The sequence below is a fragment of the Okibacterium fritillariae genome (assembly GCF_052783725.1).
The window spans coordinates 2508579-2566249 of sequence record NZ_CP199917.1 but is presented as its reverse complement, the minus strand read 5'-3'; the positions used below and the strand labels follow the sequence as shown (position 1 = coordinate 2566249).

Annotated in this window: 46 protein-coding genes (2 of these 46 cut by a window edge); 34 read left to right on the top strand and 12 right to left on the bottom strand. The window is 68.2% G+C overall.

The features are described 5' to 3' along the window. Together poxB and ACUWEX_RS11750 are read right to left on the bottom strand one after the other, a co-directional pair. Positions 1–504, bottom strand: partial view of a ubiquinone-dependent pyruvate dehydrogenase gene (gene poxB / locus ACUWEX_RS11755; RefSeq protein ID WP_079728093.1) — the start only. Its footprint begins 1227 nt before the window's first position; only the first 504 of its 1731 coding nucleotides appear in the window; its start codon is at positions 502–504; the stop codon falls past the left edge of the window. Between the two features lie 214 nt (positions 505–718). Continuing rightward, a complete protein-coding gene (locus ACUWEX_RS11750) occupies positions 719–1723 on the bottom strand; it encodes a LacI family DNA-binding transcriptional regulator (protein WP_445997640.1) in 1005 nt (334 codons plus the stop codon). Between the two features lie 277 nt (positions 1724–2000). On the opposite strand from ACUWEX_RS11750, the gene ACUWEX_RS11745 reads away from it, so the two are divergent. The 8 genes from ACUWEX_RS11745 to ACUWEX_RS11710 all read left to right on the top strand — a co-directional run bounded on the left by ACUWEX_RS11745 (position 2001) and on the right by ACUWEX_RS11710 (position 18069). After that, a complete protein-coding gene (locus tag ACUWEX_RS11745; protein ID WP_077055136.1) occupies positions 2001–2921 on the top strand; it encodes a carbohydrate ABC transporter permease in 921 nt (306 codons plus the stop codon). A 4-nt stretch (positions 2922–2925) separates the two neighbouring features. Then, positions 2926–3918: a carbohydrate ABC transporter permease gene (locus ACUWEX_RS11740; RefSeq protein ID WP_077055137.1), complete on the top strand. Its 993-nt coding sequence runs from the start codon at positions 2926–2928 to the stop codon at positions 3916–3918. A gap of 121 nt (positions 3919–4039) precedes the next feature. Continuing rightward, positions 4040–5389, top strand: coding sequence for an ABC transporter substrate-binding protein (locus ACUWEX_RS11735; RefSeq protein ID WP_445996375.1), 1350 nt, complete (start codon positions 4040–4042; stop codon positions 5387–5389). Positions 5390–5499: 110 nt separating this feature from the next. Further along, positions 5500–7158, top strand: a complete 1659-nt coding sequence (arfA, locus tag ACUWEX_RS11730; protein ID WP_445996374.1) for an arabinosylfuranosidase ArfA — start codon at positions 5500–5502, stop codon at positions 7156–7158. Continuing rightward, positions 7151–8932, top strand: coding sequence for a glycoside hydrolase family 35 protein (locus ACUWEX_RS11725; protein WP_445996373.1), 1782 nt, complete (start codon positions 7151–7153; stop codon positions 8930–8932). Before arfA ends, ACUWEX_RS11725 begins: the two co-directional genes overlap by 8 nt. Before the next feature lie 144 nt (positions 8933–9076). Continuing rightward, entirely contained in the window at positions 9077–12679 is a 3603-nt protein-coding gene (locus ACUWEX_RS11720) for an RICIN domain-containing protein (protein ID WP_445996372.1), read from the top strand. A gap of 182 nt (positions 12680–12861) precedes the next feature. After that, a complete protein-coding gene (locus ACUWEX_RS11715; RefSeq protein WP_445996371.1) occupies positions 12862–17001 on the top strand; it encodes a hypothetical protein in 4140 nt (1379 codons plus the stop codon). Between the two features lie 141 nt (positions 17002–17142). Beyond that, on the top strand, positions 17143–18069 hold the full coding sequence (locus ACUWEX_RS11710) for a hypothetical protein (protein ID WP_445996370.1): 927 nt from the start codon (positions 17143–17145) through the stop codon (positions 18067–18069). A gap of 542 nt (positions 18070–18611) precedes the next feature. Here the strand turns inward: ACUWEX_RS11710 and ACUWEX_RS11705 are convergent. Both ACUWEX_RS11705 and ACUWEX_RS11700 read right to left on the bottom strand, forming a co-directional pair. After that, positions 18612–19436 carry an SDR family oxidoreductase gene (locus ACUWEX_RS11705; protein WP_445996369.1) on the bottom strand — a complete coding sequence of 275 codons (825 nt, stop codon included), beginning with the start codon at positions 19434–19436 and terminating at the stop codon, positions 18612–18614. A 78-nt stretch (positions 19437–19514) separates the two neighbouring features. Next, on the bottom strand, positions 19515–19961 hold the full coding sequence (locus ACUWEX_RS11700) for a DoxX family protein (protein ID WP_079728101.1): 447 nt from the start codon (positions 19959–19961) through the stop codon (positions 19515–19517). A 233-nt stretch (positions 19962–20194) separates the two neighbouring features. Here ACUWEX_RS11700 and ACUWEX_RS11695 point away from each other — a divergent pair, with 233 nt between their 5' ends. Both ACUWEX_RS11695 and ACUWEX_RS11690 read left to right on the top strand, forming a co-directional pair. After that, positions 20195–20350, top strand: a complete 156-nt coding sequence (locus ACUWEX_RS11695; protein WP_159449515.1) for a hypothetical protein — start codon at positions 20195–20197, stop codon at positions 20348–20350. 124 nt (positions 20351–20474) lie between these two features. Continuing rightward, on the top strand, positions 20475–21356 hold the full coding sequence (locus ACUWEX_RS11690; RefSeq protein WP_445996368.1) for a helix-turn-helix transcriptional regulator: 882 nt from the start codon (positions 20475–20477) through the stop codon (positions 21354–21356). A gap of 27 nt (positions 21357–21383) precedes the next feature. Here ACUWEX_RS11690 and ACUWEX_RS11685 read toward each other — a convergent pair whose 3' ends face one another. Both ACUWEX_RS11685 and ACUWEX_RS11680 read right to left on the bottom strand, forming a co-directional pair. Continuing rightward, on the bottom strand, positions 21384–21788 hold the full coding sequence (locus ACUWEX_RS11685; protein ID WP_079728103.1) for a hypothetical protein: 405 nt from the start codon (positions 21786–21788) through the stop codon (positions 21384–21386). Between the two features lie 67 nt (positions 21789–21855). Continuing rightward, complete coding sequence (locus tag ACUWEX_RS11680) at positions 21856–22413, bottom strand: MOSC domain-containing protein (protein WP_445996367.1); 558 nt, start codon at positions 22411–22413, stop codon at positions 21856–21858. 102 nt (positions 22414–22515) lie between these two features. Between ACUWEX_RS11680 and ACUWEX_RS11675 the strand changes: the two genes are divergently transcribed. From ACUWEX_RS11675 to ACUWEX_RS11650, 6 genes are all read left to right on the top strand, one after another. After that, on the top strand, positions 22516–25593 hold the full coding sequence (locus ACUWEX_RS11675; RefSeq protein ID WP_445996366.1) for a DNA polymerase III subunit gamma and tau: 3078 nt from the start codon (positions 22516–22518) through the stop codon (positions 25591–25593). Positions 25594–25596: 3 nt separating this feature from the next. Next, positions 25597–26193 (top strand): recombination mediator RecR, encoded by a 597-nt coding sequence (gene recR, locus ACUWEX_RS11670; protein WP_079728105.1) that lies wholly within the window; start codon positions 25597–25599, stop codon positions 26191–26193. Between the two features lie 143 nt (positions 26194–26336). After that, a complete protein-coding gene (locus tag ACUWEX_RS11665) occupies positions 26337–27602 on the top strand; it encodes an aspartate kinase (RefSeq protein WP_077055147.1) in 1266 nt (421 codons plus the stop codon). 58 nt (positions 27603–27660) lie between these two features. Continuing rightward, complete coding sequence (locus ACUWEX_RS11660; protein WP_445996365.1) at positions 27661–28716, top strand: aspartate-semialdehyde dehydrogenase; 1056 nt, start codon at positions 27661–27663, stop codon at positions 28714–28716. Between the two features lie 14 nt (positions 28717–28730). Further along, on the top strand, positions 28731–30383 hold the full coding sequence (locus tag ACUWEX_RS11655) for a sensor histidine kinase (protein WP_445996364.1): 1653 nt from the start codon (positions 28731–28733) through the stop codon (positions 30381–30383). A 15-nt stretch (positions 30384–30398) separates the two neighbouring features. Next, positions 30399–31580, top strand: a complete 1182-nt coding sequence (locus ACUWEX_RS11650; RefSeq protein WP_079728108.1) for a diguanylate cyclase — start codon at positions 30399–30401, stop codon at positions 31578–31580. Positions 31581–31588: 8 nt separating this feature from the next. Here the strand turns inward: ACUWEX_RS11650 and ACUWEX_RS11645 are convergent, their stop codons facing one another. Further along, the gene (locus ACUWEX_RS11645) at positions 31589–32221 is read right to left on the bottom strand and encodes a hypothetical protein (protein ID WP_445996363.1); all 633 of its coding nucleotides are present in this window, start codon (positions 32219–32221) and stop codon (positions 31589–31591) included. A 274-nt stretch (positions 32222–32495) separates the two neighbouring features. Between ACUWEX_RS11645 and ACUWEX_RS11640 the strand changes: the two genes are divergently transcribed. Continuing rightward, the gene (locus ACUWEX_RS11640; protein WP_079728462.1) at positions 32496–33944 is read left to right on the top strand and encodes a glycosyltransferase family 2 protein; all 1449 of its coding nucleotides are present in this window, start codon (positions 32496–32498) and stop codon (positions 33942–33944) included. Continuing rightward, positions 33941–34324 carry a hypothetical protein gene (locus ACUWEX_RS11635; protein ID WP_445996362.1) on the top strand — a complete coding sequence of 128 codons (384 nt, stop codon included), beginning with the start codon at positions 33941–33943 and terminating at the stop codon, positions 34322–34324. Before ACUWEX_RS11640 ends, ACUWEX_RS11635 begins: the two co-directional genes overlap by 4 nt. Positions 34325–34723: 399 nt before the next feature. Here the strand turns inward: ACUWEX_RS11635 and ACUWEX_RS11630 are convergent, their stop codons facing one another. Next, complete coding sequence (locus tag ACUWEX_RS11630; RefSeq protein ID WP_079728112.1) at positions 34724–35770, bottom strand: response regulator transcription factor; 1047 nt, start codon at positions 35768–35770, stop codon at positions 34724–34726. 94 nt (positions 35771–35864) lie between these two features. Next, positions 35865–36872, bottom strand: a complete 1008-nt coding sequence (locus ACUWEX_RS11625) for a glycoside hydrolase family 6 protein (protein WP_445996361.1) — start codon at positions 36870–36872, stop codon at positions 35865–35867. A 151-nt stretch (positions 36873–37023) separates the two neighbouring features. Between ACUWEX_RS11625 and ACUWEX_RS11620 the strand changes: the two genes are divergently transcribed. The 6 genes from ACUWEX_RS11620 to ACUWEX_RS11595 all read left to right on the top strand — a co-directional run bounded on the left by ACUWEX_RS11620 (position 37024) and on the right by ACUWEX_RS11595 (position 42855). Then, on the top strand, positions 37024–37722 hold the full coding sequence (locus ACUWEX_RS11620; protein WP_234991136.1) for an SGNH/GDSL hydrolase family protein: 699 nt from the start codon (positions 37024–37026) through the stop codon (positions 37720–37722). Between the two features lie 4 nt (positions 37723–37726). Beyond that, entirely contained in the window at positions 37727–39208 is a 1482-nt protein-coding gene (locus ACUWEX_RS11615) for a malate:quinone oxidoreductase (protein ID WP_445996360.1), read from the top strand. A gap of 185 nt (positions 39209–39393) precedes the next feature. Next, positions 39394–40521 (top strand): LPXTG cell wall anchor domain-containing protein, encoded by a 1128-nt coding sequence (locus ACUWEX_RS11610; RefSeq protein ID WP_445996359.1) that lies wholly within the window; start codon positions 39394–39396, stop codon positions 40519–40521. 122 nt (positions 40522–40643) lie between these two features. Continuing rightward, entirely contained in the window at positions 40644–41297 is a 654-nt protein-coding gene (locus tag ACUWEX_RS11605; protein ID WP_445996358.1) for a thymidine kinase, read from the top strand. Beyond that, positions 41294–41503, top strand: a complete 210-nt coding sequence (locus ACUWEX_RS11600) for a hypothetical protein (RefSeq protein WP_079728118.1) — start codon at positions 41294–41296, stop codon at positions 41501–41503. Before ACUWEX_RS11605 ends, ACUWEX_RS11600 begins: the two co-directional genes overlap by 4 nt. Positions 41504–41775: 272 nt before the next feature. Continuing rightward, positions 41776–42855, top strand: coding sequence for a hypothetical protein (locus tag ACUWEX_RS11595; protein WP_445996357.1), 1080 nt, complete (start codon positions 41776–41778; stop codon positions 42853–42855). A gap of 141 nt (positions 42856–42996) precedes the next feature. Here ACUWEX_RS11595 and ACUWEX_RS11590 read toward each other — a convergent pair whose 3' ends face one another. Beyond that, a complete protein-coding gene (locus ACUWEX_RS11590; RefSeq protein ID WP_079728121.1) occupies positions 42997–44049 on the bottom strand; it encodes an ABC transporter ATP-binding protein in 1053 nt (350 codons plus the stop codon). Further along, on the bottom strand, positions 44046–45080 hold the full coding sequence (locus ACUWEX_RS11585) for an ABC transporter ATP-binding protein (RefSeq protein WP_445996356.1): 1035 nt from the start codon (positions 45078–45080) through the stop codon (positions 44046–44048). Before ACUWEX_RS11585 ends, ACUWEX_RS11590 begins: the two co-directional genes overlap by 4 nt. Before the next feature lie 177 nt (positions 45081–45257). On the opposite strand from ACUWEX_RS11585, the gene ACUWEX_RS11580 reads away from it, so the two are divergent. The 7 genes from ACUWEX_RS11580 (at position 45258) to ACUWEX_RS11550 (ending at position 53519) form a co-directional block, all read left to right on the top strand. After that, positions 45258–46466 (top strand): dipeptidase, encoded by a 1209-nt coding sequence (locus tag ACUWEX_RS11580; protein WP_077055161.1) that lies wholly within the window; start codon positions 45258–45260, stop codon positions 46464–46466. Next, entirely contained in the window at positions 46467–48083 is a 1617-nt protein-coding gene (locus ACUWEX_RS11575; protein WP_445996355.1) for an ABC transporter substrate-binding protein, read from the top strand. 98 nt (positions 48084–48181) lie between these two features. Beyond that, complete coding sequence (locus tag ACUWEX_RS11570; protein ID WP_077055163.1) at positions 48182–49144, top strand: ABC transporter permease; 963 nt, start codon at positions 48182–48184, stop codon at positions 49142–49144. Positions 49145–49164: 20 nt separating this feature from the next. Next, the gene (locus ACUWEX_RS11565) at positions 49165–50196 is read left to right on the top strand and encodes an ABC transporter permease (protein WP_079728123.1); all 1032 of its coding nucleotides are present in this window, start codon (positions 49165–49167) and stop codon (positions 50194–50196) included. 2 nt (positions 50197–50198) lie between these two features. Beyond that, a complete protein-coding gene (locus ACUWEX_RS11560; protein WP_445996354.1) occupies positions 50199–51449 on the top strand; it encodes a M24 family metallopeptidase in 1251 nt (416 codons plus the stop codon). A gap of 58 nt (positions 51450–51507) precedes the next feature. Beyond that, positions 51508–52461, top strand: coding sequence for an alpha/beta fold hydrolase (locus ACUWEX_RS11555; RefSeq protein ID WP_445996353.1), 954 nt, complete (start codon positions 51508–51510; stop codon positions 52459–52461). Continuing rightward, complete coding sequence (locus tag ACUWEX_RS11550; RefSeq protein ID WP_445996352.1) at positions 52350–53519, top strand: Lrp/AsnC family transcriptional regulator; 1170 nt, start codon at positions 52350–52352, stop codon at positions 53517–53519. Before ACUWEX_RS11555 ends, ACUWEX_RS11550 begins: the two co-directional genes overlap by 112 nt. Before the next feature lie 26 nt (positions 53520–53545). Here the strand turns inward: ACUWEX_RS11550 and ACUWEX_RS11545 are convergent, their stop codons facing one another. Continuing rightward, positions 53546–54427 carry a MurR/RpiR family transcriptional regulator gene (locus tag ACUWEX_RS11545; RefSeq protein ID WP_445996351.1) on the bottom strand — a complete coding sequence of 294 codons (882 nt, stop codon included), beginning with the start codon at positions 54425–54427 and terminating at the stop codon, positions 53546–53548. Positions 54428–54580: 153 nt separating this feature from the next. Between ACUWEX_RS11545 and ACUWEX_RS11540 the strand changes: the two genes are divergently transcribed. The 3 genes in view from ACUWEX_RS11540 to murQ are tightly spaced (at most 55 nt apart) and all read left to right on the top strand, a layout consistent with a single transcriptional unit that may run on beyond the window. Beyond that, complete coding sequence (locus ACUWEX_RS11540; RefSeq protein WP_200811543.1) at positions 54581–55945, top strand: MFS transporter; 1365 nt, start codon at positions 54581–54583, stop codon at positions 55943–55945. After that, the gene (locus tag ACUWEX_RS11535) at positions 55942–57108 is read left to right on the top strand and encodes an anhydro-N-acetylmuramic acid kinase (RefSeq protein ID WP_445996350.1); all 1167 of its coding nucleotides are present in this window, start codon (positions 55942–55944) and stop codon (positions 57106–57108) included. Before ACUWEX_RS11540 ends, ACUWEX_RS11535 begins: the two co-directional genes overlap by 4 nt. A gap of 55 nt (positions 57109–57163) precedes the next feature. After that, on the top strand, positions 57164–57671 hold the 5' portion of the coding sequence (murQ, locus tag ACUWEX_RS11530) for an N-acetylmuramic acid 6-phosphate etherase (protein WP_445996349.1). It continues 431 nt past the right edge of the window; 508 of the gene's 939 nt are visible here — the first part of the coding sequence; its start codon is at positions 57164–57166; the stop codon falls past the right edge of the window.

Genomic DNA, 57671 nt, shown 5'->3' with positions numbered 1-57671 from the left:
GTCGGCCTTCTTCAACAGGATGTCGCCCGGGATCACGATCACCGCGACACCCTTCTTCTCGATGGCCGTGCGCATGGCGATCTCGAGCACGCGCGGCATCTGGGCGGGATCGGAGACGAGCTCGCAATAAACGCTGCACTCGCGGAACAACTCCTGCGGGTGCGTCTCCTGGAAGTAGTTCGAGCCGATCTCGGCGCTCGGGATGTGGGCGGCGATCGCGAGCACGGGCACCCGCGAACGGTTAGCGTCGTAGAGGCCGTTGACGAGGTGCGTGTTGCCGGGGCCGCAGCTGGCCGCGCAGACCGCCAACTCGCCCGTGAGCGCGGCCTCGGCCGACGCGGCGAACGCGGCGCCCTCCTCGTGGCGCACGTGCACCCACTCGAGGGTGCCGTCGGCGCGCAACGCATCCGTGAAACCGTTGAGCGAATCGCCCGGCAGGCCGTAGACCCGTTTCACCCCCGACGCCGTGAGTGTGTCGACGATGTTCGCTGCGATCGTGCCCATGTTTCAGCCCTTCGTGTGCGGATGATTCGTCGGGCGGTCCGCGCTGATCGCCCCCAACCATCCGATCACATCGGGCCGTGGAATGTGAGGGGTTGCCACGTTATTCTCGGCGGCGGCGGCGGCGGGCAAGGCGGGCGGACGGGCAAGGCGGGCAGGCAAGGCGGGCGCGACGACGGGGCGGTGGGCAGCGGAAAGGGTCGGCGGGGCGGCTCGGCTAGGGGGTCGTTGCGACGCGGGCGGCAAAGGGGGCCGTCGACGCGCGCTCGACGAGGCGCACCGGCACGATGGTGGTGCCCGCCGCTGCCGCGTTCTGCTCGATCTCGGCCAGCAGGCGCTGCACGCAGATGCGGCCGACGGCCGAGAAGTCCTGATGCACCGTCGTGAGCGGCGGCCAGTAGGACGAGGATTCCTCGGTGTCGTCGAAGCCCACGACGCTCACGTCGTCCGGCACGGGCCGGCCCGCCTCGTGCAGGGCCCGCAGCACGCCGAGGGCCATCTGGTCATTGGCCGCGAAGATGGCCGTGACGGCGGGGTTCTGCGCGAGCTGCGCGCCGATGCGATAGCCCGATTCGGCCGACCAATCACCCACGAGTGGTTCGTCGACGGGCGCGCCGACGGCCTCGAGCGACGCGCGCCACGCCTCGGTGCGTCGCGCCGACGAGAACGAGGTCGGTGGGCCGGCCACGTGGTGCACGGTCGGGTGTCCGAGCGCCAGCAGATGCTCCGTGGCGAGCCGGGCGCCCTGGCGCTGGTCGGTGTCGACCACGGTGTAGGGGTCCGCGGCATCCGAATCGACGATGACGACCGGGATGCCAGCGGGCAGCGAGATGTCGGCGCGGTCGAGGATGTGTGCCTCGATGATGATGAGGATGCCGTCGACGGCTTGCTCACTCAAACGCGTGAAGGCGCCCGCGACCTCGCCCTGGGTCGGATGGCTGAGCGGCATGAGCGTGATCGAATAACCCGCCTCGGCCGTGGCCGTCGCGATGGCGTCGAGCGTGCGCATGTTGCCGAAGGTCGAGAGAGTGAACATGATGACGCCGATGGTGCGGAAGCGACCCGTCTTCAGCGCACGAGCGGCGCTGTTGGGGCGGTAGCCGACCGCGGACATGGCAGCCAGCACGCGGTCGCGGGTGTCGGCGTCGACGTTCTGGTGGCCGTTCGACACGCGCGACACCGTCTGTGACGAGACGCCCGCGCGCTTCGCCACGTCGGCCATCGACGGGCCGCGCACACGCGAGGGCGCGGCCGATTGAGTGGATGGTGACGCCGATTGAACGTCACCAACCAGCGCCTGAGCGGCAAGCGGAACGGGGGAGGTGGCGTCGTCGACAGGCACTCGAGACCCCCTTCTCGCCGCACTTGACGCGACGCTGTTGTCGTGTAAAGGTGTAACCCACACCCCATGTTTACGTAAACACGCTACCATCAGAACGCAGATGTTTACGCAAACATCGCACTACACCGAAACTCGCTCCCAACGAACCGGATTTCCCATGACGACGCTGTCAGCAGACGCCCCCGCCACCCCGCGGCCGGCCGCTCTCCGGCGAGACAAGCGCAGATGGACGGGATGGGCCTTCGTGGCCCCGTTCCTCGTCGTCTTCGCGCTCGTGCTCGTCGCACCCGTGATCTATGCGATCTACCTCAGCCTCTTCAAAGAGCAGCTGATCGGCGGCAACGCGTTCGTCGGAATCTCGAACTACACGCAGGCCCTCTCCGACCCCAAATTCTGGGATTCGCTCGGCCGCGTCGCCCTGTTCCTCTGCGTGCAGGTGCCCATCATGCTGGGCCTCGCCCTCTTCGCGGCGCTCGCCATCGACTCGGCGCGCCTCTACCTGTCGTCGTTCTTCCGCATCTCGATCTTCCTGCCCTACGCCGTTCCCGCCGTCGTCGCGACGCTCATGTGGGGCTTCATGTACGGCAACCGCTTCGGCCTCGTCGGCAACGTCAACGACTTCTTCGGCATCCAGCTGCCCGACCCGCTGTCGAACAACTGGGTGCTGCTGTCGATCGGCAACATCGTCACGTGGGAGTTCGTGGGCTACAACATGCTCATCTTCTACGCCGCACTGCGCGTCATCTCGACGGACCTCTATGAGGCGGCCGAGCTCGACGGTGCCAGCCAGTGGCGCATCATCCGCAGCATCAAGCTGCCCGCCATCCGTGGTGCCATCGTGATCGCCGGCATCTTCTCGGTCATCGGCAGCTTCCAACTGTTCAACGAGCCGAACATCCTGCAATCGCTCGCGCCCAACACGATCTCGACGTTCTTCACGCCGAACATGTACGCCTACAACCTGTCGTTCTCGGGCCAGCAGTACAACTACTCGGCCGCCATCGCCATCATCATGGGCGTCGTCACCGCCGTGATCGCCTACATCGTGCAGAACTCCGGTTCGCGCAAGGAGAAGTGACGCCATGACCAGCGTGCAACAGGGCGCAGCGCCCGCCCCCTCGAACCAGCCCACCGACAAGATCGACGCCACGACCGGCCGCGTGCGCCCCGCCCGACGTTCGTCGACCGGCCAGCGCCGCCCGCGTTTCGCCAAACCGCAGGAGGGCGGCTTCCGCAAGAAGCGTTCCGTCTGGCTGACCGTCGTCATGGCCGTCATGCTCGTCTACGCGCTGCTTCCGCTGTTCTGGCTCTTCGTCAACTCGACCAAGACGCAGGACGTTCTCTTCAACTCGTTCGGCCTGTGGTTCTCGGGCGACTTCTCGTTGTTCGCGAACATCGGCGAGACGCTGGCCTACCACGACGGCGAATTCATCCGCTGGTTCGGCAACACCGTGCTCTACGTGGTCGTCGGCGCCGGCGGGGCCACCTTCCTCGCCACACTGGCGGGTTACGGCCTGGCCAAGTACGACTTCCCCGGCAAAAAGGGCGTCTTCGCGGTCGTCCTCGGCGCCGTGGCCGTCCCCGGAACTGCCCTGGCCGTTCCCACGTTCCTCATGTTCAGCCAGCTGGGTCTGACCAACACGCCGTGGGCGATCATCCTGCCCTCGCTCATCAGCCCCTTCGGCCTCTACCTCATCTGGACCTACGCCATCGATTCGGTGCCCACCGAGTTGCTCGAGGCGGCGCGGATGGATGGGGCGGGCGAATTCCGGACCTTCTTCACCATCTCGCTCAAGTTGCTGAGCCCCGGTCTCATCACGGTGTTGCTCTTCACCATGGTCGCCACCTGGAACAACTACTTCCTGCCGCTCATCATGCTGTCGGAGTCGACGTGGTACCCCCTCACGGTGGGCCTCAACCAGTGGAACAACCAGGCCTCGACGGCCGGCGGCGAGGCCATCTACAACCTCGTCATCACGGGCTCGTTCCTCACCATCATCCCGATCGTCATCGCGTTCCTCTTCATGCAGCGCTACTGGCAGTCGGGCCTCGCCGCGGGCAGCGTCAAGCAGTAACGACGACCCGCGGATGTCTCACCCGCAGCACCCTTCACCGCACCAACCGCATCACCCGCAACACAGCTCCGCATCCACACCAGAACCCGAACACCGTTTACAACGACGTGAAAGGAAAACGATGAACAGTCGTTTCAAGAAGACCGTTTGGCGCACGCTCGCCACGGCAACCGTCGGCATCGCCGCCGGCGCCTCGCTCGTGGCCTGCTCGTCGGGCCCCGGCGGCTCGGCCGACTCCGGCTCGGCAGAGGACCTCGAGAAGGCCCTGCAGACCGAATCATCCATCACCGTGTGGGCCTGGGCCCCCGCGGTCGAGGACATCGCCAAGGCCTTCGAGGAGAAGTACCCGAAGATCACCGTCAACGTGGAGAACGTCGGCACCGGCAACGACCAGTACACCAAGCTGCAGAACGCAATCAAGGCCGGCTCGGGCGCCCCCGACGTGGCTCAGATCGAGTACTACGCGCTGCCGCAGTTCGCGCTCGGCAACTCGCTCGCCGACCTGTCGAAGTTCGGCTTCGACGACCTGGAAGACAAGTTCACCGCATCGACGTGGAACTCGGTCAACCTGAACGACAAGCTCTATGCGCTGCCGCAAGACTCAGGCCCCATGGCGATGTTCTATCGCAAGGACGTCTTCGACAAGTACGGCATCGCCGTGCCCGAGACCTGGGACCAGTACATCGCCGCCGCGAAGACCATCCACGACGCCGACCCCAACGCCTACATCACCAACGACACCGGCGACGCGGGCTTCACCACGAGCATGATCTGGCAGGCCGGCGGCAAGCCGTACACGGTCGACGGCGAGAACGTGGGTATCAACCTGCAGGACGAGGGCTCGAAGAAGTGGGCCGATAAGTGGAACCAGCTGGTCGAGGGCGGCTACGTGGCCCAGACCTCCTCCTGGAGCGACGAGTGGTTCCGCGGCCTGTCCGACGGTTCGATCGCCACGCTCATCATCGGTTCGTGGATGCCCGGCAACCTCGAGGGCCAGGCCCCCGACGGCTCCGGCCAGTGGCGCGTCGCCCCCATGCCCCAGTACGAGGCCGGCGGAACCGCGACGGCCGAGAACGGTGGCGGTGGAGACGCCGTGCTCGAGCAGTCGAAGAACAAGCTCGTCGCCGCAGCCTTCCTGAAGTACATGAACGCCGAAGAGGGCACGCAGATCTCGATCGACAAGGGCGGCTTCCCGTCGACCAACGCCGACCTCGAATCCGACGAATTCCTCGGCTACGAGAGCGAGTACTTCGGCGGCCAGAAGATCAACGAGGTCTTCGCCGACTCGGCCAAGAACGTCGTCAAGGGATGGCAGTACCTGCCCTTCCAGGTCTACGCCAACAGCATCTACAACGACACCGTGGGCCAGGCCTACGCCAACAAGTCTGACCTCAACGAGGGTCTGACCGACTGGCAGAAGGCTTCGGCCAGCTACGGCTCCGAGCAGGGCTTCACGGTCTCCGAGAAGTAGCCAGCCCGTGAAGTAACCGGCCCGGGGAGCAGTCAGCTCCGGCCAGAACGACCAGATGGCGGGCGGATCCCCCTCCGCCCGCCATCTCCTTCCCCCTCGAAAGGTTCCCCGTGCTCACCGCCTCGCTGCGCCTGAACACCCGCACCCCCGTCGCCCCCGTCAACCCGCGGCTCTTCGGCTCGTTCGTCGAGCACATGGGCCGCGCGGTGTACACGGGCATCTTCGAACCCGGCCACGAGACGGCGGATGCTCGGGGCTTCCGTTCCGACGTCGCCGACCTCGTGCGCGAGCTCGGCGTCAGCATCGTGCGCTACCCGGGCGGCAACTTCGTCTCGGGTTTCAAATGGGAAGACAGCGTGGGACCGGTCGACGAGCGACCCGTGCGATTGGATGCCGCGTGGCACTCGATCGAGACGAATCGCGTCGGCATCCACGAGTTCGCCGCCTGGGCCGCATCGGCGGGAGTCGAGGTCATGCAGGCCGTGAACCTCGGCACCCGCGGCGTCGCCGAAGCCGCAGAACTGCTCGAATATTGCAACATTCCGCGCGGCACGGCGTTGAGCGACGCCCGCCGGGCCAACGGGGCCGACGAGCCCTTCGACATCCGTGTCTGGTGCCTCGGCAACGAGATGGACGGGCCCTGGCAGATCGGCCACAAGACGGCCGACGAGTATGGCCGCCTCGCCGCCGAGACCGCTCGCCTCATGCGCTTCGTCGACCCGCGCATCGAATTGGTGGCCGCGGGTTCGTCGAACGCCGAGATGCCCACGTTCGGCAGCTGGGAGCGCACGGTGCTCACGCACACGGCCGGGCTCGTCGACCACATCTCGGTGCACGCCTACTACGAGGAGCTCGATGGCGACGCCGACAGCTTCCTGGCCTCGGCCGTGGGCCTCGACCGCTACCTCGACGAGGTCGCCCAGATCATCGACGAGGTGCGCGCCGAGGCCGGCATCGAGCGGCCCATCGGCATCAGCGTCGACGAGTGGAACGTCTGGTATCAGACGCGTTTCAACGAGGTCGACAAGGAACCCCTGCTGACGGGGGAGTGGAACGAGGCACCGCGGCTGATCGAAGACGAGTACGGCGTGACCGACGCCGTGGTGGTCGGATCGCTGCTGAACTCGCTGCTGCGCCACGGCAACCGCGTGTCGATGGCCAACCTCGCGCAGCTCGTCAACGTGATCGCGCCCATCCGCTCCGAGCCCGGCGGGCCCGCGTGGCGGCAGACCACCTTCCACCCGTTCGAGCGCACCGCCCGGTTCGCGCGCGGCGAGATCCTCGAGGTGGATGTCTCGGGCGCGCCCGTCGTCGAGACGCAGAAGTACGGCGCCGTTCCCGTCGTCGATGCCGCGGCGACGCGCGACGGCGACGACGTGGTGCTGTTCCTCGTGAACCGGTCGACGACCGACGTGCTTGCCCTGAGCGTCGAGATCCCGGATGTCGCGGGGCTCGCGCTCGTCGACGCCGAGACGTTGACCGTGCCGGACGGGCTCGACCGGCACGCCTCGAACACGGCGACCGAACCGGCGCGCGTGGGGCTCGTGCGGCTCGCGGGCGTCGAGGTTTCCTCCGAGTCTGGCGCCGCCGCCGCTGGCTCTGCCGCCGTCTCGGCCACCCTGCCCGCGCTGTCGTGGTCGATCATTCGCCTCGCCGCGACCGCCGCCGCCGAGACGCTTCCTGCCGCGACATCCGCTTCTTCATCCGCCGCTTCTCCGTCGGACTCTTCCGACGCAACGACATCTTCCCTGGGGGACACCCGTGCCTGACTTCCGCATCGGCGACACCGACTTCGAGCTCGACGGGCAGCCGTTCCGTGTGCTGGCGGGGGCGCTGCACTACTTCCGCGTGCACCCCGAACAGTGGGCCGACCGCATCCACAAGGCCAAGCTCATGGGCCTCAACACCATCGAGACCTACGTGCCGTGGAACCTGCACGAGCCCAACCCCGGACACTTCGACCTGACGGGCCGCCTCGACCTCGAGCGCTTCCTGCAGCTCATCGCCGACGCGGGCATGTACGCCATCGTGCGCCCGGGCCCCTACATCTGCGCCGAGTGGGACAACGGCGGCCTGCCCGCCTGGCTGTTCCGCGACGAGGCCGTGGGTGTGCGCCGCTTCGAGCCGCTCTACATGGCCGAGGTCGAGCGCTACTTCGACCGCGTGCTGCCCATCGTCGAACGCGCGCAGATCACGAACGGCGGCCCCGTCATCCTCGTGCAGATCGAGAACGAGTACGGCGCCTACGGCGACGACAAGCAGTATCTCGAGGCGCTCGTCGCGCTCAACCGCGCGCACGGCATCACGGTGCCGCTCACGACCATCGACCAGCCCACCGACGAGATGCTCGCCACCGGCAGCCTGCCGGGCCTGCACAAGACCGGTTCGTTCGGGTCGCGCGCCATCGAGCGTCTCGCCACGCTGCGCCGCCACCAGCCCACCGGCCCCCTCATGTGCGCCGAGTTCTGGAACGGCTGGTTCGACTTCTGGGGCTCGCACCACCACACCACGCCGGCCGCCGAGGCCGCGCGCGAGCTCGACGAACTGCTCGCGACCGGGGCATCCGTCAACCTGTACATGTTCCACGGCGGCACCAACTTCGGCTTCACGAACGGCGCCAACGACAAGGGCGTCTATCAGCCCACCGTCACGAGCTACGACTACGACGCCCCGCTCGACGAGGCCGGCAACCCGGGCCCCAAGTTCTGGGCGTTCCGCGACGTGATCGCGAAGTATGCGCCGGTTCCCGACGAGGTTCCGGATGCCGCGACCCCCGCTCCGGCGTTCCGGGCCCCGGCCGACGCCGTCGTCCCCTTCTGGCAGGTCGCGTCGGCGCTCGGCGAGAGCATTCCGCACCGCAGCATCCCGACCTTCGACCAGGTGGAGCACTACACGGGCTTCGGCGTCTACTGCACCGAGATCGACTTCCGCGGCACGGGGCGCGCGCCGGTTCTCTCGATCGGCGAGGTGCGCGACCGCGCGCTCGTCTACCTGAACCGTCAGCCCGTCGGCGTGCTGTCGCGCGACAACCACGACCGCGCCATCGGCCTGCCGTTCGAGGCCTTGGGCACGCTCGAGATCCTCGTCGAAGACCAGGGTCGCGTGAACTACGGGCACCGCATCGGCGAGGACAAGGGCCTGATCGGGCCCGTCACGATCGACGGTCACGCGCACGAGCGCTGGGAGTTGCAGCCGCTCGGGCTCGACGACCTGTCGCCCGTGTCCGAGGCGTTCGCGCGGTCAGCGGCACCCGACCCCGAGGCATCCGCCATCGCCGGCCCCGCGTTCGTGCGCGCCACCGTCGAGCTCGACGCCCCCACCGACCTGTTCCTCGACACGACCACGCTCGGCAAGGGCGTGGCCTGGGTGAACGGTTTCAACCTGGGCCGCTATTGGCGCCGGGGCCCGCAGAACACGCTCTACGTGCCCGCCTCGACCCTGAAGCCCGGCGCCAACGAGATCGTGCTCTTCGAACTGCACGCCATCCCCGACGCGACCCTCACGTTCGTGAGCGCGGCCGACCTCGGACACACCGAGTTCTAGATCTCCGCGGGCCGGCCACGGTCGGCCCGCGGGTCCAACCCCGAAGTACGACATACCCGCAGCACCAGCACATCCGCACCACCGCAGCACCCGCATGACCCGATGCACCCTCATCACACGCAATGAAGCGAAAGGGCACGTCCTATGACAGCACGAACACCCCGGGGGCGCCGACTCCGGCGCACCGTCTCGATGGCACTGACGGGCGCGCTCGCCGCGTCCGGTGTCGCCCTCGCCGGAGCGGGGGCGCACGCAGCGCCCACGGCGACCGCGCCGGCCCAGGCCGCCACGACCCAGGCGGTCACGTCCCCGGCGGCGGTGGCCGCGGCATCCGCCACGCAGACGATCACGCCGGATCCGTCCTACCAGCAGCCCGAATTCGAGGGCTGGGGCACGAGCCTCGTGTGGTTCGCCAACGCCACGGGCGACTACCCCGACGAGGTGCGCAACAAGCTCGCCGACATGGTCTTCGGAAAAGACGGCCTCAACCTCAACATCGCGCGCTACAACGTGGGCGGCGGCGACGCGCCCGAAACGCCCTCCTACCTGCGCCCGGGCGGCGACGTCGAGGGCTGGTGGAAGCGCCCGGCCGGCCTCGACCAGAACGCGCGCGACTGGTGGAACCCCGACGACGACAGCATGTGGAACTTCGACGCCGACCCCACGCAGCGCTGGTGGGTGCAGGCCGCCAAGGCCCGCGGCGTCGACACATGGGAGACGTTCTCTAACTCGCCGCCCTACTTCATGACCAACAGCGGCGTGGTCTCGGGCGCCGTCGACAAGAACGCCGATCAGATGCGCGCGGCCGATATCGACGACTTCGCGGCCTACATGGCCCGCGCCACCGAGCACCTCGAAGACGCCGAGGGCATCACGGTCGACACGATCGATCCGCTGAACGAGCCCTGGAATGGGTACTGGACCGCTTACGGGCGACAGGAGGGCGCGAACATCCCGCCCGCCACGCAGGAGAAGATCTTCGCCGCGCTGGCGAAGGCCCAGGCGAAGTACGGCAGCGACTCGAAGATCTCGGGCATGGACGAGACCAACCCGGGCCGGTTCGCCAGCACCTGGAACGGTTACGCCGACGCCACCAAGAACCTCATCGAGCAACTCAACGTGCACACCTACGGCACGGGTCAGCGCACGAGCGTGCGCGACATCGCCAAGGCCGCCGACAAACCGCTGTGGATGAGCGAGGTCGAGGGGTCGTGGGGCAACGGCCAGAACTTCGAGTCGATGGCCCCCGGCCTCGGCATGGCCGGTCGCATCACCGACGACCTGCGGGAACTCGAGCCGTCGGCCTGGGTGTTCTGGCAGCCCGTCGAGGACTACGACAACATGACGCCCGCCGCCGAGAACGCCAACTGGGGAAGCATCCAGCTGCCCTTCAACGGCAACGAGACGGGCGACTACACGATTCGCACGAACACCAAATACAACACCGTGCGCAACTACACGCACTACATCGAGCCGGGCGACCACATCGTCGGCGTCAACGACACCAAGACGACGGCCGCGATCGACGGGGATGGTTCGGGCGCGACGCTCGTCTCCATCAACGACGCGACGGCCGCCAAGACCGTGGCGATCGACCTGACGAAGTTCGCCTCGACCGCGGGTGCCACCGTGACGCCCATCGTGACCGACGCCTCGGGTGCGCTCGTCGCGCAGCCCGCCATCCCCGTGACCGACGGATCGGCCACCGTCACGCTGCCCGCCGCCTCCGTCACGACCCTCGTGGTCGACGGTGTCTCGGGTGTTGCCGCCGACGCGAGCGTCTTCACCGACCGGGGTGTCTACCAGCTGACGAGCGCCCACGCCTCGAAGGCTCTCTCGGCCACCGCCGGGAAGGTCACGCAAGAGAACGTCGACCAGACGAAGGGCGCGCAGCACTGGCGCGTCGAGAAGCTGACCGACGGCGTCTCGAACCGCGAGGAATACCGCGTGCTCAACGTGGCGAGCGGGCAGGCCCTGTCGGCGTCGTCGCGCACGGCTCTGACCACCGCGGTCGCCGCTGCAAACGCGGGCGCGCAGCCCGCCGCCTCGCGGTGGATCCTGTCGACGACGGGTGACGGCAGCTACACGTTCGTGAACAAGGCCTACGGCACGCTGCTCGACGTGGGCGGTCAATCGACGGCGGCCGGAGCATCCGTGGGTCTGTGGACGGGATCGTCGGCCGACAACCAGCGCTTCATCGTGTCTGACCTGTCGCTGTCGGATGTTTCTCCCGTGCGCGTCTTCACGGCACCCGGCGTGACGCCCGCGCTGCCCGAAACGGTTTCGGCCACTCAGGCCTCCGGCGCCACGGCGCAGGTGCCCGTCGCCTGGACCACCGACGGGGTCGACTTCTCGGCCGCCGGCGTCGTCACCGTGACGGGTGTCGCGACGGGGCCCGCGGGGGACACGCGCGACGTGACCGCCGAGGTGGTCGTCGGAACGCTCGCCTCGACGCTGCCCGCCCGCGCCAAGACGTGGCTGGGGCACGAACCCGAGCTGCCCGCCACCGTCACCGCGGTGACCGAGGGCGGCGAACAGGTCGACGTGGCCGTGACGTGGGACCTCGACGAGGTCGCCGCGGATGCCTGGGACGCGGTCGGAACCGTGACCGTTGCGGGCGCGACGACGGCGGGCTCCGTGCCCGCGACCGTGCGCGTGCAGGTGACGAACCCGTCGCTCGTGAACGTGGCGCTGGCGCCGAACGGCACGCCCACGGCATCCTTCAGCGGACAGTGGGACAAGGTGACCAACGTGAACGACGGCGTGGTCGACTCGAACCGCTGGACGAACTGGGTGTCGGGTCAGTGGCGCCCGAGCGACTGGGTGCAGATGGATCTCGCCACCGAGACCACCATCGACCACGTCACGCTGCGCTTCTACAACGACAACGGCGGAACGCTGCCGGCCGACACCGTGCAGCTGAGCTGGTGGGATGCCGCGGCCTCGGCCTGGGTGCCCGTCAACGCCGAGCCCACCACGGTGACCGACGATGTCTTCGAGCTCGCCACCCCGGTGACGACGTCGAAGCTGCGCGCCACCATGACGGCCCGCGCCAACGCGTGCATCGCGCTGTCGGAGTTCGAGGTGTGGGCGCCCGGTGCGCCCGGCGTCGGAACCGATGCGACGCTCGATCAGTTGACCGTGAATGGTGAGGCCGTTGCCGGGTTCGATGCCGAGACGCTCGAATACCGGGTGCCGATTGCGGCGCTGACCGAGGGGGCGGATGCGGCAGCCGATGCCGCGCCGGCCGCGCGGGTGTCGTCTGCCGCGGGATCGGCCGCTGTGGTTGCGCCGGGTGCGTCCGCGCTCGCGCTTGCGGTTGCCGCCGAGACTCCCGTGCTGGGCGCCCGCTCGGCCGACCCGTATGCGACCGTGACGATCGCGCAGCCCGATGCGGCCGCCACCGAACCCGTCGGAACCGTGACGGTCGCCGCCGAGAACGGTGAGGCGTCGTCGACCTACGCGGTGCGTTTCGTGGCCGATGCCGTGGAGCCGGTCGACCCGACCGACCCGGGTGCCGGTGGCGGTACGCCCGGAACCGGCACGCCCGGTGCGGGTAGTGGTTCTGGCGCTGGTTCGGGCGCCGGCTCGGGCTCCGGGGCCGGCACGGCCAACGGTTCCGACTGGCTCGCGAACTCGGGTGCGCAGGTGGGCGGCTTCGCGGCCCTCGGCGCGCTGCTGCTCGCGGCCGGTGCGGCGCTCGTCTTCGTGCGTCGACGCCGCGCGGGTTCGACCAGCGCTGAGTAGGTGAGAGGGGTGCGGGTCGTTCGTCGGCCCGCACCCGCTCATCGCTCGCTTATCGCTCGCCGTTCGTTCGTTCGTTCCACGACGCGTTCCCCTTTCCTCTTTCCTTTTTCTCCTTCCCCATTCCTCTTTCTTCTTTCCTCTGCAACTCCCTTCTCCTTCCACACCGACGTGAAAGCGATTCAATGACCTCTCGTTCCTTCAAGCGGCCGTGCGCGGCCGCCCTCGCTCTCGCCGGGGGTCTCCTCCTGGCGACGGGCCCGGTTTCGGCGGCGCTCGCCGCGACCGCCCCGGCTCCAACTCCTGCTGCCGGCGATCCCGCAACCACTCTCGTGGCCTGGGGTGCATCGGCCGTGCCCACCGAGCTCGCCTCGGCACCGGGCGCGGGCCTCGCCACCGGCCTTGACCACACCCTCTTCCTCGCCTCCGACGGTGGCGTGGCGGCCTGGGGCGCGAACGGTTTCGGCCAAGCATCCGTGCCCGCCGCCCTCGCCGACCGCACTGTGACGCAGATCGCGGCCGGCGCCAATCACTCGCTCGCGCTCACATCCGCTGGCGATGTCGTGGCTTGGGGTCGCGATGGCGACGACCAGACCGAGGTGCCGTCCGCCGCCACACGCGTGCTGCAGATCGCCGCGGGGGGTTCCAGCTCGCTCGCCGTGCTCGAAAACGGCTCCCTCGTGGCCTGGGGCGACAACGGCTTCGGCCAGAACGACGTGCCCGCCGCACTCGACGGTGAGACCGTCACGAGTGCGGCCATCGGTTCGGGCTTCACGCTCGCCGCCACCGCCGACGGGGATGTCGTGGCCTGGGGTCGCTCCGATGTGGGCCAGCTCGAGGTTCCCGACGCCCTCGCCGACGAAGAGGTCGTTCAGGTCGCGGCGGGCACCGACCAGGCGCTCGCGCTCACCGACGACGGCCGCGTCTTCGCCTGGGGTGGCGACGCCTTCGGTCAGGCGGATGCGCCGGCCACCGTCACCGCGCCCGGTTCCGACATCGCGGCCCTCGCCGCGGGCCCGTACTTCTCGGCGGCACTGACCGCCGACGGCGATGCGATCGTGTGGGGCAAACAGGATGCCCGCGCAGCCGACCTGCCGGACGGGCCCCTCGCCGCGATCGCTGCCACCGAAACGGGTGCGACGGCTCTCGCCGGCGCGGCGCCCGCGTTCGCTGCGGCACCGGGTGGCGCGGGCAACACACCCGAATCGCTCCCCGGTGAGCCGACGACGCCCACCGATCCCGGCCAACCGGGCACGCAGCCCGGCACCGGCTCGGGAACCGGCTCCGGAACGGGTGCCGGCACAGGCGCCGGAACGACCACCGGTTCGGGAACGACCGGCTCGGCCCCCGGAGGCCTCGCGCTCTCGGGCGTCGACCTCGCCACGATGCTCGCGCTCGCCGTCGCCATCCTCGGCGCCGCGACCGGCCTGCTCGTCGCTGTCCGCCGTTCGCGCCACGCCGTTTCGTCGGCCAGCGCGGCGTCGTTCCTCGACGAGGATGCTGCCTCCGCTTCGTCCGCGCCGGCAGCAGCTACCTCGGCTGAACCCGAGACGGCAGCAGCCGCATCCGCGACCCACCGCACCCGCACCTCGAAGCTGCGTCGCACCCTCGGCCGCGGCGCCGCGCTCACCACGGCCCTCGGGCTCGCGGTCACTGGTTCGCTCGTCGCCCAGCCGCCCACAGCGGCCGACGCCGCCCCGCTCGCGCCCACCTACCCGAGCCCCACCCTGCAGCAGTTGGTCGACAACGACTTCGTGCTCTACTTCGCCAACGCGGGAACGGCCAACCCCAGCGCTGTATCGCCGGGCGACCACATCGGCCTCTTCCAGAAGAAGACCGACCAGCCCTACGGCGTCGACCAGACCACGGGCGGCAGCTGGGGCTTCGTGTCCGATGCCAACAGCACGCCGACCGCCAACGACTCGGCGGGCACCGACAAGACGGCCTCGCTGCGCTACGACAAGCCGCCGACCGGCGCCAAGCTCGACACCCGTTCCGTCGACTACGCCTTCGACCTGCCCGAGGGTTCGTATGACGTGAGCTTCGGTTTCCAGCTGCCTTCGGGCTGGACGAACCGCGACGTCGACCTGCGGGCAGAGGGCCGCAGCCTCGAACAGGTCAACGCGCCATCCGGAAGCCTGCTCGAGCGCACCTACACGGTCGAAGTCACCGACGGCACGCTCGACCTCGAGGTGCACAGCCCCGCCGGCCGCACCAACGCCTACACCGATCCGGCCGTCAACTACCTGATCGTGCGCGCGCCGAAGACCTACGGCGCCGAGCTGCTGGCCGAGAAGATCCGCACCGTCACCCTGGGTGCCGCCCAGCGCGAGGGGTATGCGGATGACTCGCTCGCCGCCCTCGACGCCGAAATCGCGCGTGCGCAGAAGCTCGTGACCGACGGCTCGACCGACACCGCCACCATCCGGGCCTCGTATGACGCCCTCGGCACGGCGTTCCTGGCGCTCCGCCCGCTCGTCACCTACGACTCGTTCCGCCCGGGACAGGCGTGGGTCGACGACAACGGAAACCCGATCCAGGCTCACGGCGGGCAGGTCGTGCCGTCGAAGGACGCCGACGGCCGCACGCTCTACTACTGGTACGGCGAGGACCGCTGGAACGGGTACTCGGCCAGCCGCGGCGTGCACGTCTACTCGTCGTACGACCTCTACAACTGGCACGACGAGGGTCTCGCCCTGCAGGCCATGTCGGCGCCCGCCCAATTCGAGGACGACGCCTACTTCGCCGAGCTCTATGCCGACTACACGGTCGAGCAGAAGGCCGCCGTCTACCGCGACCTCGGAACGGTGCAGACCGACCCGAACGTGAACGCCGCCATCCTCGAACGCCCGAAGGTGATCTACAACGAGAGCACCGATCAGTGGGTGCTGTGGGTGCACGCCGACGGCCCGAGCGCGACGTCCAACGCGCAATACGCCAAGGCCAACGCGGGTGTCGCGGTGTCGGATTCGCCCACGGGCCCGTTCCGCTACGTCGACAGCTACCGGCTGAACGTGGCGCCAGAAGGTGAGCCGAACTATCAGCCCGACAGCCCCGGGATGGCGCGCGACATGAACCTGTTCGTCGACACCGACAAGACCGGTTACATCATCTACGCCAGTGAAGAAAACCTCACCCTGTTCGTCTCGAAACTGAGCTCGAACTACATGTTCCTCTCGACATCCGTGGAGAAAGCCGAAAAGGGTGTCGACTTCACCCGCACCTACATCGGCGGACAACGTGAGGCCCCGGCCGTGTTCCTCTACCAGGGCACGTACTACCTGATCACGTCGGGGGCCACCGGCTGGAACCCGAACCCGGCGAAATACGCCACGGCGACGAGCATGCTGGGGGAGTGGACCGACAAGGGCAACCCGGCGACGGGTCCCACGGCATCCACAACCCACGGCAGCCAGTCGACGTCGGTCATTCCGATCGACCCGGCCGCCGGCAAGTTCATCTACATGGGCGACCGCTGGACGCCCAACGACCTGAAGAACGCACCCGCCGTGTGGCTTCCTCTCGAATTCGGTGAGCAAGGCCAGCTGTCGCTCAACTGGTATGACGAGTGGACGCTCGACGACCTCGAGGGCAAGGGCTCGGTGAGCGTCGACCTCGAACTCCCGGCGACCGTGACGCTGGGGGATGCGGCCAGCCTGCCGACCTCCGCCACTGTCACGTCGTCGGGCGTCACGTCCACGCGCGGCGTCACCTGGGCCGCGGGATCCCTCGACGTTCCCGGCCCTGTCACCCTCACGGCATCCGTCGACGGCATCGCCAAACCCATCACCCGCCAGACGATCGTCGTGCCGAAGGGCCTGCGCTACCTGGTGGATGCCGGGGGCGCCGCCTCACCCGAATACGACGCCATCCGTGCCGCCGTCGCCGACCAGACGCCCCTGCTGAACTCGACGTTCGATCAGCAACTCGCCGCCGATCCGGTGACGGGTCTCCGCTGGGGCAGCACCAACCCGGCCACGGGCACGAACACGGGGTCGCTGTTCGAGTCGCTGCGCTACGTCTCGGCGACGGCGACCGACAAGCGCCTCGGCTACCGCTTCGAGGGTCTGGATGCCGGCAGCTACGACGTCTACGTGGGCCTGTACGACCCGTGGTCGCAGTGGGCCAAGAACCGCCGCGCGGCCATCGCGGTCAATGGCGAGCAGGTCGTCGCGGCCCAACCCAGCACGGGCCAGAACACGGTCGCGTCGCTCACGAACCGCGCCGTGGCGGCCGACGGCGCCCTCGACCTGACGCTCACCCCGGTGGGCTCGGGCGACGGCACCGACGTGCAACTCAGCTGGATCATGATCGTCCAGCGCTAGCGCGCCGCGCGAAAAGTCAGGGGTGGGTGCCGTAACGGCACCCACCCCTTTCGCTTGCTCTTCCCGGTGAACTATCAGTATGAGAAATACTCATTCGGGAGGGTGAAGGTATCGAGATTCGACGACGAATAGGAGATACCCATGAGAACCACATCGAAATTGGTGACCGCTGGAGTGCTTGCGAGCCTGCTGACGGGCGGTGCTGTCCTGCCAGCTGCCGCGCACGACCCTGCCTCGGCGACACGCGCAGCGCTGGAGCGCATTGCCCCGGATGCATTAGATGGGAACGCGCAAGTATCCACGGAAGAGGTCGCGGACACTCCATTCAGTGTCGAACTTGCAGAGGGCGATGTGTCGCTTCCCACTGCGGTAGGCTCGCCCGTCACGGTCGACACGCCGCAAGGAGCGATAGAAATCGAGCTTCCTTTTGAAGCTAACCAGGCGAAGGCTCGCGGCATCGCGCCCGGTGTGGTTGCGTACGACAACGCGAATGACACCACCACCGTCTCATCGGTGAAGCAGGCTGGTGCGGTTCAATTCACGACAGTCATCGAGTCGTCCTCCGCGCCGACCCAGTTCTCTTACGACATCGCCGTTCCGGAAGGAGGAACCCTCGTCGAGGCTGATAGGGGATATTTCATCCTGGATAGCCACGGCGAACCAGTGGCGACCATTGCCCCGCCCTGGGCTCTCGACGCGAATGGTGCCTCGGTGCCCACCCGCTATGAGCTTGCGGGGGCCATCCTGACCCAGGTTGTGGATCACACCTCGACCAAGGTGGCCTACCCCGTCGTGGCCGACCCAAAGTTCGAATGGTTCAACCTCCTACCGTCCGTGAAGCTGACACGCTCGGAAACGTCGTCCGCCAGAACCGCAACTGGCCTTGCGACCGTATGTGGTTGGGCGGCAAGAACCACGGGGTACTTGGGCGGCGCGGTTTGTGGCCTCAACGCTGGATCGATCATCGTCAATGCGAACCGGGCGTATGGTGCCGGCAAATGCCTCAGGTTGCTCATCGGACCTGGAGTCGTGGGCGGAGTGCCCTATAAGGATGGTTACTGCCGATGAGTATCCGCACCCTTTTCGCCGCCGACAGCCGTCGAGCCGTGTCGGCTACACCGGCGCGTCGACTCGCCTCGCTCGGGTCGTTCATTCTTCTAGCCGGCGGCGCGGTCCTCTTGGGACAGCAGGTTTCGCCCTGGGTATGGCCAGGTCTGGTTGTCATAGACATCCTGATTTTCGCCGTTCTCGGAAACCGGTGGGCCGATCAGGATGCTTACCGAGCCGCTGCGTTGAAACGGCAGGACCGCGCATGAGCGGCCAGTCTTCGTGATGAAGTCCAGCTTGCTCCGACTGGTCGGTCGTCTTTTCATATCAGCTTCGGTAGCAACATTGCCCGTGCTCCTCGTCTGCGCTGTGACAGAGGAGGTGTGGCCACGGTGGGCTGCGCTCGTGGTCAGTGTCTTCGTTCTTGCGGCGATGATGCGGGTGACGCGAGCCTTCGAGCCGTAAAGGCGGCGCAACACCAGGCCTAGGGGTTCCTTCCACAGAGAGGCGGGTCGGGAACATCACGTTCCCGACCCGCCTCTCGTCAAGCGTTGTCCGTGGGGTCAGCCCTGGGCCAGCACCGACACGTCGTTCCACTTCTCCCACGTGGCGATGCGGTTCTCGTACTCGTGCTTGGCAATGCCGAGCGGCTGAGAACCGAAGAACACGCGCAGGGGTGGCTCGTCGGCATCAACGATCTGCAGGATGGCTGCGGCGCTCGCCGTGGGGTCGCCGGGGGTCCCGCCGCGCTGCTTGCGTCCCTCCTCCATCGCCCGGTGTGCGTCGGCGTAGGCCGGCAGCTCCTCGGAACGTTTCGCCGACGGGCCCGACCAGTCGGTCGAGAAGCCGCCGGGTTCGATGAGCGTGACATGGATGCCGAACGACTCGACCTCCTGCGCCAGCGACTGGCTGAAGCCCTCGAGCGCCCACTTCGATGCGTGGTAGAGCCCGATGCCGGGGAACGCGCTGATGCCGCCGATCGACGACACCTGGATGATGTGTCCGCTTTTCTGCTCGCGCAGGTAGGGCAGCGCGGCCTGCGTCACCCAGAGGGCGCCGAAGACGTTGGTCTCGATCTGCGCGCGCGCCTCCTCCTCGGTGACCTCTTCGATGAAGCCGAAGTGGCCGTAACCGGCGTTGTTGACGACGACGTCGAGGCGGCCGAAGTGTTCGGCGGCCTGCTTCACGGCGGCGAGGTCGGCCTCGCGGTCGGTGACGTCGAGGGTGAGGGGCAGGATGTTGTCGCCGTACTTCTCGACGAGATCGTCGAGCGTGTCGACGTTGCGGGCGGTGGCGGCGACTTTGTCGCCGCGTTCGAGTGCGGCCGTGGCCCACTCGCGGCCGAAGCCCTTGGATGTGCCGGTGATGAACCAGATTTTCTCGGTCATGCGATTCCTTTCGATGACGACGGGCCCCGTCGAGGGGTCACCTCTGATCGAACGCGGTGTGTGGTGTCGTCATTCCCCTCAAGCCGTCGCGGCGCGCGGTGAACGCGCGGTCTGTCCGCGGCGGGAGGCGATGACGGCGTCGATGCTGAAGGCACCGGCGCCCGTGAGGGCGGGCACGACGGAGGCGACGGCGAGCAGCAGCGTGAACTCGATGCCGCCGTCCTGAGCGAAGAAGCCGGCCGGCAGGTGTGCGGTGACGAGAGCGCCCACCGACACGACGGCGAGCGCGATGCCGGCGATGCGGGTGCCGAGGCCCAGCACGAGCAGCAGGCCTCCGAGCAACTCGACGAGCGCCACGACGGGGGCGAGGATGGCGGGGGCCGGAAGTCCCATGCCCTCGAACATCTGCTGCACACCGGGCAGCCCGATGACGAACAGTTTCTGGGCGCCGTGGGCGATGAAGATGCCGCCGACGGCGAGGCGCAGCAACAGAAGGCCGGCAGAGGTCGAGGTGCGCTGGAACATGTGTCTCCTGACGTGGAACGAGTGACGGACGGGAGACCGGGCGGGGGACATCGGTGGCCGGCCTCCGCGCAAACAGCTTGGCGAAGCATCCCGACAGCGAGCCGCTTGTCCCCTGAAAGAGGGGTGGATGCCGGTGTGTCGCACTCACGACTGCGGTATGGGATCGGGAGCGTCAACGGGGTTTCGCCGGAGCACACCGCGGCGTAGCGTTGGAGGCAACCGAAGGAGACAGCATGAGCGATATCAACGGCTTCGCAGCCGCCGACTTCCCCGACGACGCACGCACCCCGGTCGGCGACGACCTGCCGGGTCAGGAGACCGACGCCGAGGCGATCTTCCGCGAGCGCCTCGAAGAAAAGGACGACGAGGCCGCCGGCAAGAAGCCGTAGCCTCCCGCATCCCATGCCCGCAGCACCCGAGGCCCTCTCCGCACAGGAGGGGGCTTCGCTGCGCACGCCAAGCAGGTAGCCGCAGACCCTCCCACGCCGCATTCGCAGCGCGTACCGTGGGCGTATGGGAGATGTACGCGCCGACATTCGTGAGTTCCTGAGTTCGCGCCGGGCCCGGATCACGCCCGAGCAAGCCGGGCTGCCCGCTTACGGTGGCAACCGCCGCGTGCAGGGCCTGCGCCGCGAAGAGGTCGCCATGCTCACGGGCGTCTCGGTCGACTATTACGTGCGACTCGAGCGCGGCAACCTGGCCGGCGCCTCCGAAAGCGTGCTGGATGCCCTCGCCACGACCCTGAAGCTCGACGACGCCGAGCGTTCCTATCTGTTCGACCTGGCGCGGGCCGCCGGTCCCGGGCGCCGTCCCGTCACGAAGCCCGCCGCCTCGGTGCGGGCGCCTGTGCAGCAGGTTCTCGACGCCATGTCCGACGCGCCGGCGTGGGTGCGCAACGGGCGCCACGACATCCTGGCCGCCAATCGCATGGGGCGCGCGCTCTATTCGCCCGTCTTCGACAGCCCGAGCCGCCCGGTCAACACGACGCGGTTCACCTACCTCGACCCCGCGGCGCGCGACTTCTGGCGCGACTACGACCAGGTCGCGAAAGACGGCGCCGCCATGCTGCGACTCGAGGCCGGCCGCAACCCGCACGACCCCGACCTCATCCGCCTCGTCGGCGAGCTCTCGACGCAGAGCGAGCTGTTCCGCGAGCGCTGGGCGTCGCGCGATGTCATGTTCCACCGCAGCGGCGTGAAGCGCCTGCATCACCCGGTGGTCGGCGACCTCGACCTCAACTACGAGTCCATGGAGTTGCCGAGCGAGCCCGGCCTCGTCATGAACGTCTATACGGCCCCCGCCGATTCGCCCACCGCCGACGCCCTGCGCATGCTCGCCTCCTGGGCCGCCACCCTCACCCCCGACGAACACCCGGCGGCCACCCCCGCACCCTGATTCGCCGGGCCGCGGGGTGAGGCCGTATCAGCCGAATTCGATGAACTGGATGGCGATGCCCACGATGGCGGCGACGATGCCGATGCCGAGCAGCAGCCACCCGATCAGCCGAAAGGTGCGGCCGTCGATCTCGGGCTCGCGCGTGCGGCAGATCCACGGGGCGCGGTGGTTGAACCACAGGGGGATGTCGTCGCCCACCTGCGCGCGCAACGCCTCGGCCGTCGAGGCGGGGGCCTCGTGCACGTCGTGGTCGTCGTCGAGCCAGCGCACGATGGTGCCCTTCGGGCCCGTGGCGATGACGCCATCCACCTGGATCCACCGTTTGCGCACGCTGCCGAGGATGAGCCCGATGCCGAGCAACACGATGCCGAGGCCCAGGCCGAACCACGTGAAGACCTCGCTGATCAGGCCGACAGCGGTGTGACCATCCATGTCGTGCCTTTCGCGTCGATCGGTTCTTCGTCGATGCTAGCGGAGGCGCGTGACGCCTTCCTGCGCGCTAGACGACGCCGAGCGGGCGGTGCGGTTCGGCGGGCAGCTCGATCTCGATGGGGTCGCCCGCGCGCACCGTGCCGCCCGTGACGACGATGCTCATGATGCCGGCTTTGCGGATGACCTGTCCCTCGGCATCCTTGCCCAACACCGCTTTCATGAGCCCGCGCTCTTTGCCGTTGATCTGGGTGCACGGGTTGCGCAACCCCGTGATCTCGATGAGCGCGTCGGGGCCGAGTCGCAGCCGTGTGCCCTCTGGTAGCCCCAGCAGGTCGATGCCCGCGGTGGTCACGTTCTCGCCCAGCTCGCCGGGTGCCACCTCGAAGCCCTGCTCGCCGAGTTCGTCGAACAGCTCGCTGTGAATGAGGTGGACTTGCCGCAGGTTGGGCGCCTCGGGATCTTTCTTCAGGCGGTGCACGTGCTGCACGGTCTCGCCGAAGTGGGCATCGCCCTCGACCCCGCGGCCCGCGACCAGGCGGATGTCGGGGGCGGTCGGTTTGCTGAAATTGTGGGCGTCGTCGCGGCTCACGGCGACGACGCGGGCGGCGGTTCCCTGTGCGCTCATGCCTCGAGTCTGCCACCCCGACGAATGTCGGTGGTGGCGGCTAGCATTGGGTTCGTGGTCACCGCCTTATATCGCCGTTATCGGCCAGAGAATTTCGCCGAAATGATCGGTCAGTCGCAGGTGACCGATCCGCTCATGACGGCGTTGCGCACCAACCGTGTCAATCACGCCTACCTCTTCAGCGGCCCGCGCGGCTGTGGCAAGACGACGTCGGCCCGCATCCTCGCGCGCTGCCTCAACTGTGCCGAGGGCCCGACCGACACCCCGTGCGGCGTGTGCCCCAGCTGTGTCGAGCTGGGTCGCGACGGCGGCGGGTCGCTCGACGTCGTGGAGATCGACGCGGCGAGCCACAACGGTGTCGACGACGCGCGTGACCTGCGCGAGCGCGCCGTGTTCGCCCCCGCGCGCGACCGCTACAAGATCTTCATCCTCGACGAGGCCCACATGGTCACGCCGCAGGGCTTCAACGCGCTGCTCAAGATCGTCGAAGAGCCGCCCGAGCACATCAAGTTCATCTTCGCCACGACCGAGCCCGACAAGGTCATCGGCACCATCCGGTCGCGCACCCACCACTACCCGTTCCGGCTCATCCCCTCGGCGCAGATGCTCGAATACGTGCAGCACATGTGCGATCTCGAAGGTGTCACGGTCGAGCCCGGCGTGCTGCCGCTCGTGGTGCGCGCCGGTGGCGGTTCGGCCCGCGACACGCTGTCGCTGCTCGACCAGCTGATGGCGGGGTCCGACGGCACGAGCGTCGACTACGAACGGGCCGTCGCCCTGCTGGGCTACACGCACGCCACGCTGCTCGACGACGCCGTCGAAGCGCTCGGGGCCCGAGACGCAGCCGCGGCCTTCAATGCGGTCGACCGGGTCATCCAGACGGGTCAAGACCCCCGCCGCTTCGTCGACGACCTGCTCGAGCGCCTGCGCGACCTCATCGTCGTGGGCGCGACCGGTGCGGCCGGTGCGCAGGCGGTGCTGCGCGGCATCCCGCAAGACGAGCTCGACCGCATGGCCGTGCAGGCCGACAGCTTCGGGCAGGCCGAGCTGAGCCGCACGGCCGACATCGTCAACGCGGCCCTCAGCGAAATGACGGGCGCCACGTCGCCCAAGCTGCACCTCGAACTCATGACGGCGCGCATTCTGGTGCCCTCGATGGACGACAGCTCGCGCGGCGCCCTCGCGCGCGTCGAGCGGCTCGAGCGGCGCGTAGGCGTCGACGGCTCGGGCGGAAACAACGCCGAGCACGCGCCTCGGGCCGAGAGCGCGCGCTCCGCCGGGGGAGCGGCTGTCGCCCCCACGCGGGCTCCCGCTCCGACTCGGGCTCCGGCTGCGACGCGCGCTCCGGTGCCCTCTCCGGCGCCGACTCCTTCGCAGGGCCCGGCGGCCTCACACGATCAGGCACCCGCAGGTGATGTCCCCTCGTCTCGGGATCAGGCTGTGGGCGATGCCGCCTCGATCGGCGCTCAGAAGTCTGGTTCTGCTGCGTCTGCCGATGTTTCGGCGCCCGGTTCCGCCGATACCGCCGCAACCGGCGAAGCTCTGGCCAAAGCCGCGGCCGCCTCGTGGGGACTCGAGGTCGCCGACAGCACGGCGCAGCCGACGTCTGCAGTGCCCTCTCCTGCAGTGCCCACCTCTGCCGAGTCCATTTCCGCCGAGCCCACAGAGGCGCAGTCCACCTCCGCCGACCTCGCTCGAGATGCGGCCGATCAGAATCCGTCCGACGGTGACGAGACGTCGGCGGATGCGTCGTCCGGTCTCGCCGAGCAGCCGCTCGTCGACGCCGCCGACACGGCATCGCCCGGCGCAGACCAGGTCGACGCTCCGACCGCTGCCGATCCTCACCCGGCTGCTGCTTCCGCACCGGGGGCCGCCGAAAAGGCACCCGACCTCGCCGCGACCGCGTCGGTTCCCTCGGGCGACCTCTCCTCTCCTGCGGCCGAGACCGCCGCCGCGCCCGTGTCGCTGCAGCAGCTCAAAGACGCCTGGCCCGAGATCCTCGAGCGCGTGGCCGACACGAGCCGCCCGGCATGGCTCGTGGCCGCAACGGCAACCGTGCGCGCCCTGCAAGGCGACATCCTCACGCTCACCTTCCCGAGCCACAACGACGTCGAAGGCTTCAAACGCGCCGACGCCGGCGAGGGGCCGAGCGAGTGGCTGCGTCGCGCAATCGTCGACGTGCTCGGCATCCGCGTGAAATACATCGCGCGCGTCGACCCCGGCCCCGGCTCGGGCGGAACACGCGGCCCGGCTGCCGGCCCACGAGACGGTGAACCCGGCGCGCCGGCGACCACGCCGCCTGCGACATCGGCACCCACCGGTCCGCGCACCGACGACGCCCCCGCGGCGACCTCCGGCGGTGCGTCCGCGTCCGCTGCGTCGGTAGGCGCCTCGTCCACCGCACCCGCCTCGACCACGGGGCGTCCCGCGAACCGCGCCACTGCCGCTGCCAGCATGCCCACCGCGAACGTCGACGGCTCGGGATGGCACGTCGTCGCCATCCCGCAATCCGACCTCCCTTCCGACGCCGACGGCGACATTGCCGCCGCACCCGCCGAGGCACGCGTCACTGCCCCGGCAACCGCTGACGACACAGCGGGCAGCGCGGCCGATCATGACGCCGCCGCCGAAGCCCGCGACGCCGAAGCCCGCGACGCAACAGACCCGGTCGCAACAGGCCCGAGCGCGTCAGCTGCGACATCCGCCCCTGCCGGCGCGCCGGCGAAGACCGCCGCGAAGAGCGCCCCAAAGACCGACGCCGAGGCGCCGCCCGTCAACGACGAGCCCCCCTATGACGACATGCCCCCGCCCGAAGACGACGAGGCTCCGTTCCCCGACCCCGGGTTCGGATCGGCCGCACCCGTCGAGGCCTCGCCCTGGGCCACGCCGTCGTCCGGCCCCACCATCATCCCGCCGGTCGGGCCGCCGCCCGTCGCGCCGCGCGCCCGCCCGGCTGCGGCCCCCGCAGCCGCCGCCCCCGATGTGCCGGCACCCGCCGTCGCGCGCGCCAAAAAGCGCGCCGCCGAGCCGAAAGTCGACCCGGGCCCCACCGCCGGGCACCAAAGCCACCCCGCCGCCTCCACCCGCTACGGCGAGGCGGTCGTCCGCGAACTCCTCGGGGCCACCTTCCTCGAAGAACAGCCGCACGTTCCCGCCACACGATTCAATCGAGGCCAATAAGCAATGTACGAAGGAATCGTTCAAGAACTCATTGACGAATTCGGCCGCCTGCCCGGCATCGGCCCGAAATCGGCACAACGCATCGCGTTCCACATCGTGCAGACCGAAACATTCGACGTGGCGCACCTGGCAGAACTCCTCACGATCGTGCGTGACAAAGTGCACTTCTGCGTCATCTGCGGAAACGTCGCCGAACAAGAGACCTGCTCCATCTGCCGCGACCCGCGTCGTGACCTCAGCCTCATCTGCGTCGTCGAAGAAGCCAAAGACGTCGTCGCCATCGAACGCACCCGCGAATTCCGGGGCCGCTACCACGTGCTCGGCGGCGCCATCAGCCCCATCGACGGAATCGGTCCCGACGACCTCCGCATCCGCCAACTCATGCAGCGCCTCGCCGACGACACCGTCACCGAAGTCATCATCGCCACCGACCCCAACCTCGAAGGCGAAGCGACCGCCACCTACCTCTCCCGCCTGCTCAGCCCCCTCGGCATGCGCATCACACGCCTCGCCTCCGGGCTCCCCGTCGGCGGTGACCTCGAATACGCCGACGAAGTCACCCTCGGGCGCGCCTTCGAAGGCCGCACCGTCGTCAAATAGGCCCGCCGCACCCCGGGACGTCAGCGTTCCGTCGAGCAACGGGACCGCGGCGTGAGGGCCACCGACACATTGACGAAGCGACATGTCGTCGCCCCTACAATGGTGATTCGGGCCCCGGCCCCACGCCCCCACAGGAGAACCACGTGAGCCTCATCGTGCAGAAGTTCGGCGGATCATCCGTCGCCGACGCCGAAAGCATCAAACGCGTCGCCAAGCGGATCGTCGAAACACGCCGCGCCGGAAACGACGTCGTCGTCGCCGTCTCCGCCATGGGAGACACCACCGACGAACTCCTCGACCTCGCCCACCAGGTCACGCCGCTGCCCGAGCCCCGCGAGCTCGACATGCTGCTCTCGAGCGGAGAACGCATCAGCATGGCGCTCCTCGCCATGGCCATCAAGAGCATGGGCTACGACGCGCGCTCGTTCACCGGCAGTCAAGCCGGCATGATCACCGACGCGCAGCACGGCGCCGCCCGCATCGTCGACGTCACGCCCGTGCGCCTGCGCGAAGCCCTCGACGAAGGCTCCATCGTCATCGTCGCCGGCTTCCAGGGCTTCAACCGCGACACGCGGGACATCACCACCCTCGGCCGCGGCGGCTCCGACACCACGGCCGTGGCCCTCGCCGCCGCCCTCGGGGCCGACGTCTGCGAGATCTACACCGACGTCGACGGCATCTTCACCATGGACCCCCGCGTCGTGCCGCGGGCCCGCAAAATCCAGACCATCACGAGCGAAGAGATGCTCGAACTCGCAGCGGCCGGCGCGAAAGTGCTCTACATCCGCGCCGTGGAGTACGCTCGACGCCACGGTGTCACCCTGCACGTGCGGTCGTCGTTCAACAACAACGAGGGAACCCTCGTCATCAACCCGAAAGAAGGCGAACAGGTGGAACAGCCCATCGTCACCGGCATCGCGACCGACCTCTCCGAAGCCAAGATCACGGTCGTCGGCGTTCCCGACGTCCCCGGCAAAGCCGCCCAGATCTTCAAGATCGTCGCCAAAACCAACGCCAACGTCGACATGATCGTGCAGAACGTGTCCGCCGCCGCGACCGGGCTCACCGACATCTCGTTCACGCTGCCCAAATCCGAAGCCCAGGCGGTGCTCAAGGCCCTGCAAGCCGACCAGGGCGAAGTCGGGTTCCTCGGCCTGCAGCACGACGACCAGATCGGCAAGCTCGCCCTCGTCGGCGCCGGCATGCGCACCAACACGGGCGTCTCCGCCAAACTCTTTGAGGCCCTGCACCTCGCCTCGATCAACATCGAGATGATTTCGACCTCCGAGATCCGCATCAGCGTCGTCACGCGCGCCGACAGCGTCAACGACGCCGCGCGCGTGCTGCACGCCGCATTCGACCTCGACGCCGACGAAGAGGCGATCGTCTACGCGGGCACCGGCCGCTAAGAGCGCCGCACCGCACCACCCCGAGAACCCCACTCCCCGAACAAGCGAGGTCCCCGCCATGGCAACAGGAGTACACGTCGGCATCGTCGGCGCCACCGGACAGGTCGGACGCGTCATGCGCCAACTGCTCGAAGAGCGCGGGTTCCCGCTCGCCAGCATCCGCTTCTTCGCCACCGCGCGATCCGCCGGCACCACCATCCGCTTCGCGGGAGAAGACATCGTCGTCGAAGACGTGGCCACGGCCGACCCCTCGGGGCTCGACATCGCACTCTTCTCGGCCGGCGCCACCGGTTCACGCGCCCACGCACCCCGCTTCGCCGAGGCCGGCGCCACCGTCATCGACAACTCCAGCGCTTGGCGCATGGACCCCGAGGTGCCGCTCGTCGTCAGCGAGGTCAACCCGCACGCCATCGACCAGGCCGCCAAGGGCATCATCGCCAACCCGAACTGCACCACCATGGCCGCCATGCCCGTGCTCAAGGTGCTCGACGCCGAAGCGGGCCTGCAGCGCCTCATCGTCTCCACCTACCAGGCCGTCTCGGGTTCGGGACTGGCGGGCGCCGAAGAATTGGCCACGCAGATTCGTGTGGCCACGGCATCCCCCAACCTTCTCGGCCTCGTGCACGACGGCCGCGCGGTCGAGCTGCCCGAACCCGTCAACTACGTGCGGCCCATCGCCTTCGACGTCATCCCCTTCGCGGGCAACCTCGTCGACGACGGCGACAACGAGACGGACGAAGAGAAGAAACTGCGCAACGAGAGCCGCAAGATCCTCGAGCTGCCCGAATTGCTCGTCTCGGGCACCTGTGTGCGCGTCCCCGTCTTCACCGGTCACTCGCTCTCGATCAACGTCGAGTTCGAGCGCGAGCTCACCCCCGAGCGCGCCACCGAACTGCTGTCCGACGCGCCGGGCGTGCAGCTCAGCGATGTGCCCACGCCACTCGAGGCTGCCGGGCAGGACCCGTCGTTCGTCGGGCGCATCCGCGCCGACCAGAGTGCCCCGGCCGGCCGCGGCCTGGCGCTGTTCATCAGCAACGACAACCTGCGCAAGGGCGCCGCCCTCAACGCCGTCCAGATCGCCGAACTCATCGCCGCACGCGTCGCCGCCGTCTGAGCTAGTCTCATGCAATGACCACTTCCGCCGCGCCCGTCGAGGAATTGGCCGGGCAACGCGAGAGGCTCGAGAGAAACGTCTTCCTGACGCAGCTGCTGCTGTCCGTCGCCGTGCTCATCCTCGTCTGCGTGGTCATCGTCTTGAGTCCCGAGACGGCGTCGTCGCCGATGTTCCTCATCGGCGCGGGCGTCGTCTTCGTCTCGACCGTGCTGTCGGCGGTGATCCCCTGGGGCCTGGTGCCGCGGGCCGTCGTCATCGTGCTGCCGCTGCTCGACCTCATCGCCCTCGCGTTCCTCCGCGAGGGCGAACCCGCGCTCGCGGCCTCCCTCTTCATGGTCTTCCCCATCATCTGGTTGTCGACCTACTTCGGGTTCACGGCCGCGGTCGTGGCGCCGTTCCTCGCATCCCTCTATCTCTGGATGTCGGCGGCGCTCAGCCCCGGCGACCTGCAGGTCGACGACCTCCCGCGCCTCTTGGTGCTGCCCATCACGTTCTTCTTCGTCTCGACCACGGCCTACCTCACCGCCAAACGCTCGCGCGCCCAGCGCACGCTCCTGCGCCAACAGGCCCTGCTCCTCGAGGACGCGCTGTCCCGGGCCCGCCGCGACAAGCGCACGCTCGACGAAGTGCTCAACGCCGTCAACTTCGGTGTCGTCGGCTTCGACGATGTGGGCCGCGTCACCATCTCGAACGAGCCCTACCGGCGCCTGCTCGACCAATACGGCGCCCTCGAGGGAACCTCGTTCATCTCCAACCTCTACGGCGAGGACCGCACGACCCCGCTCTCGGTCGAACAGCGTCCGTCGACCCGGGCCATGCACGGCGAGACGTTCGACAACGTCACGGTGTGGATGGCGTCGCCCGACAGTCCCTCGACGGCGCACTCGTTCTCGGGCCGCCAGCTCGTCTCCGAGAAGGGCGAACGCGACGGGTCGGTCATCGTGTCGCGCGACGTCACGACCGAGCTGAAAGCCATCAAAGCGCGCGACGACCTGGTGGCCTCGGTGTCGCACGAACTGCGAACGCCGCTCACCTCCATCCTGGGTTATCTCGAGTTGGTGCTCGACTCGGAGAGCGTCGACGAGGACTCGCGCGCCATGATCGAGGTCGCGCTGAACAACGCCGACCGCATGCTCGCCCTCGTGGCCGATCTGCTCACGACGGCCGCCGACTCGGAGCACCTCTACCTGCTCACGTTCAGCCGCACCGACCTGAACCAGGTCGTCGAACAGTCGCTCGAGGGCCTGCGACCCGCGGCATCGGAGCGCGGCATCACGCTCGAGACCGTCGCCGATCCCGGCATCGTGTTGCAGGCCGACGGCTTCCGCCTGCGCCAGGTGATCGACAACCTCGTCTCGAACGCCATCAAGTACAACACCGAGAACGGCATCGTCATGGTGAGCATCTCCGAGACCGACGACACCGTCACCCTGCGCGTCGCCGACACCGGCATCGGCATGTCGGCCGAGGAGCAGAAGGGGCTGTTCGAGAAGTTCTATCGGGCCGACTCGGTGCGGCAATCGAGTGTGCACGGCACGGGCCTCGGGCTCAACATCACCCGCAACATCATCGAACAACACAACGGCCAGGTCCAGGTCGAAAGCATCCCGGGAGAGGGCACGACCATCATCGTCACGCTGCCCCGCCAGGCTGTCCTGGGCGCCTGAGCGCGAAAGGCCCTCATGAATCTCGACCTGAACACGCTGCTTGTCGTCAACGGCCTCGTCGTCGTGCTGTGCGGCGTGTCCTTCGTGTTGAACACGGCCCTGCGTCGCAACGACCCCGTGGGCCGCCTGTGGTCGATCGCGTTCGTCATGGGCATGCTCACGGCATTGAGCTACGCCGTCTGGGGAAGCATCCCGGATGCCTGGTGGGCCGTGGCCATCGGCAACGCGGCTTTCGTCACCTCGATCGGGGCCATGTGGTCGGGTGCGCGTGTCTTCAACGGCCGCCGCTCGTGGTTCTTCATCGTCGGCATCGCCGCCCTCCTCGTGGCCGCGAACGCGGTCCTCTACGGCCCGAACGGCGGCGACTGGGCTGGTGGCGAGAGCCAGCTCGGGGGAGTGGCCCTCTTCGCGGCGCTCGGCGGCATCGAGACGCTGCGCGGCCGCCTGAACGACAAGATCAACGCGCGCATCCTGTCGGCCGTGCTGTGGACGGTCGCTGTCTTCTACGGCACCCGCCTCGCCGTCTTCCTCACCCTGGGCCCCCTCAGCGACGTGTTCCAGACCTACTTCAACACCCTCATCACGACGTTCGTCGCCACGCTGCTCACCCTGTCGGCGGCGCTCTCGATGTCGATCCTGCGTGCCGAATGGTCGAGCCAACGCCCAGGCGGCTTCTTGGGCCGCGGTCGCGGCTCGGCCGATGAGGCGCAGTTCTCGATGGGCGTTCTGAGCGACGGCGCCTTCGCCCGCGGGGCCGAGGACCGCGTCGAGCGCGCGCGCATGCAGAAGCAGCCCATCGCCATGATCGGCGCCGAGGTCGACAACCTCACCGACCTCAACAACGCCTTCAGCCGCTCGCTCGGCGATCAGGCCATCGCGCGGTTCGCGGCGGCGCTGCGCGAACAGGCGCCGTTGTCGGCGATCATCGGCCACAACGGCGGCGGCCGCTTCACGATCCTCGCGATCATCAATCACGAGCGCGAGGTGCAGCCCCTCATCGAGCGGGTGCAGACGGCGCTCGTCGATCAGCCCCTCGATCGCGTGACCGGAATTCGCATCTCGGCCAGTTTCGGTGTGGCGACGACGACGCGCGGCCCGGCCGATTACGCCACGCTCTCCGACCAGGTGAAGGCGGCTCTGCGCGCGGCGAAGGCCGCCGGCGGCAACCGTTCGCAGTCGTTCGCGGCCCTGCGCTGATCAGCGAGCTACGGCGCGATGGCGATCGTCAGCGTGTCGGTCGCGGTCTGCTTGGCGTATTCGCTCGACGTGGGCGTGGTCTGCAGCAGCAGCTCATACGTGAACGACAAAGTGACCTCGGTGGCCGCGGCATCCACGGCCGGCAGCACGAACGTCTGGCTGTAGCTGTAGGGCGACTTCACGAGGTAGCCGGGCGCCACGGATGCCTGGTCGCTCAACGCCCCCGGAGCGGGCAGCGATACGCCACCCTTGCCCTGCACCGACGTCGTCACGCTCACGCGCGACAGGAAGATGTCCTGCCCATCGTCGTCCGTCGCCAACGCGGCGGTGAGCGAGAAGCTGATGGGCTTGTTGGCCCCGGCCGTCCATTCGTTCATCATGAGCGTCGAGAAATAGTCGACCGTGATGTTGATGTTGCCGGCCCCGAGGTTGCGCTTGGTGCTGCCCGCCGCGAGGTCGTTCTGGATCGTCTCGATCGTGGGAACGGGCGTGGGCGTGGGGATGGCGACAGCGGTGGGCGTGGCCGACGGCGTGGCCGAGGGGGTGCGCCCCGTCATCCACGGCGGCGTGCCGCAGGCGGTCAGCGACGCGACAACGACGGCGGCGAGTGCGGTGCTGACGAGTCGTCGGCGCAACGGCATGGGGTCCCCCCGGGAGGTATGAGCTGGTCTCGGGTTTCGGGCCCCGACCGGAGCTGAGCAAATCTTGAGCAAGTCTTGACGCGATCCTAGCCGATCCTCGCGCAAACCCTGTGGTGGGCCGTGGAGACTCTAAACAGCACCCCGAAGTGCCACGGAAACACCAGCACGAACCCCAGACTTCAGCTCGACCCGCTCAGCATCTATCCGAACCCTCAAACGAATGGAGTAGGCAATGTCCAATCCGACACCCGAGAAAGCATTGCCGGAACCCATCATGGCAACGAACGAGAACCCCTACGTCTCTTCCCGCGTCGAGATCGACCCTGACCTCGAGGCCTACGCCGCCGACTTCATGGAGTCGGTCGAAGCGCTGCCCACCTACAAGCCGACCATCGGCTGCATCATCCCGGCCTACAACGAGGCCGAGTCCATCGCATCGGTGCTGGATTCGCTGCTGAACCAGACGCGCATCCCCGACGTCATCCACGTGATCGTCAACAACACGACCGACGACACCGTCGAGATCGCCAGCCACTACGCCGGCCCGCACACCCGCGGCCAGGGCGAGGGCAAGCAGAGCACCGAGATCTACGTGCACGACATCGGCGAGAACAAGGACAAGAAGGTCGGCGCCCTGAACTACGGCTTCTCGCTCGTCGAGGGCTGCGACTACCTGCTCGGTGTCGACGGCGACACCACGGCCGAGCCCATCGCCGTCGAGCAGCTCGAAGCCGAGATCGCCTCGGACAGCCGCATCGGTGGCATCTCGGCGATCTACTCGATCGACGACAGCGACATGAAGGGCGTCATCCCCTCGTTCCTCATCGCCGGCCAGCGCGCCCAGTTCGCCGCCTTCAACATGCAGAACATGCTGAAGGGCCGCAACATGGCCGTGCTCGGCGGCCAGTTCTCCATCTTCGCCGTCAAGACGCTGCGCGAGGTGATGGTCGAGAACCACCAGGCCACCCCGTGGGTGAAGGACTCCGAGGTCGAGGATTCGCTCCTCTCGCTGCAGATCAAGAGCGCCGGCTACCTGACCAAGATCAGCGCCCAGTCCCGCGCCAACGTCGGCGGCATGACCACCCTGCGCGGCCTCGACGCCCAGCAGGTGAAGTGGAACTTCGGCGCCATCGAGCTCATGTGGCCCGGCCAGCGCGGCGACACCAAGGGCCAGCCGTTCCACCCCAACCTGCGCCTGCGCTGGTTCGAGCACTTCTCCATGCTGATCAACATGTTCAGCCGCCTGCTCTTCGTCACGCTGCTCGTCGCATCGCTCTCGATCAGCGCCTTCGTCTTCAGCCCGATCTGGCTCATCCCGCCGATCACGGCCACGCTGCTCAACCTGCGCGTGGCGCTGTCGATGAAGAACCGCAACGCCAAGGACATCCTGTTCGCCGCGCTGTACATCCCGGCCGAGATCTACATGATCGTGCGCCTCGGACACTTCGTCCGCGCCTGGACCAAGTTCGCCAGCCGCAAGCAGGTCGACAACTGGGCCGCCCAGGCCAAGGCCGAGCGCGGTGCCGGACAGGCCTACCTCGTGCCCCTCGTCGTGGCCGTCGCCATCTTCGCGGTACTGGTTTTCACCTGGTTCCAGCTCTCGGTGGTCGTGCAGTCCACCGTGCTGTGGATCGGCTGGCCTATCCTGGGCGTCATCACCGTGCTGCAGACCCTCAGCATGTTCACCAAATTGATCCGTCGTCAGCGAGGCTACAAAGTTTGATCCAGACCAGATACATCGAACACCACCGCTACTCGCGGCTCCTCGACCACCTGTCGGGGGACGCCGCGAGTCAGCGGCGCTTCGTCCTCGACTTCGTGAGCCTGTGGACACCGCGCACCGAACGCCTGCAACAGGCCCTCACCACCAACAATCTGCAAGACGCGGATGTCGTGCTCCTCTCCATCCGCTCCTCCTCCACGATGATCGGCGCGATGATGCTCGAGGCCGCCGCGGGGCTCATCCACTCGGCCGTCAAACGCCGCGACGTGGCCGGAGCTGAGAAGCACGTGGCCCGCCTGCACGAACTGGGCGGCCTGACCTGTGCCGAGCTGATCTGGATGCTCGAGCATCCCGAGCCCGCCGGCACAAGCGCTTCCTGAGCTTCTCTCGCTCCTGGACGGCTCCCCGGCCGTCGCCCGCACCACCGCAAGCCCGCACCACCGCAAGACGCAAGACCGCAACACCCGCCGCGGATGCTCCCAGCCACCGCCGCGGATCTCCCCCTCGCCGTTCTTCCCCGCTTTTCCCCGTTCGCCCCCGCGACTCCGCCAGATTCGCCGCAGCTCCCGCCGAGCGCTCCTCGTCGTACCCGCCGGGCATCTCTGTCGTACCCGTCGAGCATCTCTGTCGTACCCGTCGAGCATCTCTGTCGTACCCGTCGAGCATCCCCGTCGTGCCCGCCGAGTATCCCCGTCGTACCCGCCGCATCCCTCCTCGCCCCGCCGGGCACACAAAAGCCCCGCCAGGAGCGGGGCTTCATGGTGTGTATCGTCGGAGCGTCAGGCCTCGACCGCGGCCAGGCGATAGCCGACACCGCGCACGGTCTCGATCCAGCGCGGCGAGGTGATGCTGTCGCCCAATTTGCGCCGCAGGTTGCCCATGTGCACTTCGACGACGCGTTTGTCGGCTTCATTGATGTAATAGGCGGTGACGTAGCTCTCGCCGCGCAGCAGCAGCGCCAGGTCGGCCTTCGAGCGCACGCGTCGATTCGATTCCATGAGCGCGTGGATCAGGTCGAATTCGCTGCGCGTGAGGTCCACTTCTTTTTTGTCGAGCTCGACGATGCGCATCTCGGGGTGCAGGCGCAGCCCGTTGTGGGTCAGCCATCCCTCGGTCTGGGTGTGGGCGGCGGATGCGGGGGCGGCATCGGCATCGGTCGACCCGGGTGCGGCGGGCGCATCGTCGAGATGCGCTGCGGCGGAGCCACCGGCAGGGCTGGCCGCCGATTCGACCGGGGTGGGCGCATCGGGCGTCGCCGAAGCCGGTGCCGACGCGGCGGGCGCGGCGGGGGAGTAGGTGACGGGTGCCGGGGCAGCGGGCGTGTGGGTGGTCTGCTCGGGCGGGGCGCTCACGGGCGTGATGACGCCGGGTGCCGCGGGGGCGCTCGATTCCGAGCCGAAGGGTTGCACGGCCACGGCGTCGGCGCTGCCGAGGGGAGACCCCGCAGCGCGCGGGCGGCGCAACATGGCCTCGATGCGGGCGCGCAGTTCGCGCGGCCGGAAGGGCTTGGTCAGATAGTCGTCGGCGCCCGCCTCGAGCCCCTGCAGGGTGTCGATCTCCTCGTTCATGGCCGTGAGCATGACGATGTAGGTCGATGAGAAGGCGCGGATGCGGCGGGCGGCCTCGAAGCCGTCGATGCCGGGAAGGCTCACGTCGAGCGTGGTGACGATGGGGTCGTAGGCGCGCACGGCCTGGACGCCGTCCAGCCCGTTGCCGGTCGAAACGGTCTCGAAACCGGCCTGTGTGAGCACGGTCTCCAACAGGTGCCGGATGTCCGGGTCGTCTTCGATTATGACGGCGACGCGCCGTTCCCCCTGAGTCATCATCAGGCCGATGCTACCAATGGAGAAGTGCTAAAACGCATAATTCCTCGGATCAAGTGATAAACGGTATCATTTGCCCCCCGCGCGGGTGACGCGGCTACCACCCGGCGTTGCGCGTGAGTTCGAGTGCCGACGTCGGCCACCAGGCGCCCGCGACCGGTCCACCGTTGCACTGCCCGTCGCTTTCGCCCGGTGCCTTGATCCAGAGGTTGGCGTCGTGGTGGCTGCCGTCCGAGACGATCCCGGGGGTGGCTCCGAGGGCGCGGCCGCTCGGGTTGCACCAGTCGCCGTTCGATCCGTTGCCGTTGCGCGAGGTGTCGATCACGTAGTGGCTGTTGCCCGTGAGCTGCGAGAGCTTCTCGGCGTAGTCGTGTTCGATGTCGTCGGCGTTGTAGTTCGAGACGTTGCTGGCGAAACCGCGCGCTTCGCCGATGCCCGCGTCGGTCAGCAGGCGAGCCATGTCTTCGGCGCTGCGCCACGTCGAGTGCCCGCCGTCGAGGTAGATGGTGGCCTCGGCCTTGTGCAGGATGTCGACGGCCGACCGCACCTCGCCCACGCGCTGCGACTCGTTGTTGCACTGCTGGGCGAGGGCCAGGGCATCCGGTTCGACGATGTAGATGGGGGATTTCTCGGAATCGGCCGAGCTCTCTTGGCCCGCCGTCGCGATCTCGCCGACCCAGCTGTAATAGTCCTGGGTGCTCGACAGGCCGCCCGAGGACTCGTTGCCGCAGTCTCGATTGGGCACGCCGTAGATGACGAAGACGGGGAGGTGGCCCGTGCGGAACGCATCGCCCGTGACCTGGCGCACATAGGTGCCGACCTCGCCGCGCGGGTATTCCTCGGGCGTCAGCCAGATGGCCGTCGGGGTGTCGGCCAGGCGTTGGTAGAGGGCGGCGTTCGCGGCCTGACCCGCTCGTGTCGCGTCCGAGGCCGCGTTGGCCGCAAGCGAGTCGGGGTCTGCGTAGAGGCTCACCTCGGTGAACGGGTTGCGATCGGGCGGCGGCGTGAGGAACACGATGGCGAACACACTCCCAATGGCGAGCAGCGGCGCGAAGATGATCGCCAGCGTCGCCGTGAGGCGTCGGCGTTTCGGGGCAGCGCCCACGGTGTCCTCGCGATTCTTTCGGGGCCTGAAGTGTGGATAACTCTATCCCGCGAAACGGGGCGAATTGAGCGCGATCGTGTCCCCAGTTTGTGCCGCGCGCAATCCGGCATGTCGCCCGCGCCGAACAAGGGATATGACGTCGTCTCCCTCTGTGCGTTCCCGCCTCTCCCGCTGGGGTGCCGTCCTCGCGGGACTCGTCGCCGTGCCGCTCGCGCTCGCCGGCTGTGCACCGGGCGGTGGGGATGCCTCGGGCCCGACATCCACCGTGCCCGCCCCCGACCTGCCGGCCGACGCCCCGGTCGTCGCGTTCTATGGCGACTCCTACACGCTCGGCACGGGCGCCACGGATGCCGCCAACCGCTGGTCGACGGTCATCTGCCGTGAGAACGGCTGGCGCGAGGTGAACCCCAGCGTCAACGGCCTGGGCTTCGTCAACAACCGCACGCCCGATGTCGATCTCGTCGAGCAGGTCATCGACGCCGATCCCGACATCGTGTTCGTGACGATGGGTTTGAACGACAATTTCTCGTATGACAGCCGGGCGGATGACATCCACGCGGCCATCGACCGCGACATCGACGCCTTGCACGGTGCCCTGCCCGACGCGCGCCTCATCGTGGTCGAACCGTTCTGGTACACCGACGACCGTCCCGAATCGCTCGGCGTGATCAGCGGCTGGGTGAAGGATGCCGCGAAAGAGGCCGATGCCGACTACATTCCGGGTGCCTCGCACTGGATCGAAGGCCACCCCGAATGGATGGCGGGAGACGGCCTGCACCCCAACGACGAGGGCTACACCGAGATGGCCGATCGGATGCGTGAAGAGCTCACGAAACTCGGCATAAGCTAGGGGAATGACCGATAAAAAGCCGGTTGACGTCGTCCTCATCGGCGGCGGCATCATGAGTGCCACCCTCGCCGTTCTACTGAAGCAATTGCAGCCCGATTGGACCATCGAGGTCTTCGAGCGACTGGGCGACGTTGCCCTCGAATCATCCAACCCGTGGAACAACGCGGGAACGGGCCACGCGGCCCTGTGCGAGCTCAACTACATGCCCCAGGGCGCCGACGGCGAGGTCGACCCGGGCAAGGCGATCAGCATCAACGAGCAGTTCCAGCTCAGCCGCCAGTTCTGGGCGCACCTCGTGCGAGAGGGGCAGCTGGGCGACCCGTCGTCGTTCATCAACACGGCGCCGCACATGACGTTCGTGCGCGGCGAACGCGATGTCGAATACCTGAAGAAGCGCTACGAGTCGCTGAAGGAACAGCCGCTCTTCGGTGATATCGAATACTCCGAAGACAGCCGCGTCATCAATCAGTGGGCGCCATTGCTCATGAAGAAGCGCCGTGCGGGCGAGCCGTTCGCCGCCACGCGCGTGCACACGGGCACCGACGTCGACTTCGGCGCGCTCACCCACAAGCTCTTTGACGCTGCGGTCGCCGACGGCGGCGTGGGCCTCAACCTCAACTTCGAGGTGCGCGGGCTCAAGAAGCACAAGGACGGCACGTGGGGCATCCGCTTCCGCGACCTGGTCGGCCGCACGCCCGGCACCATCAACGCGCGCTTCGTCTTCGTGGGCGCCGGCGGATGGGCTCTCAAGCTGCTGCAGAAGTCGGGCATCCCCGAGGTCAAGGGTTACGGCGTCTTCCCCATCTCGGGCCAGTTCCTGCGCACCGACAACCCGAAGGTCGTCGCCGAGCACACCGCCAAGGTCTACAGCCAGGCCGCCGTGGGCGCGCCGCCCATGTCGGTGCCGCACCTCGACACGCGCGTGGTCGACGGCGAGGCCAGCCTGCTGTTCGGGCCCTACGCCGGCTTCAGCCCCAAGTTCTTGAAGAACGGCTCGATCACCGACCTCGTCACGCAGGTGCGCCCGCACAACCTGGTGCCCATGCTGGCGGTCGCGAAAGACAATCCGTCGCTCTTGAAGTACCTCATCGGCGAGCTTCTGGCGTCGCGCGCCAAGAAGTTCGACGCGCTGCGCGAGTTCATGCCCACGGCGCGCGAAGAGGATTGGTACCTCATCACGGCCGGCCAGCGCGCCCAGGTCATGAAGAAGGACGCGAAGAAGGGCGGCGTGCTGCAGTTCGGCACCGAGGTCATCGCGGCGGCCGACGGATCGATCGCGGGTCTCCTGGGCGCCTCGCCCGGCGCCTCGACGGCCGTTCCCATCATGTTGGATGTCCTGAAGCGCTGCTTCCCCGACGAGCTCGCCTCGTGGCAGCCCCGCATCCGCGAGATGATCCCCACCTACGGCGAGACGCTCAACGACAACCCCGAGAAGGCCCGCGCCGTCATGGCGTCGACCGCCGAGGCGTTGAAGATCGCCGACTGACGCGCGCATTCCTCCGCGCGACCGAGCGCGGAACTCGAGGCGGTATCCGGTTGAGGCCGGGTGCCGCCTCTTCGTGTCTGCGGCCGGGCGTTTCGATCCCGGGACGCGATCCCGTCGAGCGCTGTCGAACAAGGCGTCCTTCTTGCTAGCATTGATATATCAATGTATCGACGAGAGGGATCTGTATGTCTGTCGGAAACACAAAGAGGGCGACCGCCCTGCAGCTCGGAGCTGTTGGCATCCTGCTGGGGGCGGTGATCACGGCCCCGGCGCTCAGTGCGGCCCTGGCGGCCGAGCCGTCGTCCGTCGAGAAGATCAGCGAGACAGAGGCTCGCTTCGTGCTGCCGGGTGGGGTGACGGCGACGATGTCGCTCGCCGGTGGTTCGCGCACGTTCGACGAGGTCGGCGTGCTCAATCTCGGCAACTCGACGGCGGGCATGTACAGCCCCCAGATCGACCCCGATCAGACACAGTCCGTCAGGGTCGATGTTCCCACGAGCTGCCGCCGGGGACAGACCTGCAACGACGGCCAGATCATCCTGAGCTTCAGCAAGCCCGTCACGGGGTTGTCCGTGCATATCGCCGAATTCGGTGGCGGAAACGGGGCCGACGGCTGGAAGCTGGCGTCGTCGATCCCCGCCGGTGCTGCGATGAGCCCGTCGAGCGGTAACACGTTCCTCGACGATGGCGACGGTTTCCTGAGCGGAATATCGACCGGATGTTCGACGAGCACCGGTGGCTGTGGTTCCCTGGTCATCGCGAGCGACAAGCCCGTTACGGAGCTTCGATTCGACGCGCGCACAACCGGGACGATGATCCTGGGTGGGGGCGGCATCGATGGATACAAGGTCTCGGTGAGTGCTGCGGCCGTGCCGACTCCGACGCCTACTCCGACGCCGACGCCTACGCCTACGCCTACGCCTACGCCTACGCCTACGCCTACGCCGACGCCGACACCGACTCCCACGCCGACACCGACGCCCACTCCGACGCCGAGGCCTACGGCGACTCCGACCCCAACCCCGACGCCTACTCCTACCCCGACTCCTACCCCGACTCCTACCCCGACTCCGACGCCCACGCCCACGCCCACGCCCACGCCCACGCCCACGCCCACGCCCACGCCCACCCCGACCGCAACCTCGACGCCGACTCCGGCGGCCGTGATCGTTCCCGAGAAGCCGAAGCCGACCCCGGCCACGCTTCCGTCGACCGGTGCGGGTGACGTGTCGCTCGTCGCGGGTGGTGCCGCCGTACTCGCGCTCGCCGGCGCGGTCATCGCCGTGACGCGTCGGGTGCGACGCAACCGCTAGAACGACGCACACGATCATCCCGCCGCCCCGCACGGTGGCCGGATGACCACGGAGGCCCGGACGATATCGATCGTCCGGGCCTCCCGTCGTGCGCCGGCCGTGCCGCCGACTAGGCTTTCCGCGTGGCAAAACTCTACTTCCGCTACGGCGCGATGAACTCGGGCAAGTCGACGGCGCTCCTGCAGGCGGCCTACAACTATGAGGAGCGCGGGCACAGCGTGCTGCTCGCGAAGCCCGCCGTCGACACGAAGGGCGACCGCCACATCCAGAGCCGCCTGGGCGTCGCGCGCGAGGTCGACTACGTCATCACGGGTGCCGACGATTCGTACGACCTCTTCCAGCGCCATCGCGCCGAGCGGCTGGCCGCCGACAAGCTAGACGTCAGCTGCCTGCTCGTCGACGAGGCCCAATTTTTGACGGATGCCCAGGTGGACGGGTTGTTGCGCATTGCCCTGCTCGAGGGCATCCCTGTTCTTGCCTATGGCATCCGCACCGACTTTCTGACCGTTGCCTTTCCCGGCAGCCGGCGGTTGCTCGAGGTGGCCCACAGCCTCGAAGAGCTGAAGACCATCTGCCGGTGCGGCCGCAAGGCCATCTTCAACGGGCGGCTCATCGGTGACCGCTTCACGTTCGATGGCGCCCAGGTGGCGATCGACGGCGAAGAGGTCGCCTACGAGTCGCTGTGTGGCGTGTGCTACCTGCAGGAGTCGGGCGGTGTTCTGGGCGCGGGGCGCACGGCCGGCGGCGACCGCGATCGAGACGGCGGCCGCCCGTGAGCGGTGGGGGAGGCCGACCGTTCATCGGCACGATCCTGTGCGGGGTGGCGGCGGTCGTCTTCGCGAGCCTCGCCGCGCTCGCCTTCACGGGCGGCGACGCCGGAACGGGCGTGCTCTACCTCGTGCTCACGGCCCTGTGGGTCGGCATGGCCGCCGTGCTGCAGCGGCGCCGGGGTGGACGTCGCCGGGATGGGCGACGCCGCTAGTTCCGCCCGTGCGCGGCCGTTCTCAACAGGCCGCAGTCGTGCTTCCTGTCCACGGATGCGTGCGACACGCCGATTTTCGGCACGCGATGTGAGTTGTTTGTTTGTGTCCCCCGCGCGGGTGCCCCTCGTCCGAGGGCTGCAACTGCGCCGCACGGGCCGGTGCATGACCCTCCTGAACTGAGGATGCCTCGAGTTGCGGGGTCGCGAGCGGGGCGGGCGTCGAGTCGGATTTGCCATTCTGGAATTCCACTCGTCGACACAAGGGATGCATCATGCAGCTGTCTCATTCGTCCACCCCAGCCGCTCGCCCCGGGCGTTCGCCTCATCGCGTCGCCGGGCTGCTCTCCGCGGCCATCGCCTCCGGTGTGGTGCTCGCCGCCCTGGGTGCGCCCGCCGCCTTCGCCGAGGATACGAAGTCCGTGACGATCAACTCGCCGACCTCGGCCACTCTGGCGCTCCCCTCCGGTGCCACAGCCAACCTCACCTTCTCGGGCTCGCCCGACCGCTACTTCATGAGCGGCGTCACGAACGACCAATTCTCCTACCTCGGCGCGGCCGGCCAGTATGCGCTCGACGGCCCCTTCGATGCGGCGGTCGGCGCCAAGGTGCAGACCGTCACCGATTGCCCCGGTGAGACGACCACGTGCGCGCCCGGGCGCCTCGTCGTCGAGCTGAGCGAGCCGATGACCGACGTCAAGGTGCACCTGTCCGATATCGGCTCACGCGGCCCCATCATCGTCGGACAGCCGACGGCCTTCTTCAGCGACGCCTACCGCCTGGTTTCGTCGCAGCCGGCCGGCGCTACGGTGAAGCCGTCCCCGGGTGCCTCGTTCACCACGGATGCATCCGGTGCGGTGTGGGGCCTGAACAGCCCGTGCACCGAGACACCGGGGGCCGGATGCGGGTCGCTCGTCGTCTCGTCGCCGACCCCCATCACGCGGCTCGAGTTCGAGGTCGCGCTGCGCACCGTGTCGCCCGTCGCGAGCGACAGCAACGACAACACCATCATCTCGGTGTCGGGAACGCCCGTGCCGAAGCCGACCCCCACGCCGACCCCGACGGCGCCGCAGCCGACCACGCCCGCCACCCCTGTGGTGACGCCGACCGCTCCCGCCACCCCGACGGCCGGCCCGACGCCGGTCGCCCCGGTGCCCTCGGCTTCGGCGACCCCGACGATCACCCCCGCGGCCGTCGTCCCCGGTAAGCCGGCGGGCGCCAAGCCCGCGGGCAGCGGCCTGGCGGCAACGGGTGCCGAGGCATCTGTGTTGCCGATCGTCGCCGGTTCGGCGCTCGCGGCCGGTCTCACGTTCGTCGGAATCGCCGCGTTCCGCCGCCGTGCCCACCGCGCATAAGCGGGATCGGGGCATGACCCCGTAACAGAAGGGCGTCGGATGACATCATCCGGCGCCCTTCTCGCGTTCGAGCAGAGTCCCGAAGCCCGAGCCCCGAAGCCCGAAGTTCGGGGCCGCGCCTCAGCACTGAAGCGACGTGGTTCAGCCGGCCGCCGACAGCTCGGCGACGGCGCGCTCGGCGTGGTGGCACGCGACGGTGCGCGCGGCACCCGCCGGGAACTCGCGCCGCAACGGCACGTCGGTGCGGCATTCGTCGGTCGCGAGCCAGCAGCGCGGGTTGAAGCGGCATCCGGTGGGCGGGTTCACGGGCGACGGCGGCTCGCCCTGCAACACGCGTCGGCGGGCCAGGCGGCCCCGGTCGGCGCGGTCGAGCGTGGGCGAGGCCGACAGCAGGGCCTGCGTGTAGGGATGCGAGGGCTGATCGTAGATCGTGGCCGTGTCGCCCTCTTCGGCGATGCGCCCGAGATACATGACGGCCACGCGATCGGCGATGTGGCGCACCACCGACAGGTCGTGCGCGATGAACAGGATCGAGACGCCCAACCGTGTCTGCAGATCGCCCAGCAGGTTGATCACCTGCGCCTGCACCGACACGTCGAGCGCCGACACGGGTTCGTCGCACACCAACACGTCGGGGTCGAGCGCGAGCGCCCGGGCGATGCCGATGCGCTGCCGCTGCCCGCCCGAGAATTGGTGCGGAAAACGGCTCATCATGCTGGGGGCGAGCCCCACGAGTTCGAGCAGCTCGGCCACACGTTCGCGGCGCGAGGCGGCGGTGCCCGTGCGCGTGGCGGCGAGGGGCTCGGCGATCAGATCGGCCACGGTCATGCGCGGGTCGAGCGACGTGTACGGGTCTTGGAAGATCATCTGCACGCCGCGCCGCAGCAGCCGCCGATCGCGCACGCGCCCCGCTGTCACGTCGTCGCCGTGGTAGCGCAGGGTGCCGCCATCCGGTTTCTCGAGGCCCACGAGCATGCGCGCGAGCGTGGACTTGCCGCAGCCCGACTCGCCCACGATGCCGAGCGTCTCGCCGGCCCGCAGCGTCAGGCTCACGCCATCCACCGCCGAGACGTGCCGCGGTTTCAGGCGGCTGCCGCCCGAGAAGGTGCGCACGAGATCGGATGCCTCGAGCACGACCTCGGGCTCGGTGCGCGTCGGTCCGAGCTCGATGAGGGGTGATGAGGTGTCGCTCATGACAGGGCTCCCGTCAGCAATTCGTCGCTCCGGTGGCAGGCGGCCGCACGGCCCGGTGCCACGTCGGCGAGCGGTGGTCTGGTGGTGCGGCACACGTCGACCGCGAAGAGGCAGCGCGTGTGGAACGAGCATCCGGTGGGCACCTGACCGGGGCTCGGCGGCGACCCGGGAATCGTGAGCAACCTTCCGCCGCGCAGGCTCGCCTGCGGCACCGAACGCAGCAGCGCCTCGGTGTAGGGGTGCGCCGGCCGGGCCAGCACGGTGTCGGCGTCGCCGCGTTCGACGACGCGCCCCGCATACATGACGGCCAGGCGGTCGGCGACCTCGGTGACGACGCCCAGGTCGTGCGTGATCAAGAGGATGCCCATGCCGAGCTCGGAGCGCAGCCGGTCGAGCAGGTCGAGGATCTGCGCCTGCACCGTGACGTCGAGGGCCGTGGTCGGCTCGTCGGCGATGAGCAGTTCGGGTTCGAGCGCGATGGCCATGGCGATGAGGATGCGCTGACGCATGCCGCCCGAGAATTGGTGGGGGTAGTCATCCACCCGCTGTTGGGGCGCCGGGATGCCCACGAGCCCGAGCAGTTCGACCGCCGACGCCTTGGCCTGTTTGCGCGTGGCGCCGCGGTGCACGCGGAAGAGCTCGCCGATCTGGTCGCCGATCGACAATACGGGGTTGAGGGCCGAGAGCGCGTCTTGCAGCACGAGGCTCATGCGCTCGCCCCGCAACCGGCGCCGTTGCTCGGGCGTGATGGCGAGTAGGTCGGTGTCGCCGAGAGTCAGCGTGTCGGCACTGACGCGCGTGTGCTCGTCGACGAGGCCCATGATGGCGCGCGCGGTGACCGATTTGCCCGAACCCGATTCGCCGAGCAGGGCCACGACCTCACCGCGGCGGATGTCGAGGCCCACGTCGCGCACGGCCGGAATGTCGTCGGGGCCGCCCGTGAAACTGACGCTCAGCCCGTCGACGCGCAGGACGACGGGTGGGGCGAGCGTCGCCTGAGCCGTTGATGCGTTGTTCTCTGAGATGTCCACAAATTCATAATGTCACGGGAAAAGCGCCGAAATGTTTCAAATTGGTAAACACTGCGCCGGATATCTTCGATTTTGTTGACACCAGCGCCGGTCGTAACCGACAGTGGGGTCTACCACGCCGAGAACAGTCGGTGCACCACGCCGCTTGCGGCATCGCAATCGTTAGGAGAACCACGCGTGCTTGAACCCTCTGAGCGCTACACCGGCTACACCGCCTACGACTACCTCGAAGCCGGCAAGGACTACCGCCACTTCGATTACGCCAAGCAGATCGGGCGTGTGCCCGAATACACCGGCCTCGACCTGTCCGACGCCGAGAAGGAACGCACGACGAAGCTGTTGCGCGAAGAGACCGTCATCTCGCTGCACGACCACGTGCAGGTGTTCCCCGAAGACATGACGCAGCTGCGCGACCACATCCGCCAGGGCCGCGAACCCACGGGCTATGAGGGCCTCTCGCGTTCGGGCATCACGGCCGTCTTCGACAACGGCATGGATGGCACGTGCTGCATCTCGAGCGACGCCGGCTGGAAGTACCAGGACGTGCTCTTCGACCTCGGCGTGCGCATGGCCGACCTCGCCCACCAGGACTTCGTCATCAAGGGCGAGACCATCAAGGACATCGAGTACGCCGCCGCGACGGGCCGCATCGCCCACGTGTTCGCGCTCGAGGCATCCACCATGATCGAGAACGAGGTCGACCGGCTCGACGTGCTCTACGGTTTCGGCGTGCGCCAGATGGGCATCGCCTACTCCGAGGCCAACACGCTCGGCTCGGGCCTGAAGGAACGCGGCGACGGCGGCCTGACCTACTTCGGCGAGCGCGCCGTCGAGCGCATGAACAAGCTCGGCATCGCCATCGACGTGTCCCACTCGGGCGACGTCACGGCCGTCGACGCCATCAAGGCCTCGAAGAAGCCCGTCTTCATCACGCACGCCGGCGCCCGCGCCGTCTGGCCCACCAACCGCATGAAGACCGACGAGACCATCGTCGAATGCGCCAAGCGTGGCGGCGTGATCGGCCTCGAGGCCGCACCCCACACGACGCTGTCGCCGAAGCATCCCCGCCACTCGATCGAGTCGGTCATGGATCACTTCGAGTACTGCGTCGACCTCGTCGGCCTCGAGCACGTGAGCTTCGGGCCCGACACGCTGTTCGGCGACCACGTCGGACTGCACGATGCCTTCAGCTCCAACCTGTCCCTCGGGCAGGCCCACGGCGCTGTCGAATACGAGAAGGTCGCCTATGTCGACGGTCTCGAGAACCCGGCCGAAGAGTTCTTCAACATCATCGGCTGGTTGGTCAAACACGGTTATTCCGATGACGAAATCCGCGCCGTCGTCGGTGGAAACACTCTGCGGGTACTGAAGGAGGTTTGGGTCTAAATGAAAAAAACTACGCGAATCGCCGCGGTGGCCGCCCTGGCTGCATCGGCACTCGCACTCAGCGCGTGCGCCCCGAGCGCTCCGCCCGAAGCCGGCGGGGGAGAGGCGACGGCGTCGAGCGAGACGCTCACCATCGCCACCACCACCGACGTCGTGAACTACAACCCGCTCATCGGCAACAGCCGCAGCGACTACTGGATCACCAACCTGATGTACCCCCACCTGTTGTCGATCGCCGACGACGGTTCGAAGGAAGCCCAGGTGGCGACCAAGTGGGGGTATGTCGACGAGACCACCGGTTATTACGAGATCCGCGACGACCTGTCGTGGTCGGACGGCGAGAAGCTGACGGCCGAGGACGTGGCGTGGACCATGAACGCGGTCAAGCAGGATCAGCCCTCCGGCACGTTCTACGGCCAGCTCGCCAACTTCGAGTCGGCCGAGGCCGTCTCGGACACGCGCGTCGAGATCAAGCTCACCCAGCCCGACTCTTCGATCGTCGAGGAGATCGGCTTCTGGGGCAACGTCGTGCCGCAGCACGTCTTCGAGAAGGCCGACTCGGTCGCGAACTTCCCGAACGACGGCAGCGACGGCGGTTGGGTCTCGGCCGGTCCCTACGTGCTCACCGACGTGCAGGTCGGCCAGAGCTATTCGATGGACCGCGTCGACGACTACCCGCTCATCGAGGGTGGCACCCCGTCATCCGCCAAGGTCGTCTACCGCGTGTTCCCCGACATCAACACCGAGATCCTCGCGTTGCAGTCGGGTGAGGTGGATGTCATCGCCAACGCGCTGCCCCCGGCGCAGGTGAAGACGCTGCAGAACACGCCCGGCATCGAGGTGGAAGAGTCGGTGGGTCTCGGTTATGCCCACATGACCTACAACATGACGAAGCCCGACCTGGCCAAGGTCGAGGTGCGCCAGGCCCTCGCGCACGCCGTGGACTACGACGCGATTCGCAAGGTCGTGCTGCAGGATCAGGCCGTGTCGACGGGTTCGAGCCCGCTCATGCCCGTGCTGGCCGACTACTACGACAAGTCGATCAAGGAGTATAAGTTCGACACCGACCTGTCGCGCGAGCTCATGGAGAAGGCCGGCTACACGGCCGACGGTTCGGGCATGTTCCCCGTGTCGTTCCGCCTGATCTACTCGCTGCAGGACTCGGTGACGAGCCAGTGGGCCACCCTCGTGAAGGATTCGGCCGCGAAGGCCGGCATCACGATCGAGCTGCAGGGCACCGAGCGCAACACCTATCTGGCACAGACGAACGCCGGCGACTTCGACATCTATGCGGGCAACTTCGCCATCATGGACGACCCGGTCACCAACATGACGCTCGCCTACCTGCCCGACGGCGCGATCAACTACAGCTACGTCGACGACCCCGAGCTGAACGAACTCATCACAACCGCATCGGCCACCACCGATAAGGACGAGAAGATCAAGCTCATGCAAGAGGCCGCCGCCATCGTCAACGAGAACGTGTACGACAACATCATGTACACGCAGAACCTCTACTTCGCGCACAGCGACAAGTGGACCGGGTTCGTCTCGAAGCCGAGTGAGCTTCTGTCGATCGTCAACCCGATCAGCGTGGCATCCGCTCACCTGAAGTAACGAGCAGAGCGGCATCCGCCCGAGCCCCCAACCGGGCGGATGCCGCCTCCACGCGTTTTTCCCACGCTCCACCTTCTCTCTGGAAAGGGCCGCGCCTCGTGTCTCTGTGGTCATTCGTCCTCCGCCGCTTCGGCCGAGGAATCCTCACGATCTGGTTCGCCGTGACCGTGACGTTCCTGCTGCTGCGCCTGCTGCCCGGCGACCCCGCGCTCGCCGTGGCCAGCCCGAACATGACCGACGAGGCCCGCGAGGCCCTGCTCACGCAATACGGCCTCAACCAGCCCCTCATCGTGCAATACGGCCTCTACCTCTGGCAGCTCGTGCAGGGCAACCTCGGCGTCTCGTTCACGCAATCGATCCCCGTGCTCGACGTGCTCATGCAGCGCCTGCCCTGGACGCTCCTCCTCACCGGAACGGCCCTCGTCTTCACGGTTCTCGTGGGCGTGCCGCTCGGTGTCCTGGCCGCCGCCCGCCGCGGCACCGGCTGGGACCGCCTCGTGCAGATCGTCGGCGTCACGGGCCAGTCGCTCTTCGTTCCGAGCGTCGGCGTGCTGCTGCTCTTCACGTTCGGGCTCACGCTCGGCTGGTTCCCCATCGGCGGCGCCTACACGAACGGCACCTACGGCGGCGAGTGGTATCTGAGTGTTATTCAGCACCTGGTCTTGCCCGCGACATCCCTCGTCTTGATTCAGCTCGGGTCGTATGTCTTGACCATGCGCTCGACCCTGATCGATGCGCTGGGCGAGGACTACACGACCCTGGCCCACGCCAACGGCATGCCGCCCCGCCGCGTGCTGTGGAAGCACGCCCTGCGCAACGCCCTGCTGCCGACCACGACGCTCATCGGCCTGCAGCTCGGGTTCCTCGTGGGCGGCGCGGTGCTCACCGAGACCGTCTTCGCCTACCCGGGCATCGGCCGCGGCATCTTCGAGGCCGTCACGCAGCTCGACTTCCCCGTCCTCCAGGGAGCGTTCCTCATGTTGGCGCTTACCGTCGTGGTCATCAACATGCTCACCGACCTCGTCTACGGACTCCTCGACCCCCGGGTGAAAACCTCATGAGCGCGATGAAAGGCGAGCGGATGTCTTCTCCCACCGACTCTTCGACCGATACGGGCGCTGGCCCCGACGCGGGCACGACCGCGGGCGTCGACCCCGCCGAAACCGCCGCCGCGACCGACGCTGCGACCGGTCAGCCGGCCGACGCCAGCGAGAACGCGGAGCGCGATCGCGCGGCCGTGGCCTCGACCGGCGCAGAGCCTGTCGCGACGGAAAGCCTGCGCGCGAGCGCGGCAACGTGGCGGGCCTTCCGCAAGGAGCCCCTCGGCCTGCTCGCGCTCGCCGTCATGGCGGTTCTCGTGTTCGTCGCCGTCGCCGCGCCGCTGCTCGCTCCCTACCCGGGCAGCTACGGCGACACCGTGCTCGAGGGCCCGACCGGAGCGCACTGGTTCGGCACCGACTCGCTCGGCCGCGACGTCTTCGGCGAGGTCATCTGGGGCACGCAGCAGAGCCTGCTCGTGGCCGTGCTCGCGAGCCTCATCGCCATCGCCGTCGGCACGCTCGTCGCCGTCGTCGGCGCCTACTTCCGCAAGCTCGACGGCCCCATCTCGGTGCTCGTCGACCTCATGCTGTCGCTGCCCGTCTTGCCCCTCATGATCCTCATCGCGGCGCTCGTCGGGCCGTCGACCACCACGATCATCCTCGTCGTCGCCGCGTTCTCGTGGCCCGAGGTGACGCGCATCGTGCGCTCGCAGGCCCTGACGGTGGTGGGCCTGCCCTATGTCGACGCGGCGCGTTTGATGACGACATCCCCGGCGTGGATCATCACGAAACACATCATCCCGGCCGTGACGCCCGTCATCGTCGTGTCGGTCGTCGTCACCGCGTCGCGCGCCGTGCTCTCGGCGGCCGGGCTCGCGTTCCTCGGCCTCGGCGACCCGAACACGTGGTCGTGGGGCCGCATCCTCTATGAGGCGCAGCAGTCGGGCGCCATGTCGAGCGCCTGGTGGCTGACGCTGTTCCCCTCGCTCGCCATCCTCGCGCTCGTGCTGTCGGCCACGCTCCTGTCGATCGCCTACAACGACGCGCGCAACCCCAAGTCCCGCCGGAGGTAGACATGGTTTTCACACAACGCCTCGGCTCTGACTTCTTCGAGACCGTGCAGCAGGGCGTCATCGAACGCCTGCGAGAGGCCGGGCTCGATGCGGTCGTCACCGCTGATCCCGAGGATGTCGCCTACCTCACGGGCTTCTTCCACCACCCGGGCGAGCGGCCCGTGGTCGTGTGGCTCGAGGCATCCGGTCGGTGCGTTCTGCTGCTGCCCGCGCTCGAGCGCGAACACGCCGAGAGCCAGTCGGCGCACGCCGAACTCGTCGACTACCCCGAGTTTCCGGGTGTCGTCAGCCCGTGGGATGTCTTGGCCGAGCGGGTGCGACCGGCCGCCGTCGCCGGCTTCTCGTCGTCGCCGGGCGCTGCGGCATCGTCGGTCTCCGTCTCCGTCTCCGCTTCCGCTCGTTTGCGGGTCGGCCACTCGACCACCATCTCGTATGAGCGGCTCGTCGCGGCCACGCGGGCCTTCTCGTTCGCGCAGCTCGAACCCACCGATGTGATCCTGCACTCACGTTTCATCAAGCAGCCCGGCGAGGTCGAGCTGCACCGCGAGGCCGCGCGCATCACCGACCGCATGCTGGACGCGGGCGTGCGGCTCGTGCGCGACGCCGTCGTGGCGGGCGGCCAGATGCCGAGCGAGGCCGAGCTGGCGGCGCACGTCGGTCGCATCGGCACGGGCGTCATGTACGACGAGCACGCGGATGTCGTGGTGGGCTCGTTCCTGGCAGGCGGCCTCGTCTATTCGGGCGCCAACAGTTCGAAACCTCACGGGCTGCCCTCGAGTTATCGCCTGCGACCCGGAGACACCTTCATGTTGTCGCTCGGCTGCGCCGTGGGCGGGCGTTTCGTCGAGGGGGAGCGCACGTTCGTGATGGGCGAGCCCACGGCATCCCAGATTCGCTATCACGACGCCATCTACGAGGCGCAGAAGCGCGGGCGCGAGACCATTCGTGCCGGGCTCGAGTGCCGCGAGGCCAACGAGCTGTGCCTCGACGTGATCCGGGATGCGGGGCTCGGCGAGTACATCCTGCATCGGCAGGGGCACGGCATCGGGCTGGGCATGCACGAACCGCCCTGGCTCGAGGCGGGCGACGCCACGGTGCTCGAGGCCGGCATGGTCGTTTCGAACGAGCCGGGCATTTATGTGACGGGGCACGCGGGCTACCGCATCTCGGACAGCATGCTCGTCACGGCCGAGGGCGCCGAACCCCTCACCTCCTTCCCGCGGCGGCTCGACGATTGCCTCATCGAGCTGTGATGGACATCGAACGCATCGAACGCACCGAACGCACCGAACGTCGACAGAAAGGTCAGCGATGACATCCGAAACCGTTTCCCCCGAATTCGCCCGCGCCACGAGCGAAGCCCAGATGGTCGAGATCAACGGCAACCGCCTGGCCGTCGAGGTTCTCGGCCCTGAAGGCGCGCCCGTCATCCTCACCCACCACGGCGCGCCGGGCCTCGGCTCACGGGCCGAACCGCGCGCGAGCTTCGGGCGCCTGGCCGACGAATACCGCGTCATCGTGTTCGACGCGCGCGGCTCGGGCCAGAGCGAGGGCAACGGTGTCTTCTCGCACGAGCAGTGGGCGGCCGACCTCGACGCGCTGCGCGAATGGGCGGGCGTCGAGCAGGTCGTCATGGCCGGAGGCTCCTACGGCGGCTTCATGTCGATGGAGTACGCCATCCGCTACCCCCACCGCGTCGCCGCCATGGTGTTGCGCGACACAGCCGCCGACAACAGCCACTCCGAGCTGTCGCGCGCCAACGCGCTCGCGAGCGATCGGGTCACGGTCGACATGGAAAAGTTCGACCGCATCGACGAGGGCCGCGTGCGCGACAACGACGACCTGCGCGACTGCTGGCGCGAGATTCTGCCCCTCTACGACTTCGAATACGACCCCGCGGCCGTCGAGCGCAAGGTCGAGGCCACGCCGTATCGATACGAAGCTCATAATTACGCGTTTTCGCACAACCTTCCGCACTACGATCTGAAAGAGGCGCTGCCGGGGGTGACAGCGCCGACTCTCATCACGGTAGGGCGTACCGACTGGATCACGCCCGTATCGTGCAGTGAGACGATCGATCGGCTGATTCCCGACAGCACGTTGAGAATCTTCGAGAAGTCGGGCCACTCACCCCAGATCGAGGAGGCGGAAGCATGGACCGACGAGGTGCGCACGTTCCTGCACCGGGTCTACCCGCCCACGACGGCGACCAGCCCGGCGAGCGACCCGAGCGACACGCCGGACCCGACCCCGACGGCGCCGTAGGGCAGCCGAACGTGCCGGTGAAGATGCTCGACGAGCTGACCGAACTCGATCGCCGCATCATCGTGGCGTTGCAGCACGACGGGCGGGCCAGCTGGCGCGCCATCGCCGAGATGGTGGGCGGAACGGTCGCCACCGTCACACGGCGCGGGCAACAGCTGCTCAGCTCGGGTGTGGCGCGCATCGCTGTGCTGCCGGCGCTCGGTTCAGAGGGTCCCGTCGACGCGTTCCTCGTGCGCATCAACTGCGCGCCGGGCACCCAGTTGCAGGTGGCCGAAGAGTTGGTCGGGCATCCGGATGTGCGCTTCATCACGCTCGTGACGGGCGGCTATGACCTGATCGCCGAGCTCGTGGTGCATGGCGGCTCGACGCACTACCCCCAGATCATCCAGCAATTGCAATCGATCCGTGGCGTGGAGCGGTGGCGCAGCGACCTCATCATGCACGTCTACAAGGTGAGCTACGACTGGAGCCGGCAGCTGTTCGCCAGCACCATGAAGCTGCCCGAGTCGGCGGCCGAATCGCTCGCGCAGGTCGACGCCGGGGTGTGCGACCCGAGCCACTTCGACGACCAGGATCGAGCCATCCTCACCGCTTTGCGCGACGACGGCCGCCTCACCTTCAAGTCGGTGGCCGATGGCCTGGGCATGAACGAGTCGAGCGTGCGTCGCCGTTTCGAGCGCATGCGGCAACTCGGATGCATGGACACCCTCACGCTCGTGCCCGCCTCGGCCCTCGGCATGGGTGCCGAGACGCTGCTCACCGTGAACGTGGCGCCCGGCCAGCTCGAGGCCGTGGCTCAAGCCCTGCGCGCCTACCCCGCCGTGCGTTATCTCGCGGCGACGCTCGACCAGAACTCGCTGTTCTGCGAGGTCATCACGCCGTCGACCGAGGATCTCTATAGCTTCATCACGTCGTCGCTGTCGACGCTCGAGGGCGTGCTCGGCTGGAACGCCGCCATGGAGCTGCTGTTCCTGAAGCGCGGTTTCGTCGAGACGCCGTGGTGGCGGGCCCAGGTCGGCCTGCCCGCGCGTCGCGGCGCCTCGACGGCGACGGCGTAGCGGCTCACGTCGCAGGGCGCGATCGCTCAGCTTCGCGCAACCGCCCGGTAGGTGCGCTGCAGGGCCGAGGTCGACGCCTCGTAGTTGGCCTGCGCCACCCCGGTGAACAAGCAGTCGACGACGAGCAACTGCGCGATGCGGCTTCCGAGCGCCCCCGATCGCAGCGGGCTCTCCCGCGCGGCCGTGCGCAAAACCGTGTCGGCCAGCCCCGCGAGGGGCGAGTTCTCGTCGTTGGTGATCGCGATCGTCGCGGCCCCCGACTCCTTCGCCAGCCGCAAGAACTCATAGGTGTCGGTCGTCGCGCCCGAGTGCGAGATCGCCACCGCCACGGCGTCGGCGTCGAGCACGGCGGCGGCGGTCCAGGCGGTGTGCGCCTCCGACCATTCGAGCGCCACCCGCCCGATGCGCGAGAGCTTGCGCTGCAGGTCCATGGCCACGATCGCGCTCGCACCCACGCCATAGATATCCACACGCCGTGCGCCCGTGATCGCGTCGACGGCCGCCTGCAGGTTGTCGATATCGAGGATCTCGGCCGTGTCCGCGATCGACCGCGCCTCGGTGGCCGCGATCTTGGCCACCACATCGGCGAGCGAATCATCCGGCGAGATATCGGATGTCGGCACCGACGATTCGTCGGCCGCCAACCGTTCGCGCAGGTTCTGCTCGGTCAGGTCCTGCCGCAGATCGCGGTATTTCTCATAACCCATGCGCCGTGTGAACCGCACGACCGTTGTGGTCGAGGTCTCAGACTGCTCGGCGATCTCGCCGATCGATCGCCCCGCGAACGCCTCGGGGTCGGCCAGCAGGGCCTCGGCGATGCGCCGCTCGGCCGGCCGCAGCGTGGGCAGCAGGGCGCGAACCTCGATGAGCACGGTGCGCGAACCCGGGCGCCCCTTGCGTGGATTCATGTTCTGCGCTTTCGTCGGGGCGGGTGGTGTCATCGCCAGCCTATTGTCCCGCGTCCGGCCGCGAGGAACAAAAGTTACACAGAAGAAACAAATGAGGTAACTTTATGTCCTACGGTTGGTGACATCCCCGCCGGAACCAAAGGAGGTACCCCCGTGTCTATCGCCACCGCTCCCACCGTGAGCCCGAAAGCACGCCGCCGCGCCATCGTCGCCGGCAGTGTCGGAAACTTCATCGAATGGTATGAATTCGGCATCTACGGCTTCTTCGCCACGATCATCGCCAGCCAGTTCTTCAGCGGCGGCCAGCAGTCGGGGGTCGAGGCCCTCATCGCCACCTACGCCTCCTTCGCCATCAGCTTCTTCTTCCGCCCCGTCGGCGCCGCGCTCTTCGGCCGCATCGGCGACCGCATCGGCCGCAAACCCACGCTCATCATCGTGCTCATCATGATGTCCGTGGCCACGGCCCTCATCGGCGTGCTGCCCACCTACGCCTCGATCGGCATCGCGGCGCCCATCCTGCTCACGCTCGTGCGCATTCTGCAGGGCCTCTCGGCCGGTGGCGAGTTCGGCGGCGCCGTGTCGGTCATGACCGAGTTCGCACCCGCCGGCAAGCGCGGCATCTACGGCGCGTGGCAGTCCTTCACGGTCGCCCTCGGCCTGCTCGCGGGTGCCGGTACGAGCGCCCTGCTCGCCACCCTGCTGAGCGAAGCCGATCTCGCGGCCTGGGGATGGCGCATCGCCTTCCTCGTGGCACTTCCCCTCGGTGCCGTGGCGCTGCTCTTGCGTCTAAACCTCGAGGAGACCCCCGCTTTCCAGAAGGTGGAGCAGGCGAAGGCAGCCGGTGCGCCCGCCGGGGCCGATGCTGCCGCTCGCGCCGATGCCGCCGCCCTGGCCGACGCCCCCGTCATCCGTGCCGGTGCCGCCGAGACCGCCAAGGCCATCGTCGTGGGCATCGCGCGCCTCATGGGCTGGTCGGCCGCCGGCTACACGTTCCTCGTCGTCATCCCCTCCTACCTGCAGAGCACGCTCAACGCGTCGTTCCAGCAGGCGCTGCTCGCCACGGTGTTCGCCAACCTCGGTTTCGCCGCCGCGATCCTCCCGGCCGGATGGCTCTCCGACCGCATCGGCCGCCGCTGGGTCATGCTCACGGGCTCGCTCGCCATCCTGGTGCTGGCCCTGCCGCTGCTCAACCTGCTGCAAGACCCGAACTCCACTGTCGAGGTTCGCTCGTTCGCCGTCATCGTCGCGGGCTTCGCCGTCGGCCTCATCGCGGGCCCCGGGCCGGCCATGCTCGCCGAGATGTTCCCCACCACGGTGCGTTACACGGGTCTCGGCCTCGCCTACTCCATCTCGAACGCCGTCTTCTCGGGCAGCGCGGGACTCATCATCACGTCGCTCATCGCGGCGACGGGCAACATCGACGTGCCGGCCTACTACGTCATGGCCACGTGCTTCGTGAGCGCCATCGCGATCGCCACGCTCAAGGGCGACGCCCACCGCAAGGAGCTGCGCAAATGACTTCTGCATCCACCCGTGTGATCGGCTTGATGTCGGGCACCTCGCACGACGCCATCGACGCCGCGGCAGCCGACATCCGGGTCGACGGTGACACGCTCGTGGTCACACCGCTCGGGCTGATCAGCGTGCCCTACGCCCCCGAGCTGCGTGCCGCCATCTCGGCCGCGCTGCCGCCCGCGCGCACCTCGGTCGACGAGGTCTGCCGGCTCGACACGCGCATCGGCCAGGCGTTCGCGGATGTCGCGGCCCGCGCCCTCGACGAACTCTGCGACGGCCGCGCCGACCTCATCGTCTCGCACGGCCAGACGCTCTACCACTGGGTCGAGGACGGCCGCGTCGAGGGCACGCTGCAGCTCGGCCAACCCGCCTGGATCGCCGAGAAGACGGGCGTCACCGTGGTCGCCGACCTGCGTTCGCGCGACGTCGCCGCGGGCGGGCAGGGTGCGCCGCTCGTGAGCATCATCGACGCGCTCTGGCTGGCCGGCAGTTCAGCCGCCGCCGTCAACCTCGGCGGCATCGCCAACGCCACGCTCGTGTCGCCCTCGGCCGACCCCATCGCGTTCGACACCGGCCCCGCCAACGCCCTCATCGACGCCGTGGTCACAGAACACACGCTGGGCGCCGAGCACTTCGACGCCGACGGCGCACTCGCGGCCGCCGGCACCGTAGACGAGGCGCTGCTCGAACGCCTGCTCGACGAGGGCTACTACGCGCTTCCGGCCCCGAAGTCCACGGGCAAGGAGCTCTTCCACCTGGGCTATCTCGCGCCATTCCTGGCGGGATACGAGACGCCCAGCATCCAGGATCTGGTCGCCACTCTGACAGCCCTGACGGCGCGCACCGTGGCCGATGCCGTGCGGGGCGCCGACCGCGTGATCGTGGCGGGCGGCGGCACCCACAACCCCGTGCTGATGGGGATGCTGCGCGCCGAGTTGCCGCACGCCGACGTGGTCACGAGCGACACGCTGGGCCTCCCGTCGGCCGCGAAGGAGGCGCTCGCGTTCGCCGTGCTGGGCTTCCTGACCGTCAACGGCCAGACCGGAACGCTGCCGTCGTGCACGGGCGCGCGTCACGCGAGCGTGCTGGGCGCCATCGTGCCGGGGGAGTCGCTGCCCGAGCGCGTGCTCACCGGCCCGCCCCGCCGCCTGCGCTTTGAGCGCTGACCAACCGACCGGCTGCCTCGGCCACACCTCGCCGAACGTGAAACAAGGAACACAGATGTCCTCAGAAGAACTCGACTCCCTCGCCTCGCTCTACACCGAGGGCCCCAATCCGAAGACCACCGACCTCGACACCTTCGACACCGTGCGCGTGCTCGAGGTCATGAACGACGAAGACCAGCTCGTCGCGCCCGCCGTGCGACGTGTGCTGCCGCAGATCGCCCAGGCGGTCGACCTCATCGCGGCGGCGCGACGCGCGGGCGGACGGCTCATCTACATCGGCGCCGGCACGAGCGGTCGCCTCGGCCTGCTCGACGCCGTCGAATGCCCGCCCACGTTCGGCACCGACCCCTCCGAGGTGCTCGGCCTCATCGCGGGCGGCGAGAACGCCTTCGTGCGCGCCGTCGAGGGGGCCGAAGACGATCCGGCGCTCGCCGTCACCGAACTCGAGGCGGCGCACGTCGGACCATCCGATGTCGTCGTCGGCCTCGCCGCCAGCGGTCGCACGCCCTATGTGATCGGCGGCCTGCGCTATGCGCGCGAGCAGGGGGCCGCAACGGTCGCCA

What these genes read in the sequence shown, in the direction of transcription:
- ACUWEX_RS11750 (WP_445997640.1), bottom strand. Translation starts at nt 1,723, where the DNA reads ATGGCCGACGTGGCGAAGCGCGCGGGCGTCTCGTCACAGACGGTGTCG.
- ACUWEX_RS11745 (WP_077055136.1), top strand. Translation starts at nt 2,001, where the DNA reads ATGACGACGCTGTCAGCAGACGCCCCCGCCACCCCGCGGCCGGCCGCT.
- ACUWEX_RS11740 (WP_077055137.1), top strand. Translation starts at nt 2,926, where the DNA reads ATGACCAGCGTGCAACAGGGCGCAGCGCCCGCCCCCTCGAACCAGCCC.
- ACUWEX_RS11735 (WP_445996375.1), top strand. Translation starts at nt 4,040, where the DNA reads ATGAACAGTCGTTTCAAGAAGACCGTTTGGCGCACGCTCGCCACGGCA.
- ACUWEX_RS11720 (WP_445996372.1), top strand. Translation starts at nt 9,077, where the DNA reads ATGACAGCACGAACACCCCGGGGGCGCCGACTCCGGCGCACCGTCTCG.
- ACUWEX_RS11715 (WP_445996371.1), top strand. Translation starts at nt 12,862, where the DNA reads ATGACCTCTCGTTCCTTCAAGCGGCCGTGCGCGGCCGCCCTCGCTCTC.
- ACUWEX_RS11710 (WP_445996370.1), top strand. Translation starts at nt 17,143, where the DNA reads ATGAGAACCACATCGAAATTGGTGACCGCTGGAGTGCTTGCGAGCCTG.
- ACUWEX_RS11705 (WP_445996369.1), bottom strand. Translation starts at nt 19,436, where the DNA reads ATGACCGAGAAAATCTGGTTCATCACCGGCACATCCAAGGGCTTCGGC.
- ACUWEX_RS11700 (WP_079728101.1), bottom strand. Translation starts at nt 19,961, where the DNA reads ATGTTCCAGCGCACCTCGACCTCTGCCGGCCTTCTGTTGCTGCGCCTC.
- ACUWEX_RS11695 (WP_159449515.1), top strand. Translation starts at nt 20,195, where the DNA reads ATGAGCGATATCAACGGCTTCGCAGCCGCCGACTTCCCCGACGACGCA.
- ACUWEX_RS11690 (WP_445996368.1), top strand. Translation starts at nt 20,475, where the DNA reads ATGGGAGATGTACGCGCCGACATTCGTGAGTTCCTGAGTTCGCGCCGG.
- ACUWEX_RS11685 (WP_079728103.1), bottom strand. Translation starts at nt 21,788, where the DNA reads ATGGATGGTCACACCGCTGTCGGCCTGATCAGCGAGGTCTTCACGTGG.
- ACUWEX_RS11680 (WP_445996367.1), bottom strand. Translation starts at nt 22,413, where the DNA reads ATGAGCGCACAGGGAACCGCCGCCCGCGTCGTCGCCGTGAGCCGCGAC.
- ACUWEX_RS11675 (WP_445996366.1), top strand. Translation starts at nt 22,516, where the DNA reads ATGATCGGTCAGTCGCAGGTGACCGATCCGCTCATGACGGCGTTGCGC.
- recR (WP_079728105.1), top strand. Translation starts at nt 25,597, where the DNA reads ATGTACGAAGGAATCGTTCAAGAACTCATTGACGAATTCGGCCGCCTG.
- ACUWEX_RS11660 (WP_445996365.1), top strand. Translation starts at nt 27,661, where the DNA reads ATGGCAACAGGAGTACACGTCGGCATCGTCGGCGCCACCGGACAGGTC.
- ACUWEX_RS11655 (WP_445996364.1), top strand. Translation starts at nt 28,731, where the DNA reads ATGACCACTTCCGCCGCGCCCGTCGAGGAATTGGCCGGGCAACGCGAG.
- ACUWEX_RS11650 (WP_079728108.1), top strand. Translation starts at nt 30,399, where the DNA reads ATGAATCTCGACCTGAACACGCTGCTTGTCGTCAACGGCCTCGTCGTC.
- ACUWEX_RS11645 (WP_445996363.1), bottom strand. Translation starts at nt 32,221, where the DNA reads ATGCCGTTGCGCCGACGACTCGTCAGCACCGCACTCGCCGCCGTCGTT.
- ACUWEX_RS11640 (WP_079728462.1), top strand. Translation starts at nt 32,496, where the DNA reads ATGGCAACGAACGAGAACCCCTACGTCTCTTCCCGCGTCGAGATCGAC.
- ACUWEX_RS11630 (WP_079728112.1), bottom strand. Translation starts at nt 35,770, where the DNA reads ATGATGACTCAGGGGGAACGGCGCGTCGCCGTCATAATCGAAGACGAC.
- ACUWEX_RS11615 (WP_445996360.1), top strand. Translation starts at nt 37,727, where the DNA reads ATGACCGATAAAAAGCCGGTTGACGTCGTCCTCATCGGCGGCGGCATC.
- ACUWEX_RS11610 (WP_445996359.1), top strand. Translation starts at nt 39,394, where the DNA reads ATGTCTGTCGGAAACACAAAGAGGGCGACCGCCCTGCAGCTCGGAGCT.
- ACUWEX_RS11595 (WP_445996357.1), top strand. Translation starts at nt 41,776, where the DNA reads ATGCAGCTGTCTCATTCGTCCACCCCAGCCGCTCGCCCCGGGCGTTCG.
- ACUWEX_RS11590 (WP_079728121.1), bottom strand. Translation starts at nt 44,049, where the DNA reads ATGAGCGACACCTCATCACCCCTCATCGAGCTCGGACCGACGCGCACC.
- ACUWEX_RS11575 (WP_445996355.1), top strand. Translation starts at nt 46,467, where the DNA reads ATGAAAAAAACTACGCGAATCGCCGCGGTGGCCGCCCTGGCTGCATCG.
- ACUWEX_RS11565 (WP_079728123.1), top strand. Translation starts at nt 49,165, where the DNA reads ATGTCTTCTCCCACCGACTCTTCGACCGATACGGGCGCTGGCCCCGAC.
- ACUWEX_RS11560 (WP_445996354.1), top strand. Translation starts at nt 50,199, where the DNA reads ATGGTTTTCACACAACGCCTCGGCTCTGACTTCTTCGAGACCGTGCAG.
- ACUWEX_RS11555 (WP_445996353.1), top strand. Translation starts at nt 51,508, where the DNA reads ATGACATCCGAAACCGTTTCCCCCGAATTCGCCCGCGCCACGAGCGAA.
- ACUWEX_RS11550 (WP_445996352.1), top strand. Translation starts at nt 52,350, where the DNA reads ATGGACCGACGAGGTGCGCACGTTCCTGCACCGGGTCTACCCGCCCAC.
- ACUWEX_RS11545 (WP_445996351.1), bottom strand. Translation starts at nt 54,427, where the DNA reads ATGAATCCACGCAAGGGGCGCCCGGGTTCGCGCACCGTGCTCATCGAG.
- ACUWEX_RS11535 (WP_445996350.1), top strand. Translation starts at nt 55,942, where the DNA reads ATGACTTCTGCATCCACCCGTGTGATCGGCTTGATGTCGGGCACCTCG.